This window comes from Streptomyces sp. CC53 (assembly GCF_001865245.1).
In the GTDB taxonomy this organism is placed as follows: Bacteria; Actinomycetota; Actinomycetes; order Streptomycetales; family Streptomycetaceae; genus Streptomyces.
Genome location: NZ_MKXB01000229.1, coordinates 1 through 54,947, shown reverse-complemented (window position 1 = coordinate 54,947; position 54,947 = coordinate 1). Strand labels below are relative to the sequence as shown.

Genomic DNA, 54,947 nt, shown 5'->3' with positions numbered 1-54,947 from the left:
CCGCCGCCGCTCCCGTCGCGCGGCCGCCCCCGCGGGCGCGCCGAAGCCGTTCGCCGAGCCCGCGCCCGCCGCGGAGCCGGCACCGGAGGCCGAACCCGCCGACCGGGCGGAGCGCGCGCCCGAGGCACCGGCCGCCCCCGAGGCGGAGGCCACCGCGCCGGTGGTGGAGACGCCACTGACCACCGAGACGCCCGTGGTGCCCGCACCCGAGGCGCCCGTCGCGGAGGAGGCGCCGCGCGGCCGCACCCGTCGCCGCGCGACCCGCAAGGCCACCGCTCCGGCAGGGCCCCCGAAGGCGGCGTCCGACGCCGTCGTCGAGTCCGTCGTGACCGCACCGCAGCCGGAGCCCGCCCCGGCGCCGGTGACCGAGCCGGAGCCCGAGGCCCCGGCCGCCGCGGAGGCATCCGCAGCCGTGGAGGAGCCCGCCCCCGTGGCGGCCCCGGCCCGGCCGCGCCGCCGCGTGGTCCGCAAGGTGACCGCCCCGGCCGGCTCCCCGTCGAGCGGTGAGGAGGCCGCGGTCGTCGTGGTGCCCCGTACCACGGCACCCGTCGAGGGCGCAGCGCCCGAGGCGCCCGAAGCGGAGGCACCCGAAGCGGAGGCACCCGAAGCGGAGGTCGCCGGGACCCAGGCGTCCGAAGTGACCGAGGCGGAGGCCGAGGCCCCGGCCAAGAAGGCGACGGCCCGCAAGGCCGCCGCCAAGAAGACCACCGCGAAGAAGACAGTGGCGAAGACCACGGCCAAGAAGGCGGCGGCGAAGAAGACCGCCACCAAGAAGGCCGCGGCGTCGACGACCACGGCCAAGAAGGCCACGGCCAAGAAGGCGGCGGCCAAGAAGGCGCCCGCCAAGAAGGCCGCGGCGGAGAAGGCCGCCCCCGCCGGGGCTGCCGACACGGGGACCGCGGCAGCGCAGGGCTGAGGCCCCCGGGGCCACCGCACCGGAACCGGACGCACCCGTGGGGGTGCGTCCGGGACGGTTCCGCTCCGTTCGTGCACCGGTCCGTGTCCCGCTGCCGGGTGTTCGGACGCGGGACACGGGGACTGTTTCGGAATCGAGTCATCCAGGGCCTTAACCGTCCGGAATTGGGCGGAGTCGTACCTGATAATGTGACGCCCGTCGACTCCGAGACGCAGCACCCGCGGGCGCAGGCGAACGGTGGCCGACTCGGTTCCGGGCCGGACCAGTCCCAGCCCTGAGTGGCCGGGGCGTCGGCATCGCGCCGTTGGGGTTCACTGGGCGCCCGACAACGTCCGCACACCCCGGACCCCTGTCACATGGAGTTCTTACGGTGTCCAAGGAGGACGCACATGCCGAGCGTCAACGAGCAGCCCATCGCGGCTGCCCGTCCGGTGATCGCTGAAGAGGAGATCGAGGCCGCGGTACGCGTGCTGCGCAGCGGTCGCGTCGTACAGGGCCCCGAGGTGGCCGCGTTCGAGGAGGAGTTCTCCGGACTCGTCGACGGCCGCCACTGCGTGGCCGTCAACTCCGGCACGTCGGCCCTGCACCTGCTGCTGATGGCGCTGGGGATCGGCCCGGGCGACGAGGTCATCGTGCCCTCGTTCTCCTTCGCCGCTTCCGGCAACGCCGTACGCCTCGTGGGCGCGGACGTCGTCTTCGCCGACATCGAGCCGGGCACGTTCTGCCTGGACCCGGCGGCCGTCGAGGCCGCCATCACCCCGCGCACCGCCGCCATCATGCCGGTCCACCTCTACGGCCACCCGGCCGCGATGGACAAGATCATGGCCATCGCGGACAAGCACAAGCTGGCCGTCGTCGAAGACGCCTGCCAGGCCCACGCCGCGTCGCTCCACGGCACGCCGGTCGGCGCGTTCGGCTCGGGCGGCACCTTCAGCTTCTACCCGACGAAGAACATGCACTCCCTTGAGGGCGGCATGATCACCACGGCGGACGCCGAGACCGCCCGCACCCTGCGCCTGCTGCGCAACCAGGGTATGGAGCAGCGCTACGCCAACGAGATCGTCGGCGCCAACGTGCGGATGACCGACGTCTCCGCCGCCATCGGCCGCGTCCAGCTGGGCAAGCTCCCCGCCTGGACCGAGCAGCGCATCGCCAACGCCGCGTACCTGTCGGAGCACATCACCGCGCCCGGCGTCGTGACGCCCGTCGTCGCGGAAGGCGCACGCCACATCTACCACCAGTACACGGTCCGCATCCACGGCGACCGCGACGCCGCCATGGCGAAGCTCACGGAGGCCGGGGTCGGCAACGCCGTGTACTACCCGACGCCGATCCACCGCCTGAAGCCGTACTGGGAGCCGGACCAGAAGGCCGGGCGCACCTGGGACCTGCCGGAGACCGACAAGGCCGCCGCCGAGGTCGTCTCCCTGCCCGTGCACCCGTCCCTGACCCAGGACGAGCTGGAGCGGATCGTCGCCGCCGTCAACGCGCTGGGGGAGGGCCTGTGACCGCCAACGGAGCGCTGCGCGCCGGTCTCGTCGGCCTCGGCTCGATGGGCCGCCACCACGCCCGCGTCCTCGCCGGCCTGGAGAACGTCCAGCTCGTCGGCGTCGTCGACCCGATGGGCGACAAGAACGGCTGGGCGCAGGGTGCGCCCGTGCTCGCGACCGTCGAGGAGCTGATCGCCCTCGGTGTCGACTACGCCGTGGTCGCCTGCCCCACCGCCCTCCACGAGGAGGTCGGTCTGAAGCTGGCCGAGGCCGGCGTGTGCGCGCTGATCGAGAAGCCGGTCGCCGACACCGTCGAGGGCGCCCGCCGCCTGGTCGAGGCGTTCGAGTCGCGCGGCCTGGTCGCGGGGGTCGGGCACATCGAGCGCTGCAACCCGGCGCTGCGGTCCCTCCGCTCCCGCCTGGAAGCCGGTGAACTGGGCGACGTGTACCAGGTCGTCACCCGCCGCCAGGGGCCGTTCCCGCACCGCATCGCCGACGTCGGCGTGGTGAAGGACCTCGCGACCCACGACATCGACCTCACCGCCTGGGTCACCGGCCAGACGTACACGTCGATCGCCGCGCACACCGTCTCCAAGTCGGGCCGCCCCCACGAGGACATGGTGTCGGCCGTGGGCAAGCTGTCCGACGGCACGATGGCCAGCCACCTCGTGAACTGGCTGAGCCCGCTGAAGGAGCGGTTCACCTCGGTGACCGGGGAGCGGGGCTGCTTCATCGCCGACACGCTCACCGCCGACCTCACCTTCCACTCCAACGCCGCCGTCACCACGGAGTGGGAGGCGCTGCGCGCCTTCCGCGGCGTCTCCGAAGGCGACATGATCCGCTACGCCATCCCGAAGCGCGAGCCCCTGCTGGTCGAGCACGAGCTGTTCCGGGACGCCGTCCTCGGCAAGTCCGACGACATCTGCACGCTGCGGCAGGGCCTGCGCACCGTGGAGGTCGCGGCGGCGGTCCTGGAGTCCGCCGCCTCCGGCGAGACGGTCCGCGTCAACGGTTCCGCCGCGTAGTCCGGGGACTGGATCGCGTTGAGCAGACCCGATGTGACCGTCGTCGTGGCGGTCTACAACACGATGCCCTACCTCACGCAGTGCCTGGACTCCCTCGTGCGGCAGAGCATAGGCAGGGACCGGCTGGAGATCGTGGCCGTCGACGACGGCTCGACCGACGAGAGCGGCCGGGAGCTCGACCGGTTCGCCGAGCGGTACCCCGGCACGGTGAAGGTGATCCACCAGGCGAACTCGGGCGGCCCCGCCGCACCCAGCAACCGGGCCCTCGACGTCGCCACCGGCCGGTACGTGTACTTCATCGGCTCCGACGACCACCTCGGCGAGGAGGCGTTGGAGCGGATGGTGGCCTGTGCCGACGAGCACGGCTCGGACGTGGTCGTCGGCAAGATGGTCGGCACCAACGGCCGCTACGTCCACCAGGCGCTCTACAAGGCCGACGACCCCGACGTCAGCCTCTACGACTCGGCCCTGCCGTTCACCCTGGCCAACACCAAGCTGTTCCGGCGGGACCTCGTGGAGCAGCACAAGCTGCGCTTCCCCGAGGACATGCCGGTCGGCTCCGACCAGCCCTTCACCATCGAGGCGTGCGTAAGGGCCCGGAAGATCTCGGTCCTGGCCGACTACACCTACTACTACGCGGTCAAGCGCGGGGACGCCTCGAACATCACCTACCGCGCCAACCACCTGTCCCGGCTGCGCTGCACCGCGCGCATCATGGAGCACACGGCCGGGCTCATCGAGGCGGGCGCCCAGCGGGACCACGTCCTGCGCCGCCACTTCACCTGGGAGCTCGCCAAGCTGGTCCAGGACGACTTCCCGCATCTGGACGGGGCGACCCGCACCGAGGTCTGCGCCGGCATCGCCGACCTCGCCGACCGCTACTTCACCGAAGCGCTGCGCGACTCGATGGATGTCAAGCGACGTGTCCGGATCGCCCTCGCCCAACGGGGCGCCGTCGACCACCTCGTACGCGCCATCGAGGACGAGGCGGCCCACGGGGCGCCTCCGCTCCTGCTGGAGGACGGGCGCGCCTACCTGCGGTACCCGGGGTTCCGTGACCCGGCGCTCGGGCTGCCCGACCGGCTCTTCGAAGTGATCGGCGAGGCGGTGCCCAGGCAGCTCGCGGACGGCACGCGCCTGGAGCAGGCCGAGTGGCTCCAGAACGGCGACGACCTCTCCGCGCGTCTCGTCGTCCGCGTCCCGGTGGCCGGCGACGGAGCGGGCTCCGCGTCGGTGCGGCTCGCCACCAAGCCCCTGCCGAAGAGCGCGGACAAGCCCGGCGGCAGGAGGGTCCCGGTGGGCACCGACCTGCCGGAGGCGGTGGGGGAGACGGCCCACGCGCCGGACGGCGACGGGACGCTGCTGGAGGCGACGCTCCCGCTGCCGCCGGTGAAGGCGAAGCTCGGCGTCCGCATCTACCTGGACGTGGCGGGCTCGACCTACGAGATCCCCGTGCCGGTCCAGGGAACGCCACTGCCGCTGGCCCGCCGCTGGAGGGACCGCGTCCCGTACCGGATCTCCGCCAACGCCAACCCCAAGGGGCGGTTGGTCATCACCACTGCTCCGCTCTGGGAGCCCTCGTCCGGCGTGGCCCTGCGACTGCGCCGCGTCTTGTCCCCCGTGAAGAGGAAACTGACCCGATGAACATCTGTGTAGTCGCGCTCGGCAAGATCGGTCTGCCGCTCGCCGTGCAGTTCGCCGACAAGGGCCACAAGGTCATCGGCGCCGACGTGAACGAGAAGGTCGTCGAGCTGGTCAACGCCGGCACCGAGCCCTTCCCCGGCGAGCACGACCTCGACGTCAAGCTCAAGAAGGCCGTCGACGCCGGTCTGCTCACCGCCACGACCGACACCGCCGCCGCCGTGGCGCAGTCGGAGGCCGTCGTGGTCGTCGTCCCGCTGTTCGTGGACGCCGAGGGCGTGCCGGACTTCGGCTGGATGGACAGCGCCACCCGGGCCATCGCCCAGGGCCTCAAGCCCGGCACCCTCGTCTCGTACGAGACCACGCTTCCCGTCGGCACCACCCGCACCCGCTGGGCGCCGATGCTGGAGGAGGGCTCCGGCCTGAAGGCGGGCGAGGACTTCCACCTCGTCTTCTCGCCCGAGCGCGTGCTGACCGGCCGCGTCTTCGCCGACCTGCGCCGCTACCCGAAGCTCGTCGGCGGCGTCGACGAGGCGTCGACCCGGCGCGGCGTGGAGTTCTACGAGCAGGTCCTCGACTTCGACGAGCGCGCCGACCTGCCGCAGCCCAACGGCGTGTGGGACCTCGGCACCGCCGAGGCGTCCGAGCTGGCCAAGCTCGCCGAGACCACCTACCGCGACGTCAACATCGGCCTGGCGAACCAGTTCGCCCGGTTCGCCGACAAGAACGGCATCGACGTCAAGAAGGTCATCGAGGCCTGCAACTCGCAGCCCTACAGCCACATCCACCAGCCCGGAATCGCCGTCGGCGGCCACTGCATCCCGATCTACCCGCGGATGTACCTGTGGAACGACCCGGAGGCCACCGTCGTCCGCTCGGCACGCGAGGCCAACGCCGCGATGCCGGACTACGCCGTCGACCTGCTGGCCGCCGCCTACGGCGACCTGACGGACGTGCACGTGCTGGTGCTGGGAGCCGCCTACCGCGGCGGCGTCAAGGAGACCGCGTTCTCCGGCGTCTTCCCGACCGTGGAGGCACTCAAGGCCCGCGGCGCCGTCCCGTACGTCTCCGACCCGATGTACACGGCCGAGGAGCTGGCCGCGCACGGCCTGACCCCGCACCAGGGCGAGAAGGTCACCGCGGCGATCCTCCAGGCCGACCACGCCGAGTACCGCGAGCTGGCCGCCTCCGACCTGCCGGACGTCACGGTCCTGGTCGACGGCCGCCGCACCACCGACCCGGCCCGCTGGGAAGGCGTCCGCCGCGTCGTCATCGGCGGCTGAGCGACGCACCCGGGGCCTCCGACGCCCCCCGGCCGCGACTCCCACGCGAGGCCCTGTCAGCGACCGACAGGGCCTCGCGCCATTCACCGAAAGCGAAAACCCGTCATGATAAACAAGGCAGTCATCCCCGCGGCCGGGCTCGGCACGCGGTTCCTGCCGGCGACCAAGGCCACCCCCAAGGAGATGCTGCCGGTCGTCGACAAGCCGGCCATCCAGTACGTGGTCGAGGAGGCCGTGGCGGCCGGACTCTCCGACGTACTCATGATCACGGGTCGCAACAAGCGCCCGCTGGAGGACCACTTCGACCGCAACTACGAGCTGGAGGAGGCGCTCACCCGCAAGGGCGACGCCGACCGGCTCGCGCGGGTGCAGGAGTCCAGCGACCTGGCGACCATGCACTACGTGCGGCAGGGCGACCCCAAGGGCCTCGGCCACGCCGTGCTCTGCGCCGAACCTCACGTCGGGGACCAGCCGTTCGCGGTGCTGCTCGGTGACGACCTGATCGACCCCCGCGACCCGCTGCTGTCGCGCATGGTGGAGATCCAGGAGCGCGAGGGCGGCAGCGTCGTCGCGCTGATGGAGGTGGACCCGGCCCAGATCCACCTGTACGGCTGCGCCGCCGTGGAGCCCACCGGCGACGCCGACGTGGTCCGCGTGACGGGCCTGGTGGAGAAGCCGTCCCCGGACGAGGCGCCCAGCAACTACGCCGTCATCGGCCGCTACGTGCTGGACCCGGCCGTCTTCGGCGTGCTCCGGGAGACCGGACCCGGCCGGGGCGGCGAGATCCAGCTCACCGACGCCCTGCAACTGCTGGCGGCCGACGAGCAGGTCGGCGGGCCGGTCCACGGCGTGGTCTTCAAGGGCCGCCGCTACGACACCGGCGACCGCGGCGACTACCTGCGGGCCATCGTCCGGCTGGCGTGCGAACGCGAGGACCTCGGCCCGGAGTTCCGCAGCTGGCTGCGCGCCTACGTCGCGGAGGAGATCGCCGACTGAGCCGCGCCGCGCAAGCGGACGGCCGAGGCCGCGTGCACAGCGCGAAGCGGCCGGTTCCCCTCGTACCGGAGGGGAACCGGCCGCTTCGCGCATGCCGCGGGAGGACCTAGTCGAGCACGGGCAGGTGCTCGAAGGGCCGCAGGTCCATGCTGTTGGTGACCTTCAGGTGCGGGTGCTCCTGGGCCATCCGCCAGGCCGTCACCGTCGCGTTGGTGTCGGCGAGGAACACGTGCTGCGTGAGGTCCAGCCGCAGCTGCGGCAGCGCCTCGTGCTGCGCGATCTTCGCCAGCAGCCGAGGCCGCACCACGCGGTAGCCGCGCTGGAACACCTTCTTGTGGAAGCCGTGCGCCACCTTGTTGTGGGCGCGCCGGGCGACCTTCACCGCCAGCTCGGGCACCGCCTTGTCGCGCTGCCGCTCCGCCAGCCGGTCGGCGCGCCGCAGCACCGCACGCGGTGCGCGGTAGACGACGAACCGCTCACTGCGCGGGATGACGAGCGACGTCTCGGCGTCCTCGATGGTGAGCAGCGCCACCCGCGGGTCCAGCCGCGACCGCGTCCACGCGGCCGTTCGCGCGGTGACGAGGTCCACATGCACGCCGCGCTTGACCAGTTCGTTGGCGAAGTTGGCGACGCGGTGCGGGCGGGCCGGGGTGTAGGCCAGGATGACCACCCGGCCGGGATCCGACGACTCGTCGCTGGCCGCCCCGGCCCCGTCGGCGGCCCCCTCGGCAGCCGCGGCGGCAGCCGGCACGGCCTCCTCGGCGGGCGCCGCAGCGACCTCGTCCGCCGGCTCGTCCACCTCCGCGACCGGCGGTTCGACGGCTGGGGCACGACCCTCGTACAGCTCGATCAGCCGGCGGCCGACGACCTCGCGGCTGTACTTGGCGAGGAGCGCGGCGCGCGCCTTCGGGAGGTCCAGCTCGTGGAACCGCGCCCGCAGCGCCCAGTAGGCGTCGGCGATGACGTGCGGGTCGTCACTGACGTCCATCAGCGCGCCCGCCAGGTCCTCGATGCCCTCCAGGGTCTCGTCGGGGCCGTAGCTCCGGGTCACCAGGACGGGCAGGCCGGCCGCGTTGGCCTCGACGACCGTCATGCCGAACGTCTCGAAGCGGCTCGCGTGCACCAGCAGGTCGTACTGGTGCATCAGGCCGTTGACCTCCTCCGGCGGCACCGGCGGGAGGATCTTGAAGCGGTCGCCCAGGCCCAGCTCCTCGCCGCGGGCCCGCAGCTCGTCCTCCAGGAAACCCGAGCCGACCATCGTCAGCGTGGCCTCCGGCTCCTTCTCCGCGACCAGAGCGAACGCCTCCAGCAGCGGCAGGACACCCTTGTGGCGGATCAGCCGACCGAGGTACAGCCAGTTCAGCAGCTTCTCCGACGGCTTCGCCTCCGGGGTGAACCGGTCGAAGTCGATGACGTTCGGCACCACCCGGATCTTGCCCTCGTGGTGCGGGAACTCCCGGACGATCTGGTCGCGCAGGTAGCTGCCGACGCACAGGAACTCGTCCGCTCGGTGCAGGACCTCGTCGTACAGGCGGCGCCCGGCCGGCTGCTTGAAGATCTTCTCCAGGAAGGTGGAGTGCTCGGTCACGATGATCCGCGCGTCCGGACGGCCCAGGCGCATCGCGTGGACGCCGCCGTAGATGGCGGTGTGCGCGTGGATCACCGGCGCCTCGATCCGGCCGGTGGGGAGCGCCTTGCGCAGGGCGGCCTCCTGCGCGGCCGCCCAGGCGAAGTAGCCGCGGCGGGTGGTGAGCGGCACCGGGACGCGGGTGAGGACACCGTCCGGGGTGTCGATGACGGGGATCAGCTCCGGCCGGTCCAGGAACCGGTCGCCGGTGACCCTGATGGCGTCCTCCAGGAGAGCCGGCGCACTGCCCGCCCAGTCCTCGGTGTGGAGGATGGAGATCCGGTCGTAGTGTCCCCGCACGGCTTCCGTGGAGGCCTGGACGAACGAGCCCGCGAACGGGTTGTTCGGCGACGGGTACCACGGCGAGATCACCGCGAGATCGGCGGGCTCGGTGACCCGGCCGCCGTTGTCGTACGGCTCCAGGCGGAACTCCAGCCCCGGACGGCGGCGCAGCGCCGCCCACGCGACCGGCAGGGCCTGCGCGTCGCCGGCGACGAGCAGGCCGGCGCCCTGCAGCGGACCGTCCTTGGCCAGGAGGAGCCTGCGGGCCGCCCGCCAGGGGGAGCCCTTCTTGTTCCGCTGGACCCGCAGCACCCGGACACCGGGGAGGTCCGGCAGGTCGTCCCACTCGGGGCGGTCCGCGACCACCAGGACGACGGGGCGGCCCTCGGAGGCGAACGTCTCGACGTGGGCCTTGGTGGCCCGTACGCGGTACTCGCCCAGGGCGAGGTACAGGACGTGGCCGTTGCCGGTCGTGCTCGTGCTCATCGGGTCCCCTCCACCAGCTTGCGCATGCGCTGCTCCCAGGGCCCGAGGGTGGCCGCCCGGGTGTAGGTCTGCGCGTGGGCCACGGCCTGCTCGTGCTGCGCGCGGTCCACGCCGCGGGCGGCCTCCGCGGCCGCGATGAACGACTTGGCGACGTCGTCGCCGGTCAGTTCGCTGCCGCGGAACCAGAGCGGGTAGCCGTCCAGGACCTCGGTGGCCGCGATGTCCGGGCGGTGTACCGACACGATGGGCTTGCCGGACGCCATGTACTCGAAGATCTTTCCGGACGTCACGTAGCGGGCGCCCGGCACGCAGAAGACGAGCGCGTCGGTCCGTGCGTACACGGCCTTGGCCTCGGCCTTCCCGAACGCGCCGTGGTAGCGGACGCCGATGTTCTCGTCCAGCGGCAGTCGCTCCATCAGCGGGGCCACGTCCTGCGGGAAGAAGCCCAGGTGCCCGTGGATGTCGAGCTCGGCGTCACGGAGCAGGGGATGGCTGCGGGCGATCCGCCAGCCCTCGAAGAGCTCCTCCAGCGGCAGGTACGAGGTCACCGTGCCCAGGTAGCCGAAGCGCAGCGGCCGGTCGGGGGCGGGCGGCACGAACTCCTGCTCGCCCATCAGCTCCGGCTCCCAGCCGTTCGGCACCACGGTCATCCGCTCCGCCGCGTACGGGTACCGGTCGATGTGCCACTGGCGCATGCCGTCGTTGACGAAGACGACCTCCGCCGCGTCCCGCAGCACCTTGGCCTCCCATTCGAAGGCCTTGCTGTCCTCGGGGAACTTCAGCTCCTCGGTGAACTGGTTGAACGTCCACGAGTCGCGGTAGTCCACCGCGTACGGAATGCGCAGCAGCTTTCCGAGGACCTGGGCGGCGGCGAACGAGACGAAGGGGTTCCCCGTGGCGATGATCAGGTCGAATTTCTGCTTGAAATGCGCCTTCACCGCGTGCGAGAGAACCCCGGGAATCCACGTCAGGTAGTGCTCGGGGAACACCTTGCTCTGGAAAAGCTTGTACAGGTTCCCGGCCACCGTCGGGAAGTTCCGGCGGAGAAGCCCGAACCGCCGGATGTCCTTCTCCCACGCGTAGTACCCCATGGGTGGCCGCACCACGGTCACGTCCGGGTCGATGGTGTCCTCCAGCGACGGGTCGCACGCGTTGTGCAGATACGTCTGGAAGAACTCCCGCGGCGCCGTGTAGACGGTGACGTCCCAGCCGGCCTTGGCGAAGTGGTTGGCTGTCGCCCGGGCTCGAAATATGCCGCTCGCACGGCTCGGCGGGAAATAGTACGCGAGGTAGAGAACGCGGGGACGGCGTCCGCGTGATCCAAGCGGCATGGTGGTCGTGAACCCCTTTCTATAGGCATGCGGGCAGGAGCTTACCGCCGCACACGCCACTTCACGTTCTGTGTCCAGTTCAGCGCTCGGTGAGAACGCCGTCCTTCTCTTCATACACGGCACCGGTCTGCGGGCAGTCCCACACCCCGGTCCCGTCCTCGCGCTCCACCAGCCGCACACCCGACCGGCCGACCCAGCCGATCCGGCGCGCCGGGACCCCGGCGACCAGCGCGAAGTCCGGCACGTCCCTGGTCACGACCGCGCCGGCGGCCACCATCGACCAGCGGCCCACCCGCACCGGCGCCACGCACACGGAGCGGGCGCCGAGGGAGGCGCCCTCCTCCACCTTGACGCCCACGGCCTCCCAGTCGCCGCCGCGCTTCTGATTGCCCTCGGGGTCCACCGAGCGGGGGTTGTGGTCGTTGGTGAGGACCACCGCAGGGCCGACGAACACGCCGTCGCCCAGCTCGGCCGGCTCGTACACGAGGGCGTAGTTCTGCAGCTTGACGTTGTCGCCGATACGGACACCGGTGCCGACGTAGGCGCCGCGCCCGACGACGCAGGCCTCGCCTAGCCGCGCGCCCTCCCGGATCTGGGCGAGCTCCCAGACGCTGCTGCCGGCTCCGATCTCAGCGGTCTCGTGGACCTGGGCGGTGGGCTGGACCCTGTAGTTCACTGTCTGCGTCTCTTTCCGGGCGGAAATCGGGAACGGGAACGGCGGCACGTTTCGGGCCGAGCATACGCGTCGAGCACCCGCCGGCCGTGCCGCCCCTGCCGGGCGGGAGGCCCCGGACGGGCGGCCGGGACGGAGCGGCGGGGAGGGTGCGGCAGCAAGGAGGAGGGCGCCACAGGGGCGGCGGTCGCCTGCCCGGCGCCCGCCGTGCGGGGCGCTTGCCCGGCACCCGCGGCGCCCGGGCGGGCGCCACTGCCCTCGGAGGCCCCGGTTTGACCCGTCCGGGGCAGGCCCGTAACCTTGACCGTCGGCATGTCTGCATACATGCCAACCTCTGAGCACCTCCCTCCCGGCCCCGGGTCGGGAGAGGCCGTCCCAGACCATCCGGTCCCGCCGCAGGCCCTGCCCGCGTGGGCGGCTGGCGTCAGGGGTTCACCCGAGCGAGGAAAGAGAGATCCGCGTGTACGCCATCGTGCGCAGCGGTGGCCGCCAGCACAAGGTTGCTGTCGGTGACATCGTTGAGGTTGACAAGATTTCCACTGCCAAGGTTGGCGACACGGTCGAGCTCTCGACCCTGCTCGTGGTCGACGGCGACGCCGTGACCAGCGACCCGTGGGTGCTGGCCGGCATCAAGGTCGAGGCCGAGGTCGTGGACCACCACAAGGGCGCCAAGATCGACATCCTGCGCTACAAGAACAAGACCGGCTACCGCCGTCGTCAGGGTCACCGTCAGCAGTACACCGCGCTGAAGGTCACCGCGATCCCGTCGGCCGCGAAGTAAGGGACTGAGGAGACATGGCACACAAGAAGGGCGCATCGTCCACCCGGAACGGTCGCGACTCCAACGCTCAGCGGCTCGGCGTGAAGCGCTTCGGCGGTCAGGTCGTCAACGCCGGTGAGATCCTGGTCCGCCAGCGCGGCACCCACTTCCACCCGGGCGCGGGTGTCGGCCGCGGTGGCGACGACACGCTGTTCGCCCTGCAGGCCGGCGCGGTGCAGTTCGGCACGTTCCGCGGCCGCAAGGTCGTGAACATCGTTCCGGTCGCCTGACCGGACGCATCACTTCGCGAGGGCGGGCCCCTCTTCCCGTGCGGTGCACTCCGCACGGGAAGCGGGTCCGCCTTTCGCGTGTTACAGCTGAGGCGACGCCCGGGACGACCGCCGGCGTCGCACGCACGCAGAGACATCCCCGCACTGCTGGAGGCACCCCACCATGACCACCTTCGTGGACCGCGTCGAGCTGCACGTCGCCGCGGGTAACGGAGGCCACGGCTGCGCCTCCGTGCACCGGGAGAAGTTCAAGCCGCTCGGCGGCCCCGACGGCGGCAACGGCGGCCGCGGCGGCGACGTGATCCTCGTCGTGGACCAGTCCGTCACCACGCTGCTGGACTACCACCACTCGCCGCACCGCAAGGCCACCAACGGCAAGCCCGGCGAGGGCGGCAACCGCTCCGGCAAGGACGGCCAGGACCTCGTCCTGCCGGTGCCGGACGGCACCGTGGTCATGGACCGGAACGGCGAGGTCCTCGCCGACATGGTCGGCCACGGCACCCGGTTCGTCGCCGCCCAGGGCGGCCGCGGCGGCCTCGGCAACGCCGCACTGGCCTCGGCCCGCCGCAAGGCCCCCGGCTTCGCGCTGCTGGGCGAGCCCGGCGACGTCCTCGACATCGTCCTGGAGCTCAAGACCGTCGCCGACGTGGCGCTGGTCGGCTACCCCAGCGCCGGCAAGTCCTCGCTGATCTCCGTGCTCTCCGCCGCCAAGCCGAAGATCGCGGACTACCCCTTCACGACCCTGGTGCCCAACCTCGGCGTGGTCACCGCCGGCTCCACCGTCTACACCATCGCCGACGTCCCCGGTCTCATCCCCGGCGCCAGCCAGGGCAAGGGGCTCGGCCTGGAGTTCCTGCGCCACGTCGAGCGCTGCTCGGTCCTCGTGCACGTCCTGGACACCGCCACGCTGGAGTCGCAGCGCGACCCGGTCTCCGACCTCGACATCATCGAGGAGGAGCTCCAGCAGTACGGCGGACTCGACGACCGGCCCCGCATCGTCGTCCTCAACAAGATCGACATCCCGGACGGCCGCGACCTCGCCGAGATGGTCCGGCCCGACCTGGAGGCCCGCGGATACCGCGTCTTCGAGGTGTCGGCCGTCGCCCACCAGGGGCTCAAGGAGCTGTCGTACGCCCTCGCCGACATCGTGGCCGCCGCGCGCGCCGCCAAGCCGCAGGAGGAGGCGACCCGTGTCGTCATCCGCCCGAAGGCGGTCGACGACGCCGGCTTCACCGTGACCCGGGAAGGCGACGAGCTGTTCCGCGTCCGCGGTGAGAAGCCGGAGCGCTGGGTGCGCCAGACGGACTTCAACAACGACGAGGCCGTCGGATACCTCGCGGACCGCCTGAACCGCCTCGGTGTCGAGGAGGAGCTGATGAAGGCCGGTGCCCGCGCCGGCGACGGCGTCGCCATCGGCCCCGAGGAGAACGCGGTCGTCTTCGACTGGGAGCCGTCCATGATGGCGGGCGCCGAGATGCTCGGCCGCCGAGGCGAGGACCACCGCTTCGAAGCGCCCCGGCCGGCCGCCCAGCGCCGCAGGGACCGTCAGGCCGAACACGACGAGGCGCAGCGGGAGTTCGACGAGTTCGACGCCTTCTGATTCCCAGACGCGGCCGCCTGCGGCCGGCTCTGCGCGGCAGTCTCGCCTCGATGCGGACTGCCGCGCTGTGCGTTGTCCGGGCCGTCGGGACAGCCCGGCGCAGGGAGCAGCACGGATTCCGTGCGGAGGATGCACGTAACCGAAGCCTCCGCGCACTGAACCATCCGGCTGCCTTCCCCGTCTAGCTCTCGGGGCGATGCTCGACGCCCCGACTCCCGGCTGACAGGGCCCTGATGAAGATCTCCTTCCTCATCCACACGATCTACGGGATCGGCGGGACCATCCGCACCACGCTCAACCTCGCGGAGGAACTGGCCGCCCGGCACGACGTGGAGATCGTCTCGGTCTTCCGGCACCGCGACATCCCCCTCTTCTCCATCGACCCCCGCATCACCGTCGTCCCCCTCGTCGACACCCGCCCCTCCTCGCCCACCTGCGAGAAGCATCACCCCGACCAGCTGACGCCCGCGGCCTTCTTCCCGCGCGGCGAAGCGCGGTACGCGGAGTACAGCAAGCTCACCGACGCGCGCGTGCGCGCCCACTACGCCACGTCGGACGCCGACGTGGTGATCGGCACCCGGCCCGGGCTCGTCGCCTACGCGGCGCAGTTCGCCCCCCGGGGCGCCGTGCTCATCGGGCAGGAGCACATGACGCACCATCACCACAAGGCGGAGCTTCGCGAGGAGATACGCCCCCACCTGGAGGCGCTGGACGCCTTCGTGACCGTTTCCGAAGGCGACGCGGCGGTCTGGCGCGAGCAGATGCGGCTGCCCGCCACCCGCGTGCTGTGCATCCCCAACAGCGTGCCCGCACCGATGGTCGCGCCCTCCGACCAGTCGAGCACCACCGTCGTCGCGGCGGGCCGCCTCTCCAAGGAGAAGCAGTACGACGTGCTGATCACGGCCTTCGCGAAGGTCGCCGGGGCGCGGCCCGCGTGGACCCTGCGCATCTGTGGCTGGGGGCCGGAGAAGGCGAGACTGCGCGCCCGCATCGACAGACTGCGGCTCCACAACCACGTCTTCCTCATGGGCCCCCGCGCGCCCATCGAGCCCGAGTGGGCCAAGGGAGCCATCGCCGCCTCCACCTCCCGCCACGAGTCGTTCGGCATGACCCTCGTCGAGTCGATGCGATGCGGCGTCCCCATGGTCAGCACCGACTGCGACTACGGCCCCCGCGAGATCATCGAGGACGGCGAGGACGGCCTGCTCGTGCCCGTCGGCGACGCCGACGCCGTGGCCGAGGCGCTGCTGACCCTGATCGACGACGAGGACCTGCGCCGCAGCATGGGGCAGGCCGCCCTGCGCAACGCCCGCCGCTTCGACCCGGGCGCCGTCGCCGCACAGTACGCCGACCTCTTCGCCGCACTCGGTGCGGGCCCCCACCCCGCCGCCCCGGCCCGCGGTACGCGTACGGCCTCCACCGGAGGCGGCGGCTCACCCAAGGAGTCGCGCGCGGCCCAGGACCGGGCGGACGACCCGGCAGTCGGCGGGCCACCTCACGAGGAGAAGCGGGCGGCCCAGGGACGGGCAGGGGACGGCACCGACGGCTTCACACCGCTCGCGGACGCCGTCGCCGAGTCCGACGGATCGATCTCCGTGACCCTCGTCACCCCACCCGGCGGCGCGGCCCGCCACGACGGGCTGCGGCTCGTGTGCGTCCCGCACGCCGGACCCGCCAGGACGCAGGCCGCCGCCGAGCGCACGTACGCCTTCGACAGCGGCGGCACGGCCACCATCCCGGCCGGCGACGACTTCGCCGAAGGCACCTGGGTGTGCCACGCCGCTCATCCCTCCGGCGGGCCGCACGTACCCGTCACCGCGCGCTCCGCGGACCAGCGCGGCTCCACGGACGCGGCCCGGCGGCTGCGGCCCGGCTCCCCGGTGCGCCACCTCGTCCCCCACCGCCGCTCACCCGAGCCGGTGCTGGAGATCCGGGCCTGGTCCCGTGACGTCCACGCCGAGGCAGGCGACATCCACGTCACCCGGCACGACATCACCGTCACCGGACGCCTCCACGGCGAACCGGGCCGCACACGCACCCGACCGCAGGTGCTGATGCGCCTGGCCGGCAGCGACCACGAGGTCACCGCCGACGGCTGCTGGCTGCCCGACGGCGGCTTCCGGCTGCCACTGCCGCTGACCGGACCCGTCGAACAGCACGTCGGCACGGCACCCGACACCTGGTCGTTGTGGCTGCGCCACGCCGACGACCGGCCGCCGCTGCGGATCAGCCGGATCCTGGACGACATCGTCGCCAAGGCCGACGTCCTCACCTACCGGCCCGCCGCGCGCCTCAAGCCCCGCCCGCTGCTGTTCCTGCGGAGGGCATGGCGCAAGCTGCGCGGCCGGAAGCAACTCGTGGTCACCATGACGGCCTTCTACGACCGGGACAACGCGCTCCACGTCCGGGTGCAGGACCGGTAGGCGGTCGCGGAAACCGGGGCCGGCGCACGCGGGACGCGGCCGCCGGGCAGACCCGACGCACACGAAGCCCCACCGAACCGTGTGCTTTGCCTCACTTCGCACCCCAGTGCGCCGCATCTCCCTTTACCACAACGGCACCTGGTCGTTTCGTGAACAGTCCGTGTCCACCGGGTTGTCCGTGGCTGCCGCCCGCCTTGCACGGCGGTCACGGAGAGTGCGACTATCAGCCCGTTCCCCCAGCGATACCAAGGTAGGTCGTCTCCGTGTCCGTGCCGCATGAAGCCAAGACCCGCACCACCGCAGTCGTGCTCGCCGGGGGCACCGGTCAGCGGGTGGGCCTCGCGATCCCCAAGCAGCTCCTGAAGATCGCGGGCAAGGCCGTCATCGAGCACACCCTGACGATCTTCGAGCAGGCCGAGTCCGTCGACGACGTGATCGTGCTGATGGCCCCCGGCTTCGTCGGCGACATCGAGAAGATCATCGCCAAGGCGGGGCTCACCAAGGTCACCAAGGTCATCGAAGGCGGAGCCACCCGCAACGAGACCACCGAGCGTGCCATCGCCGCCCTCGGCGAGGGCCTGGCCGACGGCGAGGACCTCAACGTCCTCTTCCACGACGCCGTGCGCCCCCTGCTCTCCCAGCGCGTCATCAAGGACTGCGTCGACGCCCTGGAGCGCTACCAGGCCGTGGACGTCGCCATCCCCTCCGCCGACACCATCATCGTGACCCGCACCCACGGCGAGGACGGCGAGTTCATCACCGACGTCCCCGACCGCTCCCGGCTCCGCCGCGGCCAGACCCCGCAGGCGTTCAAGCTGTCCACCATCCGCAGGGCGTACGAAGTCGCCGCGGGCGACCCCCACTTCCAGGCCACCGACGACTGCTCCGTCGTCCTCAAGTACCTGCCGGACGTGCCGATCCACGTCGTGCCGGGCGACGAGTACAACATGAAGGTGACACAGCCCGTCGACGTCTTCATCGCCGACAAACTCTTCCAGCTCGCCTCCACCGCCGCCCCCGCCCAGGCCGGCGAGGAGGCCTACCGCGAGCAGCTCACCGGCAGGACCGTCGTCGTCTTCGGCGGCTCCTACGGGATCGGCGCCGACATCGCCCGCCTCGCCGAGCAGTACGGCGCGTCCGTGTACGCCCTCGGCCGCTCCACCACCGGCACCCACGTCGAGAACCCCCAGCACATCGAGGACGCCCTGGCGAAGGCGTACGCGGAAACGGGCCGCGTCGATTACGTCATCAACACCGCCGGCGTCCTGCGCATCGGCAAACTCGCCGAGACCGACGGCACCACCATCCAGGAAGCCCTCAACGTCAATTACCTGGCGCCGGTACACATCGCCCGCGCCTCCTACAAGTACCTGGTGGAGAGCAAGGGACAGCTGCTGCTCTACACCTCCTCCAGCTACACCCGCGGCCGCGCCGAGTACAGCCTGTATTCGTCCACCAAAGCCGCCATGGTCAATCTCACCCAGGCCCTCGCCGACGAATGGGCCGGCGACGGTATCCGCGTCAATTGCGTCAACCCGGAGCGCACCGCGACCCCCATGCGGACCAGGGCTTTCGGGCAGGAACCCGCCGGCACCCTGCTGTCCTCGGAAGCCGTCGCCCGCACCTCCCTCGACGTGCTCCTCTCCGAACTGACCGGCCACGTCATCGACGTACGGCAGCAGGACCCCACCGCCGGCGCCAGCGCCGCCTCGGGCTTCGAGCAGGCCCTGGCCGCGGTCCTTGACCGACAGGAAGATGTGTAATACTCGCGAGTCGTGAATTCCCGGGCCCCCGCGTCACAGCCGAATTCGACGGCCGACCGGGGGCCCGAGCAGTGAAGCCCCACCTTCACGGAACCGACGCCTTGTGAAAAACACCGGCATCCCTCTTGGATCTGGAGCAGGTTCTACGTGATCTCAACCGCCATTCGCCTGGCCCGCGTGGGCAGTGGGGCAGAGCTGGCCGCAGCCGTACTCCTCCTCGGAGTCGGCTTCCCGTGCGTCCTGCTCGCCGCGCTGCTCCCGAACCCCTGGCTGTTCGCGGCGGCCGGCGCCGTGACGTACCTCGCCGACTGGTACCTCCACCAGAAGCGCAGCCGCCTGACGAGACTCCTCGGCCGCGTACACCTCGGCACCTCCCTCCGCTTCCTGCTGCGCCAGCTCCTGCTGATCCTCCTCCTGGCCCGCGAGGGCCTGGCCGAGGAGCCGGTCTTCTACGCCGCGGCCGGCGGATTCCTGCTCTTCTACGCGGCGCAGGCCCCGCACGGCGCCCTCACCCACCTGATCCTGCGGCGCCGCACCATGCCGGTCGTCACCCGCAACGTCGACCTGCACGCCGTGCGCATCGCCGACGCGCCGCCCCGGGCACTCGTGCACCGCGCCGCCGAGAAGATGCTGTACCTCGACGTCCCCGCCGTCGCCGGCGTCATCACCGCGGCCGTCACCGGCCGGGCGGTCGCCGCCTACGCCGGTGTCGCCGCCACCCTGGGCCTCGCCGCCCTCTACACCCTGCTCCTCGTGCCGTACCTGCGGCGCGGGCGCCGCGCGCCCGGCGCAGGCGCCGTCTTCAAAGCCGTCGACACGTGGCTGCGCGAGTACCAGCCCACCGTCGCGCTCTACTTCTCCGGCTCCGCCGACTCCGCCTACCAGGTCAACATGTGGCTGGAGACCCTGGAACAGATCGACGGCCGCCCCGTCATCGTCATGCGGGAACGCAACCTCGTGGAGCAGCTCGGCGACACCTGCGTACCCGTCCTGTGCGTGCCGGGCGCCCAACACCTCATGGCCATGGACCTGCCGTCCATCCGCGTGGCGCTCTACCCGGCGAACGTCGGCAAGAACATCCACCTGCTGCGCGTCCCCACCATGAAGCACGTCTTCATCGGCCACGGCGACAGCGACAAACTCGCCAGCGTCAACCCGTTCTCCAAGGTGTACGACGAGGTGTGGACCGCCGGCCGCGCCGGCCGCGACCGCTACGCCCTCGCCGACGTCGGGATCCGCGACGAGGACATCGTCGAGGTCGGCCGCCCCCAGCTCGCCCCGATCCAGCCGTGGACGGGCACGCCGAAGAACCCCATCCCGACCATCCTCTACGCCCCCACCTGGGAGGGCTGGGACGGCAACCCCGGCAACACCTCGCTCCTCCTGGCCGGCGAGAACATCGTCCGCCGGCTGCTGGAAGCCGACAGCCCCGTCCGCGTCCTGTACAAGCCCCACCCGTTCACCGGCCTCGTCAACAAGAAGGCGAAGGCCGCCGACGCCCGCGTCAAGGCCATGATCGCGGCCGCCTCGGCCCGCCGCGCCGCCGACCCGCGCTGGGCGAAGGAGGCCGCCGCAGCGCAGGCCGGCCAGGCCGCCGCCCGAGCCGAGCTGGCACGCATCGAGGCCCGCCTCGCCACCCTCGCCCGCCACGGCCGCCCCGGCGCCGACGAGGCCGAGACCTCGCGCACCTCCCTCGCCGACCCGCAGCGCCTCGCCGAGACCAAGCGGCTGCGCGCCGCATGGAACGACGCCTACTGGCGCTCCTTCGGCTGGTGGGAGCACAAGGTCATCACCGGCGCGGAACCGCGGCTCTACGACTGCTTCAACGAAGCCGACGCGCTGGTCTCCGACATCTCCAGCGTGGTCTCCGACTTCATCGCGAGCGGCAAGCCGTACGCCGTCACCGACTCCGCCGAGGTCGGCGTGGAGGAGTTCAAGCAGCAGAACACCGCGGTCCGCGCAGCGGTCATCCTGAGCAACGGCGCCGCCGAGATCGACGCGCTCCTGGCCGCCGTGGCCGACCCCGCCGCCGACACGCTGGCCCGGGACCGGCGCGACCTCAAGTGCTACCTGCTCGGCCCCGACGAACCCACCTCCACGGAACGGTTCAACGCCGCCGTACGCGACCTGGCCGCCAGGGCGGAAGCCCGCAACCAGCGCGTCGCCCAGCGCCTCGCGGGCCAGCCGCTCGGCGAACTCGACCGCGAGGACGGCGCCGCCTCGGTGTCCCCCGAGGGCGGCGTGGACGTCCCCGGCCCCTCCGGCGAGCGCGTGAAGGCCCGGAAGAACGGCAGCGGAGACCCCGAGGCCGACGCGGAGATGGAGCAGGCAGCCAAGGCCGCGGCCGACGACGCAGAAACCACACCGGTCGCCTGACCAGGAGCTCCGCCGGCCCCCAGGACCGGCGGAGCCCGCCGACAGCCCCGCAGCCCGCCGGCCCGCGCGGTCCGCTGAACCGCGACGGTGAGCCTCTCGGGCCGTGCGGTGCGCGGTCGACACGGGTCCCACGACGGGCCCCCCACCGCCGCCACGAAGCGGCCCGCCACCGCACGCCCCACCGCCGGGCGCCCCTCACCGCACGCCCCGCCGCCGGGCGGCGCACGCCCGGCGGCGGGGCGACCCCGACGCAACGCTCCTGCCGCTGCCCGGCAGCCGACCCCTGGCCCCACGCCCTGTCCATCCGGCAGTCCAGTCGGTGGGATGCGGCGCCATCGATCATCGTGCCTCGCGTAGATTCACCCCCGTGACAGTGGCAAGGCAGCAGGTGACGGAAGCCCGCAGAATCGTCGTCAAGGTCGGCTCGTCCTCGCTGACCACCGCATCGGGAGGGCTCGACGCCGACCGGGTCGACGCACTCGTCGACGTCCTCGCGAAGGTACGCGGCGGCAGCCCCACCGAGGGACCGGCCCGCGAGATCGTCCTCGTCTCCTCCGGCGCCATCGCCGCCGGACTGGCACCGCTCGGGCTCACCCGCCGCCCCCACGACCTCGCCCGGCAGCAGGCCGCCGCCAGCGTCGGCCAGGGCCTCCTCGTCGCCCGGTACACCGCCTCCTTCGCCCGCTACGGCGTACGCGTCGGCCAGGTCCTCCTCACCAGCGACGACATGAGCCGCCGCGCCCACTACCGCAACGCCTACCGCACCCTCGACCAGCTGCTGACCATGGGCGCCTTCCCCATCGTCAACGAGAACGACACCGTGGCCACGGACGAGATCCGGTTCGGCGACAACGACCGGCTCGCCGCACTCGTCGCCCACCTGGTCCGCGCCGACCTGCTCGTCCTGCTCTCCGACGTCGACGGCCTCTACGACGGCGACCCCAGCCGCCCCGGCACCTCCCGCATCGAGGAGGTGCGCGGGCCGGAGGACCTCGCAGGCGTCGAGATCGGCTCGGCAGGCAAGGCGGGCGTCGGCACCGGCGGCATGGTCACCAAGGTGGAGGCGTCACGGATCGCCGCCGAGGCGGGCATCCCCGTGGTCCTCACCTCCGCCAGCCGGGCCGCCGACGCCCTCGCGGGACGGGACACCGGCACGTACTTCCACGCCACCGGACGCCGCTCCGCGGGCCGGCTGCTGTGGCTCGCCCACGCCTCCGCACCGCAGGGCTCCCTGACCCTCGACGACGGCGCGGTACGAGCCGTCGTGCACGGCAGGAAGTCGCTGCTGCCCGCCGGCATCGCCGCCGTGGACGGCGACTTCGGCGCCGGCGACCCCATCGAACTGCGCGACACCGACGGCCGGCTCGTCGCCCGCGGACTGGTCAACTTCGACGCGAAGGAGCTCCCGCAGCTGCTGGGACGTTCCACCCGAGACCTGGCGAAGGAACTGGGTCCGGCATACGAGAGAGAAGTCGTACACAGGGACGATCTGGTCGTCCTGCACCCCTGGAACGGCTGAAAGTAGCGTCAACCGGCCGGGACCTTCACCAAAACCGCCCCACGCCCCGCCCGGGACTGGTCAACTTTGTCCGGGGGGTAAGGCGGGGTGACGGCAAGACAACACATCAACAGGAGGCCGCCGGTGAGACGAGCGCGCCCTGGGGCCGGGCCCCGCGGGACGACCGAACGTGCCTTGACGAGTGTCGAGGCGGGGGCGGATTTCGACGAAGCCGGGCACCGCACGGTCACCGGCGCGGACGACGCCCGGAACACCGCGCCGACCCCGTACGTCAGGGACACCGGCGGCGCACGGGGCCCACGAGGCGCCCAGGAAGCCGCAGCCGCCGCACCCGACCGGCCCGTGTCCCGGCTGTGGCACATCACGCTCAGCGTGTCCGGCGAAGAGGCCCCCCTGAACGATGTCCGGCGCGCCCTCGAACAGCTCGCCCACGACCACCCCTTCCTGCTGACCAGCAGATACGCCGCCGACCACGCCGAAATCCGCTACTGGGAGGAGGCCCGCGACCTCCACGACGCCGCCGCCGTGGCGCTCCGGCTCTGGGGCGAGCACCGGCACAGCGCCAACCTGCCGCCGTGGGAGATCGTCGGGCTGGAGGTCATCGACCGCGAGACCTACCACCAGCGCGTCGCCGAGGGCTACGGCCCACCCCCGGCCTCCCCGGTCGGCGTCCACCCCTACTGAGCGCCCCCACCGGCCGCCTCGACCGACCACCGCCGCCGGCCCCCCGACCGCCTCGCACCGGCGCCGGGGAAACCCGCCCCGGCCGTCTCGCGGATCGGGACAGGGCAGGACAGGGGAGGGAGCCCGCCCCGCGAGCGCATTACCCTGCGAATATGACCTCGCACTCCGCCTCCCTCCCGCTCAACCCGTACGACGACATGTCACCGGTCACCCAGGCCGCCTACCGCGCCCGGGCCGCCGCCGCGGAGATCGCACCGCTGCCGCGCGCCCCCAAGGACGACGCGCTGCTCGCCATGGCCGACGCCCTGGAGGTCCGCACCGCCGAAATCGTGCAGGCCAACGCCGAGGACGTGACGAAGGCCCGGGAGGCCGGCACCAGCGAATCGGTCATCGACCGGCTGACCCTCACCCCCGAGCGGGTCCGGGCCATCGCCGCCGACGTCCGCCACGTCGCCGCGCTGCCCGACCCCGTCGGCGAGGTCGTCCGCGGCTCCACCCTCCCCAACGGGCTCGACCTGCGCCAGGTCCGCGTCCCGCTCGGCGTCGTCGGCATCATCTACGAAGCCCGACCGAACGTGACGGTGGACGCCGCCGCCCTGTGCCTGAAGGCCGGCAACGCCGTCCTGCTGCGCGGCTCCTCCTCCGCGTACGCCTCCAACACCGCACTCGTGCGGGTACTGCGCGACGCCGTCGGCGGCGCGGGGCTCCCCGCCGACGCCGTGCAGCTCGTGCCGGGGGAGTCCCGCGACTCGGTGCGCGAGCTGATGCGCGCCCGCGGCCTCGTCGACGTCCTCATCCCCCGCGGCGGCGCCTCCCTGATCCGCACCGTCGTGGAGGAGTCCACCGTCCCGGTCATCGAGACCGGCACCGGAAACTGCCACGTCTACGTCGACGCCGCCGCCGACCTCGACATGGCCGTCGACATCCTGATCAACTCCAAGGCGCAGCGCGTCAGCGTCTGCAACGCAGCCGAGACCCTCCTCGTCCACCAGGACATCGCCGCGGAATTCCTGCCGCGCGCCCTGGACGCACTCGCCGAGGCCGGCGTCACCGTCCACGGCGACGAACGGGTCGCGGCCTACGCCGACGGCTCGAAGGCCGAGGTCGTCCCGGCCACCCCGGAGGACTGGGAGACCGAGTACCTCTCGCACGACATCGCCGCGGCCGTCGTCGACTCCCTGGACGCCGCCGTCGCCCACATCCGGCTCTGGACCTCCGGCCACACCGAGGCGATCGTCACCACGTCCCAGGCCGCCGCCCGCCGCTTCACCCAGTTGGTGGACTCCACCACGGTCGCCGTGAACGCGTCGACCAGGTTCACGGACGGTGGCGAATTCGGCTTCGGCGCCGAGATCGGCATCTCCACCCAGAAGCTCCACGCCCGCGGGCCCATGGGCCTTCCGGAGCTCACGTCGACGAAGTACATCGTCACCGGCGACGGTCACACCCGGTAACCAACAGGGCCCCGGGGGCGACGCCACCCCGGGGCTGCCGGGCCGGCGGGCGGGGAAGCTTTCCGCTCTCCCTTCCCAAAGCCCCCTCACGGGTCTACGCTGAGCGTGTGCCGGACGACGTGGGGGGCAGGCCGTTCCCGGACGGCTGGGAGCCCGACGACGACCGCGGAGGCGCCGACGAGGACTTCGCCTCCGTGGTGTTCGACGAGGACTTCGTCCGTGCGGCCCGGTTCCACGAACCCACCGCCGTCGAGAGGCTCGTCGCCGCCGCCCAGGCACGCGGCAGGCGCACCGCCCAGGACAGCGCCCCGCACGGCCTCCACGACCCGTACGCCCCTGCCGGGCACCCCGGCGGCCACGGCGACGACCCGTACGGCTCCGCCCGCACCCACGACCCGTACGGCCCCTACGGCGGCGCCCTGCGCCCCTACCGGCCGGGCGGCCGCTGGTACCGGCCCGTCGCATGGATCGTGGCCCTGCTGATGGGCCTCGGCATGGTCGTCCTCGCCCTCAGCGCCGTGTACCGCAGCGCCTCGTCCGCCGACCGGGACGAGCAGATCCCCGCACCGGCGACGACGGACCTGCCGCCGGGTGACGGCGATGCACTACGGGGGCCCGCCCCCGCCCCCCCACCCCCCGCCACCCGTCACTCCGCCCCCTGACCCTCCGCCCGCTCCCCGCGGGGCGGGCGTGGTCCGCGGTCCGGCTCCGGCCACTGTGTGGGGGCCGCGCGCGGTCCGGCCGCGGCCGCGCTCCCCAGCGGTCTCGTGCCCCCGGCCCGCCGCATGCGAAGGCCGCTCCCCAGGGCGGGGCCAATCGCTGAGCCGTCCGCCGCAGTTGGCGTCCGTCGAAGCGTTTACGGGGGCCCCGCCGGACCTACCCTCAAGGTATGGCAGGGAGTGTCGACCCGCCCGACGGGACACCCGACGGCACACCCGAGGGTCGCCCCGGCGGTGGAGAGGACGAGTACCGGTCCGTCGTTTTCGACGAGTCGTTCATCCGGGCTGCCCGACTACGGGAGCTGTCCGCGCAGGAGCGCCTGGAAGGCCGGAGCGGTGACCCCGTCCGTCATCGGACCGACGGTTCGGGACAGGGACCGGGCGACGGCCGCGGCGGTGACCGGGACGACGGTCCTGTGCCGCCGAGGAGGCAGCGGCACGGATCCCGCACAGGCGCTCTCGCCCTGGTCCTCGTCGTCGCCATGATCTTCGCTGCTGCTGTGCACCTCGCTTCCCGGGGACCCCACGGCCCCCCGTTCGACCAGCCGGCCCAACCGGCCCGCATGTCCGTCGTCGCCCTCGCCCCGCAGGGTCCCGTCCCGGGTGGGACCCCCGCCGAGCTGTACACCCGCGCCCCCGCGGCCCAGCACCGCACCGGGGCCGCGGGCGTCACCCTGCCGCCCGCCCGGAGCACCGCCCACTTCACCCAGAGCCAGGTGCTTGCCGCCCTCAGTACGGCGAAGGACTACCTGGTGCAGTCGTCCCTTGACCCGGACGTTCTGAGCGGCAGCACCGACCGCCCGGTACGGCTGCTCCTCGACCCCGACCAGCTGGCGCAGTTCGACCGCAGCCTCGACCGCCCGGCCACGGACGGCCGGCACACCGTAGGAGGCTGGCTCGTGCGGTTCGACCCGGACCGCGTGGTGCTCGCCGACCCGGAGGTGCGGGTCCACGGGACGCTCGGGTACACCGAGACCTCCGCAGACGAACTGGAGGTGGTCTCGCAGCACACCTTCACCTACGCGCTCCGTCCGGTGTCCTCCGACACCGGCGCGGAGGACGCCTCCCTGTTCACCGTCCGCCGCGAGCTTCGCTTCCACTTCGACCGCGAGGACCTGCGCCTCCACCGCGCCGAGCTGGTCACCAGCAGCCTGTGGGCGGGCCCGCTGGACTGTGCAGCCGACCTGTCCGGCAGCCTGAGTCCTCTCCTCGCGGGTCAGCGGGCGACCTCGACCACCGCACCGGCCACCGACCCCTACGGGATGGCCCCGGCCTCGGCCGCACCGGCCTGTGCCGCCCTGGCCCCCGACGCCCAGCCCACGCCTCCATGAGCCGTGCGCCGGAGCACCGGCGGTTCCGCGGCGGGCAGGCGGTGACGCCCGTGCCGTGTTCCTTACCTGAGCCGGCGTGCCCGTCGTCACCGCACGCGCGTGCCGCCGTGAGGACCACCGGAGGCCCCGCGGAGGCACGCCGGGGTCCCCGGGAGGCGCGCGGCTGTGTCGGCGGCACCATGCCCGGCGAAGCTGTAGCCGCCGCGCTCGGGCGACTGCCGTGGCGCCACCGGGGGCGCCCGGGGCCGGTGCCCGCCTCAGGCGTTCCCGGCGCTCCCGTTGCCGCTGTCGCCGTTGCCGGTCCCTGAGGGGCGCGACGGGCCCCCGCCGGTGAACTTCTCGAAGAGTTTGCCCCCGAGGTCGCCCGCGCCGCCGGCTATGTCGCCGACCAGCTTCATCAGCGGATCCTTGCTGCTGCGCACCGAGTCCGCGTAGTGGCTCGCCGACTCGCGGACGGAGTCCGTCACCGACGTGTCCTTGTCGTCCGAGCGCTTCGCGTAGTGGCCGTCCATGATCCGCTGGTAGTCGCGGCTCTCCGCCCACTTCTTCAGTTCGGCCGCCCGGACCGTGGTGAAGGGGTGTGTGCGGGGCAGCATGTTGAGGATCTTGAGGACGGAGTCCCGCAGGTCGCCGCCCGCCTCGTACTCCTCCGCCTGCGCCAGGAAGGCGTCGACGTTCATCTCGTGCAGGTGGTGGCCGCCGGCGAGCTTCATCAGGCCCCGCATGGACGCCTGGAGGTCCTGGCCGACCAGCAGGCCGGCCCGGTCGGCCGACAGCTCCGACTTGCGGAACCACTCCCGCAGCGCCGCGACGATCGCCGTGATCGCCACATTGCCGAGGGGGATCCAGGCGACCTTCAGGGCCAGGTTGGTGAGGAACAGCAGCACCGTGCGGTACACGGCGTGGCCCGACAAGGCGTGGCCCGCCTCGTGGCCGACGACCGCCCGCATCTCCTCCTCGTCGAGGAGTTCCACCAGGCCCGTGGTGACCACGATGATCGGCTCGTCCAGGCCGATGCACATCGCGTTGGGCTTCGGGTCCTGCGTGACGTACATCGCCGGGACCTTCTCCAGGTCCAGGATGTAGCAGGCGTCGCGCAGCATCTCGTGCAGCCGCGCGAACTGGGTCTCGCCGACCCGTACCGAGTCCGACAGGTACAGCAGGCGCAGGCTGCGCTCGGGCAGGAGGCCGCTCACCGCCTTGAACACGGTGTCGAAGCCGCTGAGCTTGCGCAGGGCGACCAGGGCGGAGCGGTCCGCCGGATGTTCGTAGGCCCGGGAGGAGATCCCGGGGAAGCGCGCGCGGCGACGGCTCGGCACGCCCTCGTGGCCGGTCTCGGTCATGGAAGCCCCCTGTTTCGTGCGAGATGCGAGAGGTGTCTCGTACGACACCCAGCGTAGGCGCTGCCGCCGTCAGGCCGTCGGGCCTGTGGACAACCGCCTGTGGACAACGGTCGGGCGGAGACCGCCTGCGGTACCGGGGCCCCGGCGGGGTGAGGGTCGGACGGACACAACGACCACGTCGGCGTGAGCGTGCCCGCGGGCCCCGCATACGATGTGCGCGAAGTCTCCGCTCCCACCCCGATGGATAGGTCTTCAGACGATGAACAGCCTGCACTCCGCCGCTGCCGACCTGGTCGCCCTCGCTCAGGGCTCCGAGCACGGCGGCAACCACGACAGCCTCAACCCCTATGTCACCGGCGGCGGCGCCCTCCTCGTGCTGCTCCTGATGCTGTGGGTCACCACCCGCTTCAACCGCGACCGCTGAGCCGGTGAGCGCCGGGACCGGCCGCACCACCGTGCCGTTAGGCTCTGCACGCATGGGAGAGCAGCAAGTGCCGCGGAGCTCCGGCAAACGCCGACTCGGCGTGATGGGCGGGACGTTCGACCCGATCCACCACGGACACCTGGTGGCCGCCAGCGAGGTGGCCGCCTTGTTCCACCTGGACGAGGTCGTGTTCGTGCCGACCGGACAGCCGTGGCAGAAGTCCCACAAGACGGTCTCGCCGGCGGAGGACCGGTACCTGATGACGGTCATCGCCACGGCGTCGAACCCGCAGTTCTCGGTCAGCCGCCTCGACGTGGACCGGGCCGGCCCGACGTACACGATCGACACGCTGCGCGAGCTGCGCGCCCTCAACCCCGACACCGACCTGTTCTTCATCACCGGCGCCGACGCGCTGTCCCAGATCATGCCGGGCTGGCGCAACGCCGAGGAACTGTTCTCCCTGGCGCACTTCATCGGGGTCACCCGCCCGGGCCACGACCTGTCGGACGACGGGCTGCCCAAGGGTGGCGTGTCCCTGGTGGAGGTGCCCGCCCTGGCCATCTCGTCCTCCGACTGCCGCGCGAGGGTCGCGCACGGCGACCCCGTCTGGTATCTGGTGCCGGACGGTGTGGTCCGCTACATCGCGAAGCGCCAGTTGTACCGCGGCGAGTGAGCCACGGAGAGGGGCACCGGTGAACGACCAGAACCACCCGTACGACCCGTACTACACGCCGCAGCCGCAGATCATCGGCTACGACGAGTACGGGCAGCCGGTGTACCAGCACGCCGAGCCGCAGCAGCCCTACGGCGAGCCGTACGCGGGGCAGCCGTACCCGCCCCAGGCCCCGCAGCAGGGCTACGGCCAGTCCTACGACTCCTACGACCCGTACGGCCAAGCCGCTCCGCAGCAGCCCTACACGCAGGGCCAGGGCTACGGCTACGACGGCTACGGCTCCGGGTACGGGACGCAGTCCTGGCAGGACCCGCAGCCGGCGACGCAGCACCCCCAGGAGCCTCAGCCGCAGCAGCAGACCCCGCAGGTCCACGAGACGCCCCCCAGGCCCCAGGCTCCGCCGCAGGCCGCCGTACCGGAACCGCGCAGACCCGCCTCCGCGCCTGACGGGCCCGGCCGGAGGGGTGACGGGGCCGCAGGTGACGCCACCGACTACCGCACGGAGCAGTTCTCCTTCGTCGAGGAGCCGGACGAGGACTCCGAGGACGTCATCGACTGGCTGAAGTTCACCGAGAGCCGCTCCGAGCGCCGCGAGGAGGCCAAGCGCCGGGGCCGCAACCGGGTCGTCGCGCTCGTCGTGGTCCTCGCCCTCGCGCTCATCGGCGGGGTCGGCTACCTGTGGAACGCGGGCCTGCTCCCCGGTCTCTTGCAGGGCGGGGACCGCAAGGGCGGCGGTACCGCGACCGGGCCGCAGAAGCGCGACGTGATCGTGCTGCACCTGCACGACACCAAGGACCAGGCCACCTCCACCGCCCTGCTGGTCAACAACGAGACCACCAGGCAGGGCACCACCGTGCTGCTGCCCAACGCGCTGGCCGTGGGCAACGACGACGGGACCAGCACCACGCTCGCCAAGTCCGTCGAGGACGACGGCTCCTCCGGCACGCGCGAGGCCGTCGGGACGCTGCTCGGCACGAAGATCACCGGCACGTGGCGCCTGGACACTCCGTACCTGGAGAACCTCGTCGAGCTGGTCGGCGGCATCGACCTCACCACGGACGCCGAGATCCCCGCGGAGAAGAAGGGGGACCCGCCGCTGGTCGCGAAGGGCGAGAACCAGACGCTCGGCGGGCGTGCCGCCGTCGCGTACGCCACCCACCGCGGCTCCGGGGAGTCCGAGGCCCAGCAGCTCCAGCGGTTCGGCCAGGTCGTCCACGGGGTCCTGCGCAAGATGTCGGACGACCCCCAGAGCGCGACCATGACGATCCAGTCGCTTGCGCAGATCCTCGACCCGTCCCTGCCCGAGAAGGACCTCGGCGCGTCGCTCGCCAAGCTGGCCGAGTACGCCAAGGCCGGCGACCACAAGACGGCGCTGCTCCCCGTCCAAGGGGACGGGCGGCTCAGCGAGGACGACAGCCGCAGCGTCGTGCAGGACATCCTCGGCGGCTCCGTCAAGGCGACCGAGCAGGGTTCCGCGGTCCGCGTCGCGGTCCGCAACGCCACCGGGAAGGCCGACACGTCGGAATCGGCCCGCATCGTCCTCGTCAACGGCGGGTACGCCGTCGTCGACAACGGCTCGGCGGACACGGCCGGCTCGTCGGAGGTCCTCTACCTCGACGAGGCACGCAAGCCGATGGCCGAGGAGGTCGCCAAGACCCTCGGTCTGCCCGCCGACGCGGTGAAGAAGGGCGAGGCGTCCGGGAACGCCGATGTCACCGTCGTCCTGGGAGGCGACTACAAGGGCCGATAGGGGACGGGGGCCCCGAGGTGGCCGGAAGCGTCACGGTGTGCGGTGCCTCCGGCGCCCCATGAGACCCTTGAGGTGTCCTTGACCGACGACGAAAGCCTGCTTGTGACCGCCACCGACCGATCCATCGCGCTTGTGAACGCCGCCGCTCAGGCGGCCGCCGACCGGCTCGCCCACGACATCATCGCCTACGACGTCAGCGACGTGCTGTCGATCACCGACGCCTTCCTCCTGGCCTCCGCGCCCAACGACCGCCAGGTCAAGTCGATCGTCGACGAGATCGAGGAGCGGCTCCTGAAGGAGCTCGGCGCCAAGCCCGTCCGCCGCGAGGGCGACCGGGAGGCCCGCTGGGTGCTGCTGGACTACGTGGACATCGTCGTCCACGTGCAGCACAGCGAGGAGCGGGTCTTCTACGCCCTGGAGCGGCTGTGGAAGGACTGCCCCGAGCTGGAGCTGCCCGAGGACGCCGTGCGCACCCGGGGCAAGGCCGCCGAGCACGCTCGGCTCACCGGCGCGGACGCCGCCGGCCCGGACGGCGGTGAGCTCAGCTGAGCGCCGACAGGGGCGGCAGGGGTCGCCGTATCGTCCTCTGGCGCCACGGCCAGACCTCGTGGAACCTTGAGCGCCGCTTCCAGGGCAGTACGGACATCGAGCTCACCGAGACGGGTGTCGCGCAGGCCCGCCGGGCCGCCCGGCTGCTGGCCGCCCTGAAGCCCGACGCGATCATCGCCTCGGACCTGCGGCGTGCCGCGGCGACCGCCGCAGAGCTCGCCGCGCTCACCGGTCTTCAGGTGAGCCACGACTCCGCGCTCCGGGAGACGTACGCCGGGGTGTGGCAGGGGCTCACCCATGAGGAGATCCTCGAACGGCACGGCGACGAGTACCGGGCGTGGAAGCGCGGCGAACCGGTCCGGCGCGGCGGCGGCGAGCTGGAGACCGAGGTCGCCGACAGGGCCGCACCCGTGGTGTTGGAGCACGCCGAGAAGCTGACCGGTGACGGCACGCTCGTCGTGGTCAGCCACGGCGGCACGATCCGCACCACCATCGGCCGGCTGCTGGATCTGGCGCCCCGCAGCTGGGAAAGCCTGGGAGGCCTGTCCAACTGCTGCTGGTCCGTCCTCGGCGAGGGCGCCCGCGGCTGGCGGCTGCTGGAGCACAACGCCGGCACGCTCCCCGAGCCGGTCCTCGGTGACGACGACTGAGCGCTGCCAGGGGTGGCCGACCCCTGGCGGCCGCTCGTGCCGCGCGCCCGCCGGCGGCCCCGTCGGCACCGTCCGAGCCGGATTTCCCTTCCGGGCGGGGGACAGGCTAAAGTTCTTCTTGTTCGCAGCGCGGAGCGCGAAGAACACAAGGGGCTATAGCTCAGTTGGTAGAGCGCTTGCATGGCATGCAAGAGGTCAGGAGTTCAATTCTCCTTAGCTCCACAGTCAAGAATCCCGTCCCCGCAGGGGGCGGGATTTCTGCTGTAGGTCCCGCGGCATGGTCGACACCACTCCCGCCCCCACTGTGTCGTGGCACAATCGGACCGCCGGAGGGGCGACGGACCGGACGGGAGGGAGTGTGCGCGCCATGGCCGCCAGGAGAAGCGAGGAACCCGCTGTCCCGCTCGTGGCCCGCCGGCGGGAGACCGGGCTCGACTGCCCGGAGTGCGGATCCCCGCGCGTCGCCCGGATGCTCGGTGCCAACGGCGGCATGCCCCACGTGTGCACGTCCCGCCGCCACAGCTGGAGCTGAGTGATGGGTGCACACAGGAGGAAGTGCGACTGGTGCGGCAGCGGGACGCCGATCGTCCGTGACATGGACCCGGTCAACCCCGACTACCAGTACTGGTGCGAGGAGTGCGCCCGGGCGCTGATCATAAAAGGCGACCCCATCGAGACGTACCGGGAACTCGAAGGGGAGCCCATCTACGGGCGGCTCCTCGACGAACACTGCACCCTCAAGAGGTTCTACTCCTTCGCGACCGCCTGAGACCCGCCTTCGCCCGTCTCGGGCTGGCCTGCGACCACCCGGGGCGCGGCGCTGCCCACCTCGGACCTCCCGGCGCCGGGCCCGCTGCCGGAGACGGGAAGCCCCGCCGTGTCTGGAGGAGCCCCGGCCGTGTCCCCGGGCGTCCGCCCTCGCCGGCGGACGGCCAGCGTCGCCAACAGACCGGTGCCCAGCAGCGTGTAGAGCGCCGACAGCAGCATCTGCCCCGGTGTCTGGTGAAGTTCCAGTCGTACGGGAGCGGGGGCGTGCGGCACCCACCACAGCGCGTTCGACGCGAACACCAGCGATGCCGCCACCGCCCACACGGGACGGGCCCGGACCGCGAGCAGCACCAGCATCGGCACGCACCACACCCAGTGGTGCGACCACGAGATCGGACTGACCAGCAGCCCCGTCGTGGCACACGCCACCACCGCCACGGGACGGTCCCCCCGCAGGGCCGCCCGCACCGCCACGACCAGGCCGAGGACGGCCACCGGCACCGCCGCGACGACCCACCACACTCCTGGGTCGGTGGTGTGCAGCAGCCGTGCGACCACACCGCTCAGTGACTGGTTCGCCGTCTCCTCCGTACGGCCCACCCGACTCGTCTCGAAGATCATCTCGGTCCAGAAGCGGCGCGAGTCGTACGGCAGCACGAGATGCGAAGCCACCGTCACCACGAGGAACGTGCCCGTCGCCCGCGCCGCCTGCCGCAGCCACGGGTTCCACCACTCCGCCCGGCCCCCGCTACGCGCGCGTGCCGCCCCCGCGAGGACCAGGAACACCACGAAAAGGCCGGGTGTCAGTTTCACCGCGGTGGCGAGCCCGATGCCCACACCTGCCCACCGGCTCCCCTCCCGGCGCGTCAGGTCCCCCAGTACGGCCACCGCGATCAGCAGGTTGATCTGCCCGTACCGGAACGTCTGCCACACCGGCTCGCACCACACCACGACCGCCGCGAGCCACAGCGCGGCCCCCGGACGGGCGGTCCACGCGGTCACCCTGCCGCCCCGCCCCGGCGGCCCCCACCGGACCAGGCGCAACGACAGATGCGCCAGCGCCACCAGCAGCAGCAGATTCGCCAGCGTCGCCAGTACCTGCATCTCCGGCACCCCGACCAACGTCAGAGGCGTGAACAGCAGTGCCGCGAACGGCGGATACGTCGTCGGCAGGTTCGCCGACGTGACGCGCAGGGCATAGAGGTCGCCGCCGGACAGCACGGTCTCGCCCTCGGCCCGGTAGACCGACAGGTCGAGAAGGTTGACGTCGGCGGCGCGCTGGGCCAGCCAGAAGGCGGCGAAGGAGAGCAGGCAGGCCGCAGCGGCGGCCCACGGCACGCCCCTCGGACGGGGCTGCGCGGTCACGGTCAGGGTCACGACAGCCGACGCTACCCGCCGGGCGTCCCGCTGCCGCGCGGTGGTCGGACAATCGATTTGGAGATTCCCCGGAGGACCCCGTAATGTTCTCCGTGTCGCCGCGAGGGGGCCCGGAGTGAGGGAAACCAAGCGGGCGGCACACCGCAAGGGGCTATAGCTCAGTTGGTAGAGCGCTTGCATGGCATGCAAGAGGTCAGGAGTTCAATTCTCCTTAGCTCCACAAGCAGGAAGCGGGCCATCCGATCCGGATGGCCCGCTTCCTTGTCGTATCGCCCGTCAACCCCTGCCGGGTCCCAGGGCCTTACGGCTCGCCGCGGGCAGCGCGGGACGCTCCGCGGGCCGCGCACTGCCGCCGCCCGCCGCCTGCTCCAGCCGCAGAGCGAGAGCCGGACACCGCCGCACAGCCCGCTGCGCCCGCCCCCGCAGATGCGTCGGCACCGACGTGTCGGACAGGACCGGGAAGCCGTCGGCGCCCATGCGGATCAGCTCCGGCGCGATGTCCGCGCACAGCCCGTGGCCCTGGCACAGGGTCCAGTCCACGGCCAGCCGCTCACCCGTCGGGATGGACTCCTCGGCCTCCTCGTAGCCCGGCGCGGGCAGCGGCAACACGCCCGTCGTCGGACGCCCGCAGCCCCCGTCCAGGACATGCGCCGCCAGGTCGTCCGTGAACGCCGACAGCGACGACGAGAAGAAGCGCGCGGAGCCGTCCGGGTGCTTGCACGCCCCCCGGCCCTTCACGGCCCCCACGACCTCCCGCAGCGCCTCCAGCGCGGCCGGGCCGCCGCCGTTCAGCACGTCCGACAACCCGCCCGCCGCCGCGGGCAGCCCCAGCCGGCACGGCCCGCACTGGCCAGCCGTCTCCGCGGCCAGCCAGTTCGCGACCCGCAGCGCCTCCCCCAGGGGGCAGGTCTCCGGGCCGATCGGCAGAATCGCGCCCGCCCCCAGGGAGCCGCCCACCGCCGCCAATGAGGCCTTCGACACGACCGCCTCGTGCACGGCCGCCGCATCGATCCAGTTGCCGTGGTAGCCGCCCGTCAGCACCCCCTGCGGCAGCGGCGGGGCACCAGCCAACTGCAACACGTACCGCAACGGCACCCCCGTGGGCACCTCCACCACCATGGGGCGGGCCACCGCACCGGACAGCGTCAGCAGCACCGTGCCCGGCTCGCCGTCCACACCGGCGTTCGCGTACCGGTGAGGGCCGATCCGCGCGGCCACCGCGAGCTGCGCGAACGTCTCCGCGTTCGACAGCAGCGTCGGAGCCCCGCCCACGCCGGACTCCGAGGCCCGCTCACGCCGGCCGGGAGGGAGCGCCGGGCCCCCTCCGACGGCACGGATCACCGCCGACGCCTCACCGGAAACCATCCGCTCCGGCGTACGCACGACCCGCGCGCGCAGCGGCTGCCCCCGCCGGTCGGACAGGCCGCGCTCGGCGAGCGCGGCCCGCACGGAGATCTCCGTCGAATTGCGGGTCACCGCCACCACCAGGGTGCGCGCGCCCAGGGCCTCCGCGGCCAGCAGCGCCCCGTCCAGGATCAGGTGCGGCGCGCGGTTCAGCAGCACGGTGTCCTTGCGGCAGGCGGGTTCCCCCTCACTGCCGTTGACCACGACGACCGGCCGCACCCCGCGGCGGATCGCCGCCTCCGCCACCGCGCGCAGCTTGCGCGCGAACGGGAAGCCCGCGCCGCCCCGCCCGCGCAGGGAGATCTCCTCGGCCAGGGCCGCCAGCCGCTCCCCGGCGATCGGCTCCAGCGGGCCGTGCACCTTCAGGTGCATCGACAGGTCCAGGCGCTCCACCAGGTCGAAGCCCTGGGTGAGCTGGGGAAGGCCGACGACGCGCACTTCGGGGACGTCGGGCAGCGGGGCGTTCACGGGCGTTCTCCTGCAGGTGCGGTCCACGGCTCGCCGGCGGCCGGCTCGCTGAACTGGTACGTGCCGGAAGCCCTCATGTGCTCATCGCCGGGGAAGAACGGACCCGGCGGGTCCGCGGGAGGGGGCGGGGCGTACGCGCGCGGAGCGGGCGACGGAGCAGGCGGGGACGGAGTGGGCCAGAACCCCGGCCGCACCGTGGGCTCCTCCTCGACGACGGGCAACTCCTCCGTCATGGGAACCCGCTCGGCGAACGGAATCCTCTGCGTCACGTCCTCCACGCCAGGACGCACGCCGGACGGCCCCGATCCGCCCGCCCCGTCCTCGCCGGCTCTGTAGGGGACGGAGCCGTTCGGAGGGCCGGCCGCCGGGGTCCCGGAACCCCCACCCAGGGACACCGCCCGGTACCCGGCCGAGATGCCGCCGCCGGGACCGCGTTCCCCGCGCAGTGGCGGCTCGCCGCCGGGCCGGTACGCGTCGCCTCCCGCGCCGTAGTCCGGCGAGCCCGCCGCCGCGTACCGGCCGGCACCCGACGCGAACTGCGACGTGTCGCCCTGGAAGGCACCCGCCGCTCCCCGCCGGCCCGGCTCCGGCTCGTACGGGTGCGGGCGGGGCGCTTCCGCCTGGAAAGCGGCACCCAGTGAGGTGGCGCCCGGCAGCGGTGCCGTCGCCGGGTCGCGTCGGCCGCGACCGCGCCCCCGTGCCCGTACCGGCGCCTGAGCCCCCTCCGGGGCGGGGCCGACGAACGTGAGCACCCGGTCGGCCAGCCGCTCCTGGAGCGGCGCCGGCAGGAACCGTACGGCGACGGCGGCGGCGACGCCCAACAGCGCCAGGCAGTACAGCGCCGTCACCCAGCCGGCGGCGGGGCGGCCCGCGTACAGGCCGTGGATCAGCGCCGCGCACCACGCCGGGTACGCGAGCATGTGCAGCGGCCGCCAGCGGGCCGCGATGGCGCCCCGGCCCGCCAGGGTGCTGCGCAGGGCCCCGGTCGCCGCGACCACCACCATCAGCAGACCGGCGAGCGAGCCGAAGCCGATGAGGCCGGCCGTCCCGGTGACACCCAGGCCGAAGGGTATGAGGGCGCCGAGGAGTTCGACGTGGCCGAGCGACACCTTCACGGTGCCGTGCAGCAGCAGGAACCCGAGGGACGCCACGGCGGTGCCGCGGTGGATGCCCTGGGCCAGGAGCCGCTGCCGGGGGGTGAGGAGCAGCCGGTCGGTGGCGACGATCGCCCAGGCGACGGACGCGGTCAGCGACACGAGGGCCAGCACGCCCGTGCCGAAGTCGAGGAACTCGCGGAAGCCGTCGCTTCCGCCGAGGGCCAACAGGGGAAGGAGAACCACGGCGGCCGCGTACAACCCGCCCTGGACCGGCCTGCTCAGCCCCTCCTTCTCGGCGGGCGACGTACGGATCTTGCGATGAGGGGTCATGGGCGACTCCGAATGGTGCGGATGGGGTCCCGTTCGCGCATGCTAGGGCGACGCATACCAGTGAGTACGAGCTTTGCGCGTTTACCGTTGAGATCGGCTGACAACTGACTCGGGGGTTGCCCGGGAACGCGTCGATACGCCGAGTAAGCGGTACCGTCCGCGTAGTGCGACCGTCACGCGACTGCGCGTGTCCGACCCTCGGGGTACTCCGGTGCGGCCGGGAGGGGCCCTGCGGTACCCTGACGCCATGCGTGCCGTACGCCTTCTGCTTAGCGAGCCGCGCTGATCAGTGCCGACGGGTGAAGAAACCCGGTCGGAATCGGCGCGGCGTCCCCTCCTGTGCGAGGGGCTTTTTCATTTCGCCGTGCTGGGGAATTCCGCGCGGCAGCGGCAGCCAGGCAGAGACGATCGATGGAGCTTCAGAGGACATGACCGAGACGAATTCGGCTGCCGAGACGGCAGCCCCGCATCGTTATACGGCGGCCATGGCGGCCGACATCGAGGCACGCTGGCAGGACTTCTGGGACGCGGAGGGCACCTACGCCGCCCCCAACCCGAGCGGCGACCTGGCGGGCGACCCGGCCGCCGTGGCCAAACCCAAGAAGTTCATCATGGACATGTTCCCGTACCCGTCGGGTGCGGGCCTGCACGTCGGCCACCCGCTCGGCTACATCGCCACCGACGTGTACGCCCGCCACCAGCGCATGACCGGGCACAACGTCCTGCACACCCTGGGATTCGACGCGTTCGGCCTGCCCGCCGAGCAGTACGCCGTGCAGACCGGCACCCACCCGCGGGTCTCGACCGAGGCGAACATCGCGAACATGAAGACCCAGCTGCGCCGCCTGGGCCTGGGCCACGACAACCGGCGGTCGTTCGCCACGATCGACCCCGACTACTACAAGTGGACCCAGTGGATCTTCCTGCAGATCTTCGACTCCTGGTACGACGAAGAGGCGCAGAAGGCCCGGCCCATCGCCGACCTGGTCGCCCGGTTCGAGAGCGGTGAGCGGCCCGTACCCGGCACCACGCGCGCGTGGAGCGAGCTGACGGCCGCCGAGCGCGCCGACGTCCTGAGCGGCTTCCGCCTGGCGTACGCCTCCGACGCGCCCGTCAACTGGTGCCCCGGCCTGGGAACCGTCCTGGCCAACGAGGAGGTCACCGCCGACGGCCGCTCCGAGCGCGGCAACTACCCGGTGTTCAAGGCGAAGCTGCGCCAGTGGAACATGCGCATCACCGCCTACGCCGACCGGCTGCTGGACGACCTGGACGCACTGGACTGGCCCGAGGCCATCAAGCTGCAGCAGCGGAACTGGATCGGCCGCTCCGAGGGCGCCCGCGTCGACTTCGCCGTCGGCGACGAGGCGATCACGGTCTTCACCACCCGCCCCGACACGCTGTTCGGCGCCACCTACATGGTGCTGGCGCCCGAGCACGAACTGGTCGACACAGTCGTCCCCGACGCCTGGCCGGCGGGCACCAAGCCGCTGTGGACCGGCGGGCACGCCACCCCCGCGCTGGCCGTCGACGCCTACCGCAAGCAGGCCGCCGCCAAGTCCGACGTCGAACGGCAGGCCGACGCCAAGGAGAAGACCGGCGTCTTCACAGGTGCATACGCCACCAACCCGGTCAGCGGCGAGCAGGTGCCCGTCTTCATCGCCGACTACGTCCTCATGGGCTACGGCACCGGCGCCATCATGGCCGTCCCCGCCCACGACACCCGCGACTTCGCCTTCGCCCGCGCCTTCGAACTGCCGATGCGCTGCGTCGTCGAGCCGACCGACGGCCGTGGCACCGATCCGGCCGCCTGGGACGACGCGTTCGACTCGTACGACGCGGTGATCGTCAACTCGACCGGCGACGAGGTGTCCCTGGACGGGCTGGGCGTCGTCGAGGCCAAGGCGAAGATCGCGGACTGGCTGGAGGCCCGCGGCGCCGGCGAGGGCACCGTCAACTTCCGGCTGCGCGACTGGCTGTTCAGCCGCCAGCGCTACTGGGGCGAGCCCTTCCCGATCGTGTACGACGAGGACGGCGTCGCCCACCCGCTGCCCGAGTCGATGCTGCCCCTGGAACTGCCCGAGGTCGACGACTACGCCCCGCGCACCTTCGACCCGGACGACGCCGACACCCAGCCCGAGACCCCGCTGTCCCGCAACACGGACTGGGTCAACGTCACGCTGGACCTGGGCGACGGCCCCAAGCAGTACCGCCGCGAGACCAACACCATGCCCAACTGGGCCGGGTCCTGCTGGTACGAACTGCGCTACCTGGACCCCCACAACAGCGACAAGCTGGTCGACCCGGGCATCGAGCAGTACTGGATGGGCCCCCGGGAGGGCGTGCCGCACGGCGGCGTCGACCTGTACGTGGGCGGCGCCGAGCACGCCGTACTGCACCTGCTGTACGCCCGGTTCTGGTCCAAGGTCCTGTACGACCTGGGGCACGTCTCCTCCGTCGAGCCGTTCCACAAGCTGTTCAACCAGGGCATGATCCAGGCGTACGTGTACCGCGACGCCCGCGGCATCGCCGTGCCGGCCGCCGAGGTCGAGGAACGCGACGGCGCCTTCTGGTACCAGGGCGAGAAGGTCAGCCGCGTCCTGGGCAAGATGGGCAAGTCCCTGAAGAACGCCGTCACCCCCGACGAGATCTGCGCCGAGTACGGCGCCGACACCCTGCGCCTGTACGAGATGGCGATGGGCCCCCTGGACGTGTCCCGCCCCTGGGACACCCGCGCCGTCGTCGGCCAGTTCCGGCTGCTGCAGCGGCTGTGGCGCAACATCGTCGACGAGACGACAGGCGAGGTCACCGTCACGGACACCGAGCCGGACGAGGACACCCTGCGGGCCCTGCACAAGGCCATCGACGGGGTCACCCAGGACATGGCCGCGATGCGCTTCAACACGGCCATCGCGAAGATCACCGAGCTGAACAACCACCTGACCAAGGCGAACCGCCCCGTGGCCCGCCCGGTCGCCGACAGCCTGGTCCGGCTGGTCGCCCCGCTGGCCCCGCACATCGCCGAGGAGCTGTGGCGCAAGCTGGGCCACACGGACTCCGTGGTCCACCAGGACTTCCCGGTCGCCGACCCGGCGTACGTCGTCGACGACACCGTGACCTGCGTCGTGCAGATCAAGGGCAAGGTCAAGGCGCGCCTGGAGGTCCCGCCCACCATCAGCGACGCCGACCTGGAGGCACAGGCCCTGGCCGAACCCGCCGTCGTCGGCGCGCTGGGCGGCGCCGGCATCCGCAAGGTCATCGTCCGGGCGCCGAAGCTGGTCAACATCGTCCCCGCCTAGAAACCCGGGACGCCCCCGCCGGCCTGCACCGAACCCGGCGGGGGCGTCCCGGGTTTCTCCCCTACGGGCAGGTTGGGGGTTCCGATGGAACCGCCAACCTGCCCGTTCCGTTTACGGTGGAGAGAACAACGACACCGAGGGGACTCCATGGAAGCCGCGATCACGATCCTGGCGCTGCTCATCGTCGCTCTTGTCGCCCTCGGTGTGTACGCCACGGTGAAGGTGGTCCGCGCGACCAAACGGGGAGTCGACCGCACCATCGACCATGCCCGGCGCGCCGTCGAGGACACCGCCCTGCGGGCGAAGAGCTTCGGCCAGACCGGCGTCGCGGGGGAACTCGCGCAGCTGCGGCTGTCGCTGCGCACGTCGATGCGGGCCACCCAGGACGCACTGCAGGCCGGAGCGGCGGAGGACGCGTCGCTGAAGGAGTCGCTGGATGTGTTCCGCCGGCTCAGTGTCCACGGCCGCGAGCTGGACGACGAGCTGCGGCGCATGGAGCAGGAGCCGGACCGCGCCCGGGTCGCCGCATGCCTGGAGGAGCTGAAGGAGCGCACCCGCAAGGTCACCGAGTCGGCGGACGCGCTGCGCTGGGCGGCCCGCGATCGCGCGAGGCGGTTCGCGCAGGACGACCTCGACGCGCTGAGCCAGCAGATCGACATGGAAGCCGGCGCCCTGCGCCACTGGGCGGAATCCGCGCCTCCACCGGCCGCACCCGGCGCGTCGACGGGCCCCGCCCGGGGCCCGGCCGGCCGTGACCTGCCCGATGCGTCCTGGCCTCAGGCGTCGGCGGACACGGCGTCCGACCAGGTCTGGCCGACTGAAGCGGAGCACGACCGGACGGTCGTGGACACGCCGCCGGGCGCCGACGAGCAGCCCGCCGCGGGCGGACAGCGCGAACCCGGGGGCGACAGGCCGGCGATCAGTGCCCGCGACCCCCGCCTCGACCTGGGCTACCCCTGGGAGAAGTCGCCGCGTCGCGAGACGTCCACCTGACCGTCCGAGGGGCTTCGGACGCGCCCTGGTGACGTGCACGGCCCGGGGGCGGCACCAGCCCGGGCTGCCCTCGGGCGCCGCCTGCCGGTAACCTCCCGCTCATGTCCCGCCATGTCGCGATCGTCACCGATTCCACGGCCTACCTGCCGCCGCAGGCGATGGAGCGGCACGGTATCACCGCGGTTCCGCTGACCGTCGTCCTCGGTGACCGCGCGCTCGAAGAGGGCACCGAGATCTCCGCCCGGTCCCTCGCCGAGGCCCTGCGCAAGCGACGCCCCGTCACCACCTCGCGCCCGAGCCCCGAGACATTCGCCTCCCACTACCGGGCCGTCGCCGACTCGGGGGCCACCGCAATCGTCTCGCTCCACCTCTCCGCCGAACTGTCCGGCACCTACGAGGCCGCGCTGCTGGCCGCCCGGCAGGCACCCGTGCCGGTACGGGTCGTGGACACCGGGATGGTCGCGATGGCCCTGGGGTTCTGCGCCCTGGCCGCCGCCGAAGCGGTGCAGGCCGGCGCCACACCGGACGAGGCCGTCGCCGCGGCGGAGAAGAGAGCCGCAGGCACGTCCGCGTACTTCTACGTCGACACCCTGGACTACCTGCGCAGGGGCGGCCGCATCGGAGCCGCCCGCGCCCTGGTCGGCTCCGCCCTGGCGGTGAAACCACTGCTGGAGCTCGCCGGCGGCCGCATCGAACCCAAGGAGAAGGTGCGCACCGCCTCGAAGGCCATCGCACGGCTTGAGGAGATCGCCGTGGAACGCGCGGGTGCCGCACCGGTCGACATCGCGGTGCACCACCTCGCGGCAGGCGAGCGGGCCGACGCACTCGCCGAGCGGCTGCGCGAACGCGTGCCGGGGCTGACGGACCTGCACGTCAGCGAGGTCGGAGCCGTCATCGGCGCGCACACGGGGCCAGGCCTGCTCGGCGTCGTCGTGTCGCAGCACTGACGGGGCCGACGCATCCGCGGGCCGACTGCGGGAGCGGCCGGGGAGGAGGACGGTCTCCCACGCTGAGTCCGGCTGCTTCCCGGGTGGCGGACGCTGCTGCCACCCGCGGCAGTCGGTCGCTTCCCCGTGCGGCGGGCAGCTGCTTCCCCTCTTCCGCCGGCCGGCCGTTTCCCCCCAGTGAGTGACCCGGTTATCCACAACGGGCGGGTTTTCCACGGAATCACGGGCAGCTCAGCGCGTTCGGGCGGACACGCCTACCGTGCTGTCCCATGACGACTCCATCACACTCCGTAACTGACGCGGGGGCTGTGGCGCCTCACACCTCCGCCCGGCCCCGTTTCCCCCGGGCTACCAGCGGCCCCGGCCGGGCACGGGGGAGCGACGGCCGCGCACGAGGCCGCCATCGTGCCCCGGCAGGCGGGAGGCGTGCCCTCGGGGAACGCACGACGGTCCGGGGCCCAGGTGTGGACTCTCCTGCGGCCACGGCTGCGCTCCGATCACGCGCCGACGCCCTCCTGGCCGGCACCGACCCGCCGTGCTCCGCCTCTGCCTGCCCGCCGGCGGGCGTCTCCGCGGGGCCGCCGCACGATGCGCTCGATGGTTCACTGCCCGCAGTCCCCGGTCCACCACCCGGAGGCTCCGCCGAGCTGCCGCCGGGTGTCCGCACCGGGCGGCCGTCTGCCGCCCCCGCCGAGGCGCCCTTCGCCGTTGCCCCCACCCAGCCGCCCCCGCCCCCGGATGGTCACCGGGCGCGACCGGCCCGTGACCGAGGCGCCCCGCTTCCGTCAGACGCCGCCGATGGGCCGGCCCCGTCTCTGGGGCGGCGGGAACGGTGGCGGCTCGCCGTGCGGGAACGGCTGCCGCTGTGGGTGAGGAGCCGGTGCGGAATGGAACGCAGGACGCTGGCCGCGCTCGCGGTCGTCCTCCTGTTGGGCGTCGCGCTCGCGGGGCGGTACTTCCTGGCCGGGCGCCCGGAGGTCGTGCGCGCACCCGCCGTCGTGGGGCAGGCGCGGCCCGCCACCGCCGAGCCGTCCGCGGCAGCCGCCCCAGTGCCGGTCGGCGGCGTCGACTCCCGCGCGGCGGCAGGGCGGTCGGGCTCCGAGGGCTCGGGCCCGCAGCCACACGGGTCCCCGGCGCCGGTGGTGGTCATCGACGTGAGCGGCAAGGTGCTGCGGCCCGGCGTGCTGCAGCTGCCCCTGGGATCGCGGGTGGTCGACGCACTGCGCGCGGCGGGCGGTGTCCGGCCGGGTGCGGACGTGACGGCCCTCAACCGGGCGCGGCTCCTGGTGGACGGCGAGCACGTGGTGGTGGGCGTCCCCGGCGCCGTCCCCGCCCCCGGAGCAGCCGCCGTCTCCGTTCCCGCGGCAGGCCCCGCCGCGGCGGGGCCGATCAGCCTGAGCACCGCGACCGCGGAGCAGCTCGACACCCTCCCCGGAGTCGGCCCGGTCCTGGCGCGGCAGATCATCGACCACCGCACCCGCAACGGCGGCTTCAGGTCGGTCGACGAGCTACGAGACGTGCGCGGCATCGGTGCGCGCCGCTTCGCCGATCTGCAGCCCCTGGTACGACCGTGACCGGGCCGGGCAGGGAACCCACGGCGGCGGCCGCGGGACGTACGCCCCCCGGGCGCCCCGCCCGGCCCGGGACGGACCCGCCGTGGTGCGCGCCGGCGAAGCCGACCGTTCGTGCGCCACGGCGGGGACGGGGCCGAGGGAGGGACCAGGGGGAGACGACGCGGTCGCGGGCGGACCGCCGCCCGACGCCGGGCCCACCGGGAACGGCCACCCCAGCAGGGACCCGGGTCACCCGCAGGAGGAAACCGTCGACCTGCGCCTCGTCGGGCCGGCCCTCGCCGCCTGGGGCGCGGCCGCATGGGCCGTCACCGCTTCCGGCGGCGCCACCGCCGTGGCCGTCGTCCTCTGCGGCGCTGTGGCGACGGCCCTGCTCGTCCGCGGGCGGGGAAGGGGCACCGGGCCGTGGCGGACCACCGCCGTGGCCACAGCCGGAGTGCTGCTCGGTGCGGCGGCGGGGGCAGCCTCGGCCGGACTGCACGGCGCCGACACGAAACGGGGCCCCGTGCCGGAGCTGGCGGCCCAGGACGCGCGGGTCACCGTGGACGTGACCGTCTCCTCGGACCCACGGCCGAGCGCTCCCGCGGTCCGCGGTCGCCACGCCGCCCCGGCGTCCGTCATCGTGCACGCCGAAGTGACCCGGCTGACCGCCCCGGACGGAACGGTGACCCGGGTCAGGACCCCCGTCCTGCTGATCACCCGGCTCGGGGACGGCGGACGCCACGGGAAGGAGTGGCTCCGGCTGCTCCCGTCGACACGGCTGGTGCAGCACGGTCGACTGGCGCCGCCCAGAAGCACGGGCGAGCCCTTCGCCGCCGTGCTCTACGCCGACGCAGGTCCCCCGCGGATCACCGGCAGGCCGAACACCCTGCAGCGCTGGGCGGGGAGCCTGCGGGCAGGACTGCGCGCCGCGACCGACGGGCTCCCACCCGACGCCCGCGCCCTGCTGCCGGGCCTGGTCGTCGGCGACACCTCCCGCATTCCCGACGACCTGCGGGCCGCGTTCGAAGCGACGGACCTGACGCACCTCCTGGCCGTGTCGGGCTCCAATCTGTCCATCGTGCTGCTGCTGCTCATCGGCCCCGCCGGCAGGGCGGCGAGAGCCGAGCGGGGCGGGCTGGCACCCCGGATCGGACTGTCGCTTCGCGTGACCGCAGTGGCGGGTGGAGTGCTCACCCTCGCGTTCGTGGTGGTGTGCCGCCCCGAACCGAGCGTCCTGCGGGCCGCCGCCTGCGGACTGGTCACGCTGCTCGCCATCGGCACGGGCCGTCGCAGGTCCCTGCTGCCCGCGCTGGCGGCAGCCGTCCTGCTGCTCGTGCTGTACGAGCCGTGGCTCGCCCGGAGTTACGGGTTCCTGCTCTCGGTGCTGGCGACGGGAGCCCTCCTCACCATCGCCCCGCGCTGGAGCGCCCGGCTCCAGGCCCGCCGGGTGCCACCGCGGATCGCGGAGGCGCTCGCCGCGGCGGCCGCCGCGCAGGCGGTGTGCGCGCCGGTGGTGGCCGTCTTCGCGGCCCGGGTGAGCCTTGTGGCCGTCCCGTGCAACCTGGTGGCCGAGTTCGCGGTGGCTCCCGCCACGGTGCTCGGGTTCGCCACGCTGGCCGTGGCAGCCGCGTCCTTGCCGGCGGCCCGGCTCCTGGCCGAGTGCGCCGCGTGGCCCGCCGGCTGGGTGGCGTCCGTGGCACGCGCCGGGGCGGCACTGCCCGGCGCTGAGGCGGACTGGCCGGGCGGCTGGCAGGGTGGCCTGCTGCTGGCCGGTGTGACCGTGCTGGTCCTGCTGCTGGCACGACGGGCGGCGCACCGCCCGTGGGCACTCCTCGGCTGTGCGGCCCTCCTGGTGGCGGTCGTCCTCCGGCCGACTCCCCTGACCAGGCTCGTCACCGGGTGGCCGCCACCAGGGTGGGTGCTCGTGGCGTGCGACGTGGGCCAAGGGGACGCCGTGGCACTCGCCGCGGGCGACGGCGCCGCCGTCGTCGTGGACGCCGGCCCCGATCCGGACGCCGCCGACCGGTGCCTGCGCGACCTGGGGGTCAGCCGGGTGCCGCTCGTGCTCCTCACCCACTTCCACGCCGACCACGTGGCAGGGCTTCCCGGTGTGCTGCGTGGCCGGGACGTCGGTGCCGTCCAGACCACCGGGCTGCTGGAGCCGTACGCCCAGGCGGAGTTCGTCCACCGGACGGCTGCCGCGGCCCGCGTACCCGTGGTACGGGCCGTTGCCGGGGAGCGCCGCAGGGCGGGCCCGCTCGACTGGCGGGTGCTGTGGCCGCCCGGCGGCCCGGGCGCAGGAGGAGCCGTGCCCGAGGAACCGAACGACGCCAGCGTGGCCCTCCACGTACGGGCTGCGGGCGGGGTGAGCCTGCTGCTCCTCGGCGACCTCGAACCCCCGGCGCAGCGCGGGCTGCTGAGGGCCCACCCCGCGCTGCCCCGCGTGGACGTCCTCAAAGTCGCCCACCACGGTTCCGCCCACCAGGAACCCGCGCTGCTGCGGCAGGTCGGGCCCCGCCTCGCCCTGGTGTCGGCGGGGCGCGGCAATCCGTACGGCCACCCGTCGCCGCGCACCCTCGCCGATCTACGGGACGCCGGTGCGGCGGTGCTGCGTACGGACCGGGACGGCGCGGTCGCCGTGACCGGTGCGGGGCCCGACCTCCGCGCGGTGACCCGCGGCCGCAGGCGCCCGACGGACGGCACGGCGGTCACGCCAGCCAGACGCCGTCGCGCATCAGCAGTCGGCCAGCCAACTCGTTCTCCTCGCGCCAGGCCTTCACCGTCCGCAGCGCCACCCGCAGATAGATCCACGGTTCCCGCTCGCGGGGGTCCCAGCCGAGCTTGGCCGCGAACGCGTCCGCCGCCGAGCTGTCCAGGTCACGGCCTTCGACGGCGTGCGCGTCCCCGTCGAGCAGCACGACGTCCCGGGTGTGACCGAGACTCAGCCGGACCCGGCCGCGCGGGGTGAGGTTGCGGGCGGTCGGCGTGGTGCGCCGGGTGCTCATCAGCAGCGTGCCGTCGTGCCACAGGAACGACAGCGGGATGAGGAGGGGTTCGCCGGCCGCCGAGGAGGTCGCCACCCACAGGTCGTCGTCGTGTTCCAGTCGATGAAGAACATCCCGCCTGCGCTGCTCACGGCTGCGGGCGGTGGGGAAGGACGGTGCGTCACTGGTCATGATCACGACGCTAGCGAGTGGTGCCCCGCAGCGCCTCGGGCCGCGGACGGAGGTCTTCGGTACCAGGTCCCGCCGTACCGGCGTGCTGCATCAGGCCGCGGTGCCGGCCGTGGCGCCGGGGCGGGCGGGAGTCGGTACCGGTGGTGCACTGCTGCGGCCCCACCTGGACATCCGGTCGATACGAGAGGGTCTCACAATGGTGGCGTGAACGATGAGTACGACGACAGGGACGCCGCGGAGCTGCGGCACGTGCTGGTCCTGCCGGACCGCGACGCGGCCGAGGAGGTGGCCGAGGCACTCGTCGAGCGTTACGCGCTCAATGAGGAACCACAGCTGGTGAGGGACGCCCTGGCGGGGGAGGACGACGCCGAGGACGCCCAGTGGCTGGTCGTCGTCGAGGACCCGGACGGCCGGCTCGTCCCCGGTGAGCTGCACGACTTCGTCGCCGAGTGGGATGGCTGGCGCGAGGCGGAGTAGCGGACGGGGGTGCCCGCCGGCGGGCGGCGGCCGGGTGTCGGTGGGGCGTGCGATGCTGGTGCCGATGGCCAGCAAGAAGACGACAGACGATCCCCTCGCCCCCGTCACGCTCGCGGTGGGCCAGGAGGACCTGCTCCTGGACCGCGCCGTTCAGCAGGTGGTGGCGGCGGCCCGCGCCGCGGACGCCGACACCGACGTGCGGGACCTCACCGCCGACCAGCTGCAGCCGGGCACGCTCGCGGAGCTGACGAGCCCGTCACTGTTCGCCGAGCGCAAGGTGCTGGTCGTGCGCAACGCCCAGGACCTGTCGGCGGACACGGTCAAGGACGTGAAGGCGTATCTCGCGGCGCCGCTGGAGGAGATCACGCTGGTGCTGCTGCATCCCGGCGGCGCCAAGGGCAAGGGGCTGCTGGACGCGGCCCGCAAGGCTGGGGCCCGTGAGGTCGCGTGCCCGAAGACCACCAAGCCGGGGGAGCGACTGACGTTCGTGCGGCAGGAGTTCCGGACGCTCGGCAGGTCGGCCACCCCCGAGGCGTGCCAGGCACTGGTGGACTCGGTCGGCAGCGACCTGAGGGAACTCGCCTCCGCCGTGGCCCAGCTCACCGCGGATGTGGACGGCACCATTGACGAGGCCGTCGTCGGGCGGTACTACACGGGTCGCGCCGAGGCGTCCAGCTTCAACGTCGCGGACCGCGCGGTCGAAGGCCGCGCCGCGGAGGCGCTGGAGGCACTGCGGTGGTCGCTCGCGACCGGGGTGGCACCCGTGATGATTACCAGCGCGCTCGCCCAGGGCGTGCGGGCCATCGGAAAGCTGTCGTCGGCCCGAGGCGGCCGCCCCGCCGATCTGGCTCGCGAACTGGGGATGCCCCCCTGGAAGATCGACCGTGTACGGCAGCAGATGCGCGGCTGGACACCCGACGGTGTCGCCGCGGCGCTGCTGGCCGTCGCGGAGGCGGACGCGGGCGTCAAGGGAGGCGGCGACGATCCCGAGTACGCGTTGGAGAAGGCCGTCGTCGCGATCGCCCGCGCGGCACGCTCCCGCCGCTGACCCCCCGCGCCGGGCGTCCCCGGCGCGCCCACCGGCAGCTCGGCTCTGCGTGCCGGGTGGTTCCTGGGTGGCAGCATCGGCTCTGCGTGCCGGGTGGTTCCTGGGTGGCAGCATCGGCTCTGCGTGCCGGGTGGGCCCCGGGTGGCACCGTCGCCTCTGCGTGCCGGGTGGTCCCTCAACGGCACCGGCAGCCCCGCGCCGGGTGGTGCCTGGGCCGCCCTGCCGGCGCCGTGCCCCGGTGCCCTCGCGGTGGTCCCGCCCCCAGGCCGCCCGCGGTGCAGCCCGCCCGTTGACCCGTTCCGCCGCGCTCCGCCCCGCAGTCCCGGCCGCCAGCCGGTGCACCGAAGAGCCTCGTCCCAGCCCCCGCCCCGCCCGCCCACCGGCCCAGGGGCGAAGCGTCCCACCGTCCTGCCTCACGTCGCCCCGGCCGCCGTGAGCGGCCGGCCCCGCCCCTCACCATCTGCCCGGCCCGTCGACGCTCCGGTCGGCGGTGTGCGGGCGTGACCGCCTCACCCTCAGCCGCCGGGCACGGTCCTGCACACGTGAGCGGCCGCACCGGAGAGGCCGGCCCACCGGCCGTGCGGGCCTTCGAGAGCGGGCGTGACCGCTTCACCCTCAGCCGCCGGGCACGGTCCTGCACGCGTGAGCGGCCGCACCGGAGAAGCCCGCCCGCCGGCCGTGCGGGCCTTCCGAGAGCGGGTTTCCGGCATGCCGAAGGCCCCGCCGGCCGTCCTGGGGAAGGAGCGGCCGACGGGGCCTTCGGTTCACGATGCTGAGCCCGTACCCGCGTGGCGAACGCAGGCCGCGTACGGGCTCGGGGTGCCGGTCGGGAGCGTGGTTGAGAGGGCCCGCTGGACCCCGTCCGGCGATCAAGTCGTCCGGTCGGTCACCCCGGGGCGTCGGCCCGTGGGGTGGGCGCCGGTTCCGGGGTAGCCCCCGGAGGGTTCAGTGCTCAGCCCTGCAGGGAGGCAACCTGGGAAGCGATCGCCGACTTCTTGTTGGCGGCCTGGTTCTTGTGGATGACACCCTTGGAGACGGCCTTGTCGAGCTTGCGGGCGGCCTCGCGAGCGGCCACGGTGGCCTTCTCGACGTCGCCGGAAGCAGCAGCCTCACGGGCCTTGCGGAGCGCGGTCTTGAGCGACGACTTGACGGCCTTGTTACGCAGGCGCGCCTTCTCGTTCGTCTTGATCCGCTTCATCTGGGACTTGATGTTCGCCACGAAAGAGCCTTTTCAGGTTCGTAAGGATTCTTCGATCACGTCCCGTGCTGAGAGGGGGCACGAGACACAGCTACCTAAGCTACCAGCAGCCCTCATGGCGGCCCAAACCGTGTGCCGGTCCCCGGCCGTGGGACCATGGAAGCCATCATCGACCCGACGTAGACCCGAGTAGACCGAGCAGAGACCCCGGCGAGCCTGCCAGGCGTCTCGAGAATCAGGACCCTGCGTGCCCGCGACCCCCAGCCACGTGCCCGAGCCGAGCCGTACCGACCCGGCGCTGATCCGCAACTTCTGCATCATCGCGCACATCGACCACGGCAAGTCGACTCTCGCCGACCGGATGCTCCAGCTCACCGGTGTGGTCGAGCAGCGGCAGATGCGCGCCCAGTACCTCGATCGCATGGACATCGAGCGCGAGCGCGGCATCACGATCAAGTCCCAGGCCGTCCGTCTTCCCTGGGCGCCCACCGAGGGCGAGCACCAGGGGAAGACCCACATCCTCAACATGATCGACACCCCGGGCCACGTGGACTTCACGTACGAGGTGTCGCGTTCGCTCGCCGCGTGCGAGGGGACGATCCTGCTGGTCGACGCCGCGCAGGGCATCGAGGCGCAGACCCTCGCCAACCTGTACCTGGCGATGGAGAACGACCTCACGATCATCCCGGTCCTCAACAAGATCGACCTTCCGGCCGCGCAGCCGGAGAAGTTCGCCGAGGAGCTCGCGAACCTCGTGGGCTGCGACCCGGAGGACGTGCTGCGCGTCTCCGCCAAGACCGGCCTCAACGTCGACGCGGTGCTCAACAAGGTCGTCCGGGAGGTCCCCGCCCCGGTCGGCGTCGCCGACGCGCCCGCCCGCGCGATGATCTTCGACTCGGTGTACGACTCCTACCGCGGCGTCGTGACGTACGTCCGGGTCGTCGACGGCAAGCTCAACAAGCGCGAGCGCATCAGGATGATGTCGACCGGCGCCACCCACGAGCTGCTGGAGATCGGCACGAACTCCCCGGAGATGCTCGCCGCCGACGGCCTCGGCGTCGGCGAGGTGGGCTACCTCATCACCGGTGTGAAGGACGTCCGCCAGTCCAAGGTCGGTGACACCATCACCAGCCAGTCGAAGGGCGCCACCGAGGCGCTCGGCGGCTACAAGGACCCCAAGCCGATGGTGTTCTCCGGCCTTTACCCGCTCGACGGCTCCGACTACCCGGAGCTGCGCGACGCGCTGGACAAGTTGCAGCTCAACGACGCGGCGCTGGTCTACGAGCCGGAGACGTCCGCGGCGCTCGGCTTCGGCTTCCGCGTGGGCTTCCTCGGCCTGCTGCACCTCGACGTGATCCGGGAACGCCTGGAGCGGGAGTTCGGCCTCGACCTGATCGCCACCGCCCCGAACGTGGTGTACCGGGTCGTCATGGAGGACGGCACCGAGCACGTCGTCACCAACCCGAGCGAGTTCCCCGAGGGCAAGATCAGCGAGGTGTACGAGCCGGTCGTGCGCGCCACGATCCTCGCGCCCTCCGAGTTCATCGGTTCGATCATGGAGCTCTGCCAGACCCGCCGGGGCACCCTCCTCGGCATGGACTACCTCTCCGAGGACCGGGTCGAGATCCGCTACACACTGCCCCTCGCGGAGATCGTCTTCGACTTCTTCGACCAGCTGAAGTCCAAGACGCGCGGCTACGCCTCGCTGGACTACGAGCCCACCGGCGAGCAGAACAGCTCCCTCGTCAAGGTCGACATCCTGCTGCACGGCGACAAGGTGGACGCGTTCTCCGCGATCACCCACAAGGACCAGGCGTACGCGTACGGCGTGCGGCTCGTCGCCAAGCTCAAGGAGCTCATCCCGCGGCAGGCGTTCGAGGTGCCGGTGCAGGCGGCCATCGGTTCGCGGGTCATCGCCCGCGAGACCATCCGTGCCATCCGCAAGGACGTCCTCGCCAAGTGCTACGGCGGTGACATCTCCCGTAAGCGCAAGCTGCTGGAGAAGCAGAAGGAAGGCAAGAAGCGGATGAAGATGGTCGGCTCCGTGGAGGTCCCGCAGGAGGCCTTCATCGCGGTGCTGTCCAGCGACGAGTCCGCAGGCAAGAGCAAGAAGTAGCGGCCCGGCGCGCCCGGCACCGGCCGCCGCGGCCCCAGGGGCCGCGGCGGACCGGAACCGGGCCGTACTGGCCGGTAGAGAAGCGGAGGCGCTCGTTCGGATGGCGGACGGGCGCTTCCGTCTTCTCGCCGCCGCGCCACACTCGTTATGAACCGGGTATGAACCAGGCGTCCACAGACCCTTACGTGGCGGGGCGGAGCGCTCTAACCTGATCCCGCTCGCGGTTACTCGCGAGTTAAACAGCCGGTCGAACAGTACGCCGACAGCACGACAGCGCGTGGTGCGGAGCCAGAGCCGCCGCCCCCGCCCCAGTCAGCGGTCCTGCCCCAGGCCCACCGGAGGACGCCGTGAGCGACACCCAGACCCAGATCGAGAACCGGCCGCCCTCCGTGGCGACCCTCTTCCTTGAGCGCGTGGCGCGGACCCCGGACGCGGAAGCCTTCCGCTACCCGGTACCGGCCGCGTCCGGCCAGGGCCCCGACGCCTGGAAGTCGCTGAGCTGGGGCCAGGCCGCCGACCGCGTCTACGCCCTCGCCGCCGGCCTCGTGGACCTCGGCGTGCAGCCCGAGGAGCGCGTGGCCCTCGCCTCCGGCACCCGCGTGGAGTGGATCCTCAGCGACCTCGCCATCATGTGCGCGGGCGCCGCCACGACCACCGTGTACCCGCAGACGAACGCCGACGAGTCGGCGTTCATCCTCTCCGACTCCGAGAGCCGCGTCCTCATCGCCGAGGACGCCGCCCAGCTCGCCAAGGCCCGCGAGCGCCGCGCCGACCTGCCGGACCTCCGCCACGTCGTGGTGATCGACGCGGCCGACGCCGCACCCGCAGAGGGGGACCCGGAGGACTGGGTCGTCGGCCTCGACGAGCTGGAGCGCCGAGGCAAGGCGTACCTGGAGAAGCACCCCGAGGCGGTGAAGGAGCGCGTCGCCGCGATCAGCTCCGACCAGCTCGCCACCCTCATCTACACCTCCGGCACCACCGGCCGCCCCAAGGGCGTGCGCCTCCCGCACGACAACTGGTCGTACATGGCCAAGGCCATCGCCGCGACCGGGCTCGTCCGCGAGGACGACGTGCAGTACCTGTGGCTGCCCCTCGCCCACGTCTTCGGGAAGGTGCTGCTCTCCGGCCAGATCGAGGTCGGCCACGTCACGGCCGTCGACGGCCGCATCGACAAGATCATCGAGAACCTGCCGGTGGTTCAGCCGACCTACATGGCGGCCGTCCCGCGCATCTTCGAGAAGGTGTACAACGGCGTCGCCGCCAAGGCCCGCGCCGGCGGTCCCGCCAAGTACAAGATCTTCCAGTGGGCCGCGGGCGTCGCCCGCGAGTACGCCAAGGCCACCCAGGACAGCTACCGCCGCACCGGCAAGGCGACGGCCCCCTTCGCCCTCACCGCCAAGCACAAGGTCGCCGACGCCCTCGTCTACTCCAAGCTGCGCGAGGCCTTCGGCGGGCGGCTGCGCGCCGCCATCTCCGGCTCCGTCGCGCTGGCGCCGGAGATCGGGTACTTCTTCTCCGGAGCCGGCATCCACATCCTGGAGGGCTACGGCCTCACCGAGTCCAGTGCCGCCAGCTTCGTCAACCCGGGCGAGGCGTACCGCACCGGCACCGTCGGCAAGCCGCTGCCGGGGTGCGAGGTCCGCATCGCCGACGACGGCGAGGTCCTGCTGCGCGGCCCCGGCATCATGCAGGGCTACCACAAGCTGCCGGAGAAGACGGCGGAGGTGCTGGAGCCGGACGGCTGGTTCCACACGGGTGACATCGGCGAGCTGTCCGCCGACGGCTACCTCAGGATCACCGACCGCAAGAAGGACCTGTTCAAGACCTCCGGCGGCAAGTACGTCGCGCCGACCGAGATCGAGGGCTCGTTCAAGGCGGTCTGCCCCTTCGTCTCCAACATCGTCGTCCTCGGCGCCGACCGGAACTACTGCACCGCCCTCATCGCGCTCGACGAGGCCGCGCTGACGGGCTGGGCAACCGAGCACGGGCTCGGCGGCAGGCCCTACGCCGAGCTCGTCGCGACCCAGCAGGTGAAGGACATGGTGCAGGGGTACGTGGACCGGCTCAACGGCAACCTGCAGCGCTGGCAGACGATCAAGAAGTTCCGGCTCCTTCCGCGCGACCTCGACGTCGAGCACGGCGAGCTCACCCCGAGCCTGAAGCTGAAGCGGCCGGTCGTGGAGCGGGAGTACAAGGCCCTGATCGAGGAGATGTACGAGGGCGCCCGCGAGGCCTGAGCCGCGGTGGGGCACGGGGCGGCGCCGGGTGCCCGGGTGCACCGGCCCCGGAGCGGCTCGCCCGCCATGCGGGCCCCCGCCTCCCCCTCCCCGTGAGAGCCTGCGGCCGCCGCCTGGGCACCGGCTTCGCTTCCGTGCGCGCCCTGCCTCCTTGGTGGCCTTCGCGTCGTGCCCGCCCCTGCCCCGCGGCGTCCCTCGCCCCCGCGCCGCCCCCGCGCCGGCCTTCGCGTCGGCCGCGTGGGGGCCGGCGTCGGCGTCCGGCCCGCGGCCGCCTACGCCTGACCCACCCCAGACCCGGGCGCCGTGCCTGCGCGCCCGGGCGGCCCCGGGGCGGTAGGCCGCCCGGCCCCGCTGCCGGAGACAGCACGGTCCGCCGCCCGCGGCCCTCGGGGCCGCCCCGGGGC

40 protein-coding genes, 2 tRNA genes and 2 pseudogenes are annotated in these 54,947 nt (G+C 72.7%); 35 read left to right on the top strand and 9 right to left on the bottom strand.

The genetic code is table 11. The annotated features are described in order from the left end of the window. The 6 genes and pseudogenes from BJP40_RS34760 to galU all read left to right on the top strand — a co-directional run. Positions 1–916: pseudogene (locus BJP40_RS34760) on the top strand (ribonuclease E/G); the annotation flags it as partial. Positions 917–1,305: 389 nt separating this feature from the next. Next, complete coding sequence (locus tag BJP40_RS30090) at positions 1,306–2,424, top strand: DegT/DnrJ/EryC1/StrS aminotransferase family protein (protein ID WP_071283879.1); 1,119 nt, start codon at positions 1,306–1,308, stop codon at positions 2,422–2,424. Beyond that, on the top strand, positions 2,421–3,431 hold the full coding sequence (locus tag BJP40_RS30085) for a Gfo/Idh/MocA family protein (protein ID WP_071283876.1): 1,011 nt from the start codon (positions 2,421–2,423) through the stop codon (positions 3,429–3,431). The genes BJP40_RS30090 and BJP40_RS30085 overlap by 4 nt, the downstream gene beginning before the upstream one ends. An 18-nt stretch (positions 3,432–3,449) precedes the next feature. Further along, positions 3,450–5,075 (top strand): glycosyltransferase, encoded by a 1,626-nt coding sequence (locus BJP40_RS30080; protein ID WP_071283873.1) that lies wholly within the window; start codon positions 3,450–3,452, stop codon positions 5,073–5,075. Beyond that, the gene (locus tag BJP40_RS30075; protein ID WP_071283871.1) at positions 5,072–6,355 is read left to right on the top strand and encodes a nucleotide sugar dehydrogenase; all 1,284 of its coding nucleotides are present in this window, start codon (positions 5,072–5,074) and stop codon (positions 6,353–6,355) included. The genes BJP40_RS30080 and BJP40_RS30075 overlap by 4 nt, the downstream gene beginning before the upstream one ends. A gap of 105 nt (positions 6,356–6,460) precedes the next feature. Continuing rightward, positions 6,461–7,351: a UTP--glucose-1-phosphate uridylyltransferase GalU gene (galU, locus tag BJP40_RS30070; protein ID WP_071283869.1), complete on the top strand. Its 891-nt coding sequence runs from the start codon at positions 6,461–6,463 to the stop codon at positions 7,349–7,351. A gap of 106 nt (positions 7,352–7,457) precedes the next feature. On the opposite strand, the gene BJP40_RS30065 is transcribed toward galU, so the two are convergent. The 3 genes from BJP40_RS30065 to BJP40_RS30055 form a co-directional block, all read right to left on the bottom strand. Continuing rightward, positions 7,458–9,746 (bottom strand): glycosyltransferase family 4 protein, encoded by a 2,289-nt coding sequence (locus tag BJP40_RS30065; protein ID WP_079171575.1) that lies wholly within the window; start codon positions 9,744–9,746, stop codon positions 7,458–7,460. Then, on the bottom strand, positions 9,743–11,077 hold the full coding sequence (locus BJP40_RS30060) for a glycosyltransferase (protein ID WP_071283866.1): 1,335 nt from the start codon (positions 11,075–11,077) through the stop codon (positions 9,743–9,745). Before BJP40_RS30060 ends, BJP40_RS30065 begins: the two co-directional genes overlap by 4 nt. A 79-nt stretch (positions 11,078–11,156) precedes the next feature. Next, the gene (locus BJP40_RS30055) at positions 11,157–11,753 is read right to left on the bottom strand and encodes an acyltransferase (protein ID WP_071283864.1); all 597 of its coding nucleotides are present in this window, start codon (positions 11,751–11,753) and stop codon (positions 11,157–11,159) included. Between the two features lie 457 nt (positions 11,754–12,210). Here BJP40_RS30055 and rplU point away from each other — a divergent pair, with 457 nt between their 5' ends. The 11 genes from rplU (at position 12,211) to BJP40_RS30000 (ending at position 26,669) form a co-directional block, all read left to right on the top strand. Further along, positions 12,211–12,531, top strand: a complete 321-nt coding sequence (gene rplU / locus BJP40_RS30050) for a 50S ribosomal protein L21 (RefSeq protein ID WP_071273604.1) — start codon at positions 12,211–12,213, stop codon at positions 12,529–12,531. A gap of 14 nt (positions 12,532–12,545) precedes the next feature. Then, positions 12,546–12,800 (top strand): 50S ribosomal protein L27, encoded by a 255-nt coding sequence (gene rpmA, locus BJP40_RS30045; RefSeq protein WP_071273601.1) that lies wholly within the window; start codon positions 12,546–12,548, stop codon positions 12,798–12,800. 163 nt (positions 12,801–12,963) lie between these two features. Next, positions 12,964–14,400, top strand: a complete 1,437-nt coding sequence (gene obgE, locus BJP40_RS30040) for a GTPase ObgE (protein ID WP_071283861.1) — start codon at positions 12,964–12,966, stop codon at positions 14,398–14,400. A gap of 233 nt (positions 14,401–14,633) precedes the next feature. Beyond that, positions 14,634–16,823, top strand: coding sequence for a glycosyltransferase family 4 protein (locus BJP40_RS30035; RefSeq protein ID WP_071283858.1), 2,190 nt, complete (start codon positions 14,634–14,636; stop codon positions 16,821–16,823). A 263-nt stretch (positions 16,824–17,086) separates the two neighbouring features. Continuing rightward, complete coding sequence (locus tag BJP40_RS30030) at positions 17,087–18,586, top strand: bifunctional cytidylyltransferase/SDR family oxidoreductase (protein WP_071283855.1); 1,500 nt, start codon at positions 17,087–17,089, stop codon at positions 18,584–18,586. A gap of 147 nt (positions 18,587–18,733) precedes the next feature. Next, a complete protein-coding gene (locus tag BJP40_RS30025) occupies positions 18,734–20,962 on the top strand; it encodes a hypothetical protein (protein WP_071283852.1) in 2,229 nt (742 codons plus the stop codon). 367 nt (positions 20,963–21,329) lie between these two features. Further along, complete coding sequence (proB, locus tag BJP40_RS30020; RefSeq protein ID WP_079171574.1) at positions 21,330–22,481, top strand: glutamate 5-kinase; 1,152 nt, start codon at positions 21,330–21,332, stop codon at positions 22,479–22,481. A gap of 123 nt (positions 22,482–22,604) precedes the next feature. Then, on the top strand, positions 22,605–23,165 hold the full coding sequence (locus BJP40_RS30015) for a hypothetical protein (protein WP_071283847.1): 561 nt from the start codon (positions 22,605–22,607) through the stop codon (positions 23,163–23,165). 152 nt (positions 23,166–23,317) lie between these two features. Continuing rightward, complete coding sequence (locus BJP40_RS30010) at positions 23,318–24,619, top strand: glutamate-5-semialdehyde dehydrogenase (RefSeq protein ID WP_071283844.1); 1,302 nt, start codon at positions 23,318–23,320, stop codon at positions 24,617–24,619. Between the two features lie 107 nt (positions 24,620–24,726). Further along, positions 24,727–25,281, top strand: a complete 555-nt coding sequence (locus BJP40_RS30005; RefSeq protein WP_071283842.1) for a hypothetical protein — start codon at positions 24,727–24,729, stop codon at positions 25,279–25,281. Between the two features lie 227 nt (positions 25,282–25,508). After that, entirely contained in the window at positions 25,509–26,669 is a 1,161-nt protein-coding gene (locus tag BJP40_RS30000; RefSeq protein WP_071283840.1) for a hypothetical protein, read from the top strand. A 257-nt stretch (positions 26,670–26,926) separates the two neighbouring features. On the opposite strand, the gene BJP40_RS29995 is transcribed toward BJP40_RS30000, so the two are convergent. Continuing rightward, positions 26,927–28,012, bottom strand: a complete 1,086-nt coding sequence (locus BJP40_RS29995) for a M48 family metallopeptidase (RefSeq protein WP_071267337.1) — start codon at positions 28,010–28,012, stop codon at positions 26,927–26,929. Between the two features lie 259 nt (positions 28,013–28,271). Here BJP40_RS29995 and BJP40_RS34755 point away from each other — a divergent pair, with 259 nt between their 5' ends. The 8 genes from BJP40_RS34755 to BJP40_RS29965 all read left to right on the top strand — a co-directional run bounded on the left by BJP40_RS34755 (position 28,272) and on the right by BJP40_RS29965 (position 32,827). After that, positions 28,272–28,436, top strand: coding sequence for a hypothetical protein (locus BJP40_RS34755; protein WP_175499874.1), 165 nt, complete (start codon positions 28,272–28,274; stop codon positions 28,434–28,436). Between the two features lie 52 nt (positions 28,437–28,488). Next, complete coding sequence (gene nadD / locus BJP40_RS29990; RefSeq protein ID WP_071267339.1) at positions 28,489–29,109, top strand: nicotinate-nucleotide adenylyltransferase; 621 nt, start codon at positions 28,489–28,491, stop codon at positions 29,107–29,109. A 19-nt stretch (positions 29,110–29,128) separates the two neighbouring features. After that, on the top strand, positions 29,129–30,859 hold the full coding sequence (locus BJP40_RS29985; protein WP_071283838.1) for an LCP family protein: 1,731 nt from the start codon (positions 29,129–29,131) through the stop codon (positions 30,857–30,859). Between the two features lie 102 nt (positions 30,860–30,961). Next, the gene (rsfS, locus tag BJP40_RS29980) at positions 30,962–31,408 is read left to right on the top strand and encodes a ribosome silencing factor (protein WP_071267347.1); all 447 of its coding nucleotides are present in this window, start codon (positions 30,962–30,964) and stop codon (positions 31,406–31,408) included. Next, positions 31,405–32,058, top strand: coding sequence for a histidine phosphatase family protein (locus tag BJP40_RS29975; RefSeq protein WP_071283835.1), 654 nt, complete (start codon positions 31,405–31,407; stop codon positions 32,056–32,058). The genes rsfS and BJP40_RS29975 overlap by 4 nt, the downstream gene beginning before the upstream one ends. 149 nt (positions 32,059–32,207) lie before the next feature. After that, positions 32,208–32,280: transfer RNA gene (locus BJP40_RS29970), tRNA-Ala, on the top strand. Positions 32,281–32,425: 145 nt separating this feature from the next. Next, positions 32,426–32,590: a hypothetical protein gene (locus tag BJP40_RS34750; RefSeq protein WP_177204510.1), complete on the top strand. Its 165-nt coding sequence runs from the start codon at positions 32,426–32,428 to the stop codon at positions 32,588–32,590. 3 nt (positions 32,591–32,593) lie between these two features. Next, a complete protein-coding gene (locus BJP40_RS29965; RefSeq protein WP_030494108.1) occupies positions 32,594–32,827 on the top strand; it encodes a hypothetical protein in 234 nt (77 codons plus the stop codon). Here BJP40_RS29965 and BJP40_RS29960 read toward each other — a convergent pair. Next, positions 32,806–34,197: a glycosyltransferase 87 family protein gene (locus tag BJP40_RS29960; RefSeq protein ID WP_371258716.1), complete on the bottom strand. Its 1,392-nt coding sequence runs from the start codon at positions 34,195–34,197 to the stop codon at positions 32,806–32,808. The two genes, BJP40_RS29965 and BJP40_RS29960, sit on opposite strands and share 22 nt — an antisense overlap. 153 nt (positions 34,198–34,350) lie before the next feature. Here BJP40_RS29960 and BJP40_RS29955 point away from each other — a divergent pair. Beyond that, positions 34,351–34,423, top strand: a tRNA-Ala gene (locus tag BJP40_RS29955). 56 nt (positions 34,424–34,479) lie between these two features. On the opposite strand, the gene BJP40_RS29950 is transcribed toward BJP40_RS29955, so the two are convergent. Both BJP40_RS29950 and BJP40_RS29945 read right to left on the bottom strand, forming a co-directional pair. Next, positions 34,480–36,075, bottom strand: a complete 1,596-nt coding sequence (locus BJP40_RS29950) for an NADH-quinone oxidoreductase subunit NuoF family protein (RefSeq protein WP_071283830.1) — start codon at positions 36,073–36,075, stop codon at positions 34,480–34,482. Beyond that, positions 36,072–37,502, bottom strand: coding sequence for a hypothetical protein (locus tag BJP40_RS29945; RefSeq protein WP_071283828.1), 1,431 nt, complete (start codon positions 37,500–37,502; stop codon positions 36,072–36,074). The genes BJP40_RS29950 and BJP40_RS29945 overlap by 4 nt, the downstream gene beginning before the upstream one ends. A 428-nt stretch (positions 37,503–37,930) precedes the next feature. Here BJP40_RS29945 and leuS point away from each other — a divergent pair, with 428 nt between their 5' ends. The 5 genes from leuS (at position 37,931) to BJP40_RS29920 (ending at position 47,259) form a co-directional block, all read left to right on the top strand. Further along, positions 37,931–40,798, top strand: coding sequence for a leucine--tRNA ligase (gene leuS, locus BJP40_RS29940; protein ID WP_071283825.1), 2,868 nt, complete (start codon positions 37,931–37,933; stop codon positions 40,796–40,798). Positions 40,799–40,945: 147 nt separating this feature from the next. After that, positions 40,946–41,791, top strand: a complete 846-nt coding sequence (locus tag BJP40_RS29935) for a hypothetical protein (RefSeq protein ID WP_071283822.1) — start codon at positions 40,946–40,948, stop codon at positions 41,789–41,791. Positions 41,792–41,892: 101 nt separating this feature from the next. Further along, positions 41,893–42,738 (top strand): DegV family protein, encoded by an 846-nt coding sequence (locus BJP40_RS29930; RefSeq protein ID WP_071267436.1) that lies wholly within the window; start codon positions 41,893–41,895, stop codon positions 42,736–42,738. A gap of 887 nt (positions 42,739–43,625) precedes the next feature. Then, on the top strand, positions 43,626–44,312 hold the full coding sequence (locus BJP40_RS36440) for a ComEA family DNA-binding protein (protein ID WP_319020108.1): 687 nt from the start codon (positions 43,626–43,628) through the stop codon (positions 44,310–44,312). An 82-nt stretch (positions 44,313–44,394) separates the two neighbouring features. Then, a complete protein-coding gene (locus BJP40_RS29920; RefSeq protein WP_371258713.1) occupies positions 44,395–47,259 on the top strand; it encodes a ComEC/Rec2 family competence protein in 2,865 nt (954 codons plus the stop codon). Here the strand turns inward: BJP40_RS29920 and BJP40_RS36015 are convergent. Further along, positions 47,234–47,467, bottom strand: a pseudogene (locus BJP40_RS36015) (pyridoxamine 5'-phosphate oxidase); the annotation flags it as partial. The gene BJP40_RS29920 and the pseudogene BJP40_RS36015 overlap by 26 nt on opposite strands. 249 nt (positions 47,468–47,716) lie before the next feature. Between BJP40_RS36015 and BJP40_RS29910 the strand changes: the two are divergent. After that, a complete protein-coding gene (locus tag BJP40_RS29910) occupies positions 47,717–47,944 on the top strand; it encodes a hypothetical protein (protein WP_071269125.1) in 228 nt (75 codons plus the stop codon). A 64-nt stretch (positions 47,945–48,008) separates the two neighbouring features. Next, positions 48,009–48,992, top strand: a complete 984-nt coding sequence (holA, locus tag BJP40_RS29905) for a DNA polymerase III subunit delta (protein ID WP_175499939.1) — start codon at positions 48,009–48,011, stop codon at positions 48,990–48,992. A gap of 952 nt (positions 48,993–49,944) precedes the next feature. On the opposite strand, the gene rpsT is transcribed toward holA, so the two are convergent. Continuing rightward, on the bottom strand, positions 49,945–50,211 hold the full coding sequence (gene rpsT, locus BJP40_RS29900; protein ID WP_071269457.1) for a 30S ribosomal protein S20: 267 nt from the start codon (positions 50,209–50,211) through the stop codon (positions 49,945–49,947). 226 nt (positions 50,212–50,437) lie between these two features. Here rpsT and lepA point away from each other — a divergent pair, with 226 nt between their 5' ends. Continuing rightward, on the top strand, positions 50,438–52,306 hold the full coding sequence (gene lepA / locus BJP40_RS29895; protein WP_071283817.1) for a translation elongation factor 4: 1,869 nt from the start codon (positions 50,438–50,440) through the stop codon (positions 52,304–52,306). 347 nt (positions 52,307–52,653) lie between these two features. Further along, the gene (locus tag BJP40_RS29890) at positions 52,654–54,543 is read left to right on the top strand and encodes a long-chain fatty acid--CoA ligase (RefSeq protein WP_071283814.1); all 1,890 of its coding nucleotides are present in this window, start codon (positions 52,654–52,656) and stop codon (positions 54,541–54,543) included. Positions 54,544–54,947 lie beyond the last annotated feature (404 nt).

Excerpts from the sequence above, each read along its gene's own strand:
- BJP40_RS30090 (WP_071283879.1), top strand. The coding sequence starts at position 1,306 with ATGCCGAGCGTCAACGAGCAGCCCATCGCGGCTGCCCGTCCGGTGATC.
- BJP40_RS30075 (WP_071283871.1), top strand. The coding sequence starts at position 5,072 with ATGAACATCTGTGTAGTCGCGCTCGGCAAGATCGGTCTGCCGCTCGCC.
- galU (WP_071283869.1), top strand. The coding sequence starts at position 6,461 with ATGATAAACAAGGCAGTCATCCCCGCGGCCGGGCTCGGCACGCGGTTC.
- BJP40_RS30065 (WP_079171575.1), bottom strand. The coding sequence starts at position 9,746 with ATGAGCACGAGCACGACCGGCAACGGCCACGTCCTGTACCTCGCCCTG.
- BJP40_RS30060 (WP_071283866.1), bottom strand. The coding sequence starts at position 11,077 with ATGCCGCTTGGATCACGCGGACGCCGTCCCCGCGTTCTCTACCTCGCG.
- rpmA (WP_071273601.1), top strand. The coding sequence starts at position 12,546 with ATGGCACACAAGAAGGGCGCATCGTCCACCCGGAACGGTCGCGACTCC.
- obgE (WP_071283861.1), top strand. The coding sequence starts at position 12,964 with ATGACCACCTTCGTGGACCGCGTCGAGCTGCACGTCGCCGCGGGTAAC.
- BJP40_RS30035 (WP_071283858.1), top strand. The coding sequence starts at position 14,634 with ATGAAGATCTCCTTCCTCATCCACACGATCTACGGGATCGGCGGGACC.
- BJP40_RS30010 (WP_071283844.1), top strand. The coding sequence starts at position 23,318 with ATGACCTCGCACTCCGCCTCCCTCCCGCTCAACCCGTACGACGACATG.
- BJP40_RS30000 (WP_071283840.1), top strand. The coding sequence starts at position 25,509 with ATGGCAGGGAGTGTCGACCCGCCCGACGGGACACCCGACGGCACACCC.
- BJP40_RS29995 (WP_071267337.1), bottom strand. The coding sequence starts at position 28,012 with ATGACCGAGACCGGCCACGAGGGCGTGCCGAGCCGTCGCCGCGCGCGC.
- BJP40_RS34755 (WP_175499874.1), top strand. The coding sequence starts at position 28,272 with ATGAACAGCCTGCACTCCGCCGCTGCCGACCTGGTCGCCCTCGCTCAG.
- nadD (WP_071267339.1), top strand. The coding sequence starts at position 28,489 with ATGGGAGAGCAGCAAGTGCCGCGGAGCTCCGGCAAACGCCGACTCGGC.
- BJP40_RS34750 (WP_177204510.1), top strand. The coding sequence starts at position 32,426 with ATGGCCGCCAGGAGAAGCGAGGAACCCGCTGTCCCGCTCGTGGCCCGC.
- BJP40_RS29965 (WP_030494108.1), top strand. The coding sequence starts at position 32,594 with ATGGGTGCACACAGGAGGAAGTGCGACTGGTGCGGCAGCGGGACGCCG.
- BJP40_RS29945 (WP_071283828.1), bottom strand. The coding sequence starts at position 37,502 with ATGACCCCTCATCGCAAGATCCGTACGTCGCCCGCCGAGAAGGAGGGG.
- leuS (WP_071283825.1), top strand. The coding sequence starts at position 37,931 with ATGACCGAGACGAATTCGGCTGCCGAGACGGCAGCCCCGCATCGTTAT.
- BJP40_RS29935 (WP_071283822.1), top strand. The coding sequence starts at position 40,946 with ATGGAAGCCGCGATCACGATCCTGGCGCTGCTCATCGTCGCTCTTGTC.
- BJP40_RS29930 (WP_071267436.1), top strand. The coding sequence starts at position 41,893 with ATGTCCCGCCATGTCGCGATCGTCACCGATTCCACGGCCTACCTGCCG.
- BJP40_RS36440 (WP_319020108.1), top strand. The coding sequence starts at position 43,626 with ATGGAACGCAGGACGCTGGCCGCGCTCGCGGTCGTCCTCCTGTTGGGC.
- holA (WP_175499939.1), top strand. The coding sequence starts at position 48,009 with ATGGCCAGCAAGAAGACGACAGACGATCCCCTCGCCCCCGTCACGCTC.